Here is a 57,671-nt window from a genome sequence, read left to right as displayed (position 1 = left end):
TTCTTCTTCCGTCTTTGCACTGATCAGCCGTTCGATGTTTTCTTCCTCTGAGCAGATGATGGCGATGTTTGACAGGATGTCTAAATGTTCATTGTTTTTTCCGGCGATACCGAAAACGACCTTTGCCGTATTGCCTTCACCGTATTCCACACCGTCCGGAATCTGGATGACGGAAATGCCTGAATGAAGCACCTCATCCTTCGCATCTTCCGTGCCGTGCGGGATCGCGATGAAATTCCCCATAAACGTGGATGATGTTTCTTCACGTTCGAACATTTTTTCCACATAGCCGTTCGTCACGTAGCCGTTATCAATCAATGTCTGTCCCGCGAGGCGGATGGCATCCTCTTTTGAGTTCACCGTCTGGTTCAGTTTGATGTTCGCTTTAGCCAATACTTCCATGATGAAGATCCCTCTTTCTGTTTGATTAGTTTTTAAGCTTTTCAATCAGTTCATCGTATTTCGGGCTGTTCAAGAAATTATCAACCGAAATGTGCACCGCCTGCGGCAGCTTCGCTTTCGCGCGGTCAGTCAGGTCCTTATGCGTAATGACGATATCCGCGTCATTCGGAAGATTATTGATCGACGTATTTGTCACATCAATATCCAGGTCTGCTTTTTTCACTTTGTTTCTTAAAATGGAGGCGCCCATTGCGCTCGATCCCATACCCGCGTCACACGCGAAGATAATGCGGCTGACTTGGTCAGCGGACATATCAGCGGCGCTGTTTTCCGGCTCTTCCTCTTTGTCTGCCAACGCGGCCGCCGCTTCACTTTTCCTGCCTTTCATTTCCTGCATTTTTTCCGCCGCGGCTGTCAAATCTTCTTCGCCCGCTTTAGACGATTTCAGAATAAGCGCCGAGACGATAAACGATACGGCCGCGGCAACGATGACGCCCGCCAGCACGCCGAGGTAGCTTCCTTTCGGCGTCAGCGCTAAAATGGCGATGATGCTTCCCGGAGATGATGCGGCGACAAGACCTGCGTTAAAGATCGAGAATGTAAGCAGTCCGCTCGCTCCCCCGGCGATCGCCGCGAGGATCAGCATCGGTTTCATTAAAATGTAAGGGAAATAGATTTCATGTATCCCCCCGAAGAAATGAATGATCGCCGCTCCCGGAGCCGTCGATCTTGAAGAGCCTTTCCCAAAGAACATATATGCCAGTAAAATACCGAGTCCCGGCCCGGGGTTCGCTTCCACTAAGAACAGAATGGATTTACCCGCTTTGGCGGCCTGCTCGATTCCGATCGGACTTAAAATGCCGTGGTTGATCGCGTTATTCAGGAACAGGACTTTCGCCGGTTCTACGAAAACGCTTGCAATCGGCAGCAAATTCGCGTGGACAATGACTTCCACACCCGCCGCCAGCAATTTGTTAAGAGACAGGACGACCGGGCCGATCGCATAAAACGCGATAATCGTCAGCACCGCGCCGATAATTCCCGCCGTGAAGTTGTTGATCAGCATTTCAAAACCCTGTCTGACTTTATCTTTAAACACACGGTCTAATTGTTTAATGAGATAACCGCCCAAAGGCCCCATAATCATTGCCCCTAAGAACATCGGAATGTCCGCTCCGACAATGACTCCGATGGCGGCCGTCGCTCCGACGACTCCCCCGCGGTGATCATAGATCATTTTTCCGCCCGTATATGCGATTAAAAGCGGCAGTAGATACGTAATCATCGGGGTTACCAATGTATTCAGCTGCGGATTCGGAAACCATCCCTTAGGTATAAACAGTGCGGTAATAATTCCCCATGCGATAAATGCGCCGATATTCGGCATGATCATACCGCTTAAATAACTGCCGAACCGCTGTATCTTCACTTTCATGCCAGCTTGCTGTTCTTGCTGCATGTTCATTCCCTCCCTGTTTGCTTGCCTTCAGATGAAAATAAATAAGACACGGGGTTTCTCTCTCCCCTGTGTCTTCATCATAAAACGCTTACAATCCCCATTCAATGAAAAGTAAAGAGGAGTTTGGCACAGAGACTGTGACAAATCCTTAACAAAAAAAGACACCTCATCAAAGGTGTCTTACCGCTTTCTGTATATAATGTGTCCTTTTGTGACAACGAGTTTGGCAATGAGCCGCTCACTGACAATAAACACCGGATACGCACATACGAGCGCGAAAATGGCGGCCGGCACATACCGCGCTGCCGGAAACATCGGCATGACGGCGGTTCTGGCCATCTGCACAAGATAAATCAAAAGCACCGTGATCGCAATGGCCGCAGCCATAATCGGAGCGGATACTTTATATTCACGCAATTTCACATGGCAATGCCCGCACTGAAACTGGCACGGGATCATGGATGATCTGACCATGTCGCCTGTAATCGGCTTGCCGCAGTTCGGGCAGGTCGTTTCTTTCATGTTTATTCCTCCATTCAACTCTTCTATTATAACAGAGTCTGACTACGTCTTTTACATTTGTGATTGTTCAACATTTTTTCACATATTTTATCATCAGGCTCTTGTGTGCATTTGTGAAAACATCTACTCTTAGAGGGAGGTTCATCACTCATTCGCATAAAAAGGAGGATGCAGAATTGCTTCCGATTCACAGACAGCAAACCTTGCTTGAATGGCTGAAAGAAGAGGGCGCGCTGAAAATCTCTGACATAAGCGAGAGATTCGGCGTCTCCGAGATGACCGTGTACAGAGACGTCAATCAGCTGGCGGATGCAAACCGGATTATCCGGACACCCGGCGGCATTACGCTCCCGCCCGCTTCAGAACGAAGCGCCAATCAATGCGGCTATTGCCTGCGGCCGATTCAGCATTCGTATTCTGTTCAGCTTATTACCGTTTCACAAGCCGTTGAGCAGATGTGCTGCATTCATTGCGCGATTTTGCGGTATGAGGATAAAAAGGAAGAAGTGTCCCACGTCATTTGTAAAGATTTTCTTCTTCAGACGACGCTGACGGCCGCTTCCGCATACTTTTTAGTCCATGCCGATATTGACCTTCACTGCTGCCGGCCTCAGGCGATTCCCTTCTCAACGCTTGATTACGCAGAACGGTTTCAAAAAGGATTCGGCGGGGTCATTTGCACCTTTGACGAGGCGGCGGACATCATCTTACACGACAGGCAGAAGGGATGCACCTGCAGCAAGACATAACAACAACCAACCGGAAGGCGGTGTCATCATCCATGAGACAGAACAAACGCTGGCTCATCTTTTTGCTGTTCCTTGTTTTGATTCCGAAAACAAGCTTCGCCCACGCCTACATCACAAACTCAAATCCGGGTGAGAACAGCGAATTAAAACAAGCGCCGAAGCAGATTGAAATTGAGTTTAATGAACAGATTGAAGAAGGCTTCCACTCCATTAAGGTCTATAATTCATCCGGCGAACGGGTTGACGCGGGCAAAACGGTGATTCAAAAAAATGATGCCCGCATCATGACCGCGGTATTGAAAAAAAACCTGCCGCATGATATTTACAGAGCGGAATGGAACGCGGTATCGGCCGACGGACATCCGGTATCCGGCGTCATCCCTTTCAGTATCGGAAAAGCCGGCGGAGAACTTCAGGAGCAGACATCATCGCAAGCGGCGCTTCATCCCGAAGCGGCCATCGACCGCGGTATTTTGTACACCGCTCTCTCCCTGTTTATCGGCACGGCTTTTTTCCATCTGTTTTGGTACAGAAATAATAAAGATTCATCAAAAGCAAAACGAACTGTAAAGCTGCTCGTGATTTCTTTATGTTTAACGGGGCTCGCGCTTATCTGCCAGCTCCCGATTCAGACGAAAGAAAACGCGGGCGGCGCTTGGAGCGCCGCGTTTCAGCCGGACTATGTAAAAGAAACGCTTCTGAAAACGGCAGGCGGGTACGTCTGGATGATCCAGATCAGCTTATTTATCCTGCTCGCCCTGTCCATGATCCCGCTGTTGAAGAAGAAAGCATTCCGGTCATTTGCGTACTGGACGGCGCCGCTGTTGTTCTTCTTCGCTTCGCTTTTGGCAAAAGCATTCGCCGGGCATGCGGCCGTTATCGACGAAAAAGCGGTCGGCATCGCAATGGACTTTCTCCATTTATCGGCCGCGTCTGTATGGATGGGCGGTATCGCCGCGCTTGTGCTGCTTCTTTCATCAGAGTGGAGAAAACCCGATAAAACCATCGCTTGGGAAACGGTCAGACGGTTTTCTCCTTGGGCGTTCGCCTCTGTCGGCGTGCTGTTATTTTCAGGTGTACTGAACGGATTTTTCATTATCCGCACGTTTGATTCACTCTTTCACACCGCTTACGGTAAGACGCTCCTTTTGAAAATCGGACTGTTTGTCATCATGCTTGCGCTCGGCGCCGTTCACGTATGGATGACGAAGTTCAGCAGAAAAAGGAGCATCAGCGCAACGATAAAGGCCGAATGGGCACTAGGCATCGCGGTATTATTCACAACCGCCGTCTTCACAAGCCTGCCCAGCCCGCCGCCGCCTGCGCCATTGCCTTTTAACGGCTCAGAAACGATCGGAAACGGGGAAACCCTGTCCTTGCACATTACGCCGAACCAGCCGGGTAAAAATGAATTTCAAGTCATTGTCAACGATCACAACGGCAGCTTGGTAAAAGACATTCAGCAATTTACGGTCACTGTTTACCAGACGGGCTTCAGCGGCAAACAGCATGAAAGCACCTTTGATTTGAAGAAGACGAAGGAAGGCACATTTGAAGCCGCCAACCTATCCATCACCGAAAAGGGAAACTGGAAGATCAAAGTCCACGGGCTGACAAACGATTTTAATGAAATCAACCAAATATTCTCAACGACAAACTAAGGAGTGTATCTCATGTTGAAAAAAAAGGCTTTATTATTCATATCCGCCGTGACCCTGTCACTCGTCGGTTTTACGGCGACAGCAAGCGCCCACGTCTCAGTCAAACCCGCGGAATCCGCGGCCGGTTCTTGGGAAACGTACACGATGAAAGTGCCTGTGGAAAAGAATGAGCCGACAACGAAAGTCGTGCTGAAAATGCCCGCAGGCGTTGAATTTCAGCAGTATCAGCCGATTCCGGGCTGGAAAACATCCGTATCCAAACATGATGACAAAGCGGTCTCCGTCACTTGGGAAGCAAAGGACGGCGGCATTCAGCCCGGCCAATTCCAGCAGTTCACGTTCGTTGCGAAAAATCCTGAAAAGAGCGGAGATGCCGCTTGGGACGCTTACCAATATTACAAAGACGGCAGCATTGTAGAATGGACGGGTGATGAGAAAGCCGACACGCCTCACTCAATTACGAAAATCACGAAATCGGCCAGCGTGACGGATGCGCACGGAGCTGAACAGTCAAACGAAGAAAGCAAATCCGGCGTATCAGCGCTTGATATTGCGGCCATCGTTCTGTCAGCTGCGGCGATTATCCTTTCCATCGCGGCGCTTGTAAAGAAAAAACGCGCGTAAGCAAAAAGCGATCCGGCTCTAAAGAGCCTGCGATCGCTTTTTTTCTTATCCGCGTCCTGCCTGGAATGACGGATATTTTGTCATTCCGCCGTCAGCAAACAGCGTAATGCCGGTTACGTAGCTTGATTCCTTTGAAGCAAGCCAGACGGCGACAGCCGCGATTTCTTCCGGCTCACCGATATATCCCATCGGAATCATGCTTTCCACATCTTTTCTCTGAACGGGATCCGCAAATTTTTCCGCGTTGATCGGCGTATTGATGGCGCCCGGCCCGATGTTGTTGACACGGATGCGCTTCGGCGCGTACTCAAGCGCCAGCGTTTCCGTCATCAATTTGATGCCGCCTTTACTCGCCGCGTAGTGAACAAACAGCGGCCATGGAATCATTTCATGTACGCTTGACATGTTAATGACGTTTCCTTGAATTTCATTCTCTACGTAATATTTAATGGCTTCGCGGCTTCCTAAGAAAGCGCCGGTCAGATTGGTATTGATGACTTTGTTCCAGTCTTTGAGCGGCATTTCATGCGACTGAACCGGATTTTCCATGCCGGCGTTATTGATCATGACATCCAATGTGCCGAATTCCTTCACCGCGGTCTGCACGATGTTTTTGACATCTTCTTCTTTTGTGACGTCTCCTTGAACGATGACCGCTTCGCCTCCCGCTTTTTGAATCTCTTCTTTAACGGTTTGAGCGTCTTTTTCATTACTATAGTAGTTAACCACGACTTTCGCCTGCTCCTGTCCGAAGCGGATCGCCATCGCTTTTCCTAATCCTGATGAAGCTCCCGTAATGGCAACGACTTTTCCTTTTAAATCCGTGTACATGTCCAAACCTCCTGCATTTGTTATGAATTTGATTTCGCAACGCCTAAGAATACCGCGGCCACAATGATCAGGATAATCCCGATGGCAATGGCGACCAGCTGACGCTTCGTTTTGCTCTCACGGAGAATGAAGATTCCGCCGAGCGTGCTGATGACGATCCCCATTTGAGAAAGGGAAAAACTTGTCGCAACTCCGACGCGCGGCTGTGAGATGAACAGAAACATATTCCCGAGCGCCCAGATGATTCCCGGCAGAATGTTCTTGAGGGCGTACTTATTAAACGGTTTATGCTTGTACGTCAGGAGCAGTCCCCCGATGACCATCCCGATCGCCTGCGGCAGAAGCGCTGACCATCCGGATACGCCGAACAGCCGGGCCACAACGACATAGACCAAATAACCGAGCGTGGAGATCAGCAGGATGACAATGCCTTTTTTTAAGTTTCCCGGTTCTCCGTCCGCCCGCCCCTTTTTATCTTCTAAAGATGTGAGCACAATCCCGATGATGATAAAAATAAGGGCGAGAATACCCAGCGTAATCGCGATCGGGGTTGACCATTCTTTGAATACGATCACACCGAACAAAGAAGTCGAGACGAGCTGCATTCCCGTTGATATCGGCATCGTTTTTGAAACGCCCATCAGCTGTATGCTTTTAAGCTGATTGCTTTGGCCGAGCGACCAAAACAGCCCCGAGATGATGCCGACAATAAAAATGCGCCCAGACAGCACCGGGTGGACAAACAGATACAGCACAAACGAAACGATGAGCGCCCCGATTGTCGTTCCCAGCGTCTGGCTGTAAGGCCCGCCGCCTAATTTGACGTTAAATAACACGATGCTCCCCCAAAATAAAGCCGGGAGAAGAGCCAGTAATATATCCATGATGGCGACCTTCTTTCAATCGTATTTGCTGTTATTTTGTCTGGAATCGAACCGATTATTCCCGCAAGATCAAAAAAGCCTGCCGGCGATATTCACCGGCAGACTGCTCAATAAAAAAAGCCCCGCTTAGAAGCGGGGCTTTCTTTTCGGCTCATTAAAGTCCGATAGACATGTATTTGGTTTCCAGGTACGGTTCAATGCCTTCCGTACCGCCTTCACGGCCGATGCCGCTTTCTTTCATTCCTCCGAACGGCGCTTGAACCGCGGACGGACCGCCGTCATTCCAGCCGATGATGCCGTATTCAAGCTGTTCAGAAATATAGATGCCGCGGCGGTAGTTTTCTGTGAAGAAATAAGCCGCAAGCCCGAACGGCGTATCGTTCGCAAGCTTGATCGCTTCATCAATATCTGAGAACGTAACGATCGGCGCAACCGGGCCGAATGTTTCTTCATGCATGATGTTCATGGATGTATCTACGTTTGACAGCACGGTCGGCGTCACGAAATAGCATCCTTTTTCATCGTTTTGGTCATACGTTCCGCCCGTCAGCACTTTTGCGCCTTTTTCCACGGCGTCATTAATTTGGCCGACGATTTTATCGAAGCCTTTTTTGTTGATGACAGGGCCGACGTTTACGCCTTTTTCAAGACCGTTTCCGACTTTGAGTTTCGCAGCTTCTTCACTCAGTTTTTTCGCAAACTCGTCTTTTACGGATTCGTGTACGATCAGCCGGTTCGCACAGACGCAGGTTTGGCCGGCGTTTCTGAATTTAGAGGCCATTGTTTGGGCTACCGCCAGATCAAGATCAGCGGCTTCATCCACAATCAGCGGCGCATGTCCGCCAAGCTCCATTGACATATGTTTTACGGTGTCGGCGCTGTTTTTCATCAGGATTTTGCCGACAGGCGTTGAGCCGGTAAAGGTAATTTTGCGGATTTTCGGGCTGCTGGTGAAGACGTTTCCGATTTCAGCTCCGTCACCGATCACCACTTGCAGCACGTCCTTCGGAATTCCCGCTTCATATGCGAGACGCGCAAGGGCGTAAGCGGAAAGCGGCGTATCCTCCGCCGGTTTGATGATGAACGTACAGCCTGCCGCCAAAGCGGGCGCGGCTTTTCTTGTAATCATCGCATTCGGGAAATTCCACGGCGTGATCGCGGCTACCGGGCCGACCGCCTGACGGGTGACGACAATCCGTTTGCCCGTTGTCGGCGCAGGTACGGTTCTGCCGTAAATCCGTTTTGCTTCTTCGGCGAACCATTCAATATAACCGGCGCCGTATAAAACTTCTCCGACCGCTTCTTCATACGGTTTGCCGTTTTCTTTCGTAATTAATTCCGCAAGTTCTTCTTTATTTTCAACAATCAGCTCATACCATTTTCTCAAAAGTGAGGCACGTTCTCCCGCTGATGTTTTGGACCATGATTGAAACGCTTGATGTGAACGTTCAATCGCTTTTTCAACATCTTCGGCCGTCTGCTGGGGGATGCTTTCGATCGCCTCTCCCGTTGCCGGGTTGTACACTGTTAATTGTTCTGGCATATTGAACATTCCTTTCTCTGCTATAGTAAAGCCATTGAATGCTTGTTGATGTATCTCACACTTTCATGATAGCAGACACATCCGCCGGCATTCCAATAATTGAACTCACAGAGCTGCTTCGATAATGGAAAGGCCTTCTTTGAGCTGCTCATCCGTCACGACAAGCGGCGTCAGGAATCTGATAATGTTGCCGTTAATGCCGGCCGTCAGCAGCAGCAGTCCGTTCTCGTTCGCCGTTTTAGCGATCGCCGCGGCTTTCGCTTTGTCCGGTTCCCGCGTGTCCGGATCTTTGATAATTTCGATGGCCGCCATCGCACCGAGTCTGCGCACTTCTCCGATGCAGGCATGCTCTTTTTTCCACTCGAGCGCTTGATGCTCGATGATCCGGCCGATCTCCTCGGAACGCTGATTCAGCCCTTCTTCTTCAATAATATCCAAGACCGCGAGCGCAGCCGCACAGCCGAGCGGGCTTCCCGCATATGTGCCCCCGAGTTCACCCGGCGCGGCGGCATCAAGCATTTCCGCCCGGCCGATGACGCCGCTCAGCGGCAATCCGGCCGCAAGTGATTTGGATACGGTGATCAAATCAGGAACGGCTCCGAAATGCTCAATCGCAAAATATGTTCCCGTTCTGGCAAAACCGGTCTGGATCTCATCCGCTACAAAAACGATGCTGTGTTTTTTACAAAAAGCGGCGACGTGCTGCACGAAACGTTTTGACGGAATGATGAAGCCGCCTTCTCCCTGAACCGGCTCCATTACGACACAGGCGACGGTTTCCGGTGCAACTGCGGAGATAAAGAAATCCTCAAAAGCGCTGATGATAAAGTCGTCATACTGCTCGTCGCTCATGCCGGCCGGCTTTTGATAATAGTAAGGAAACGGCGCCTGATACACCTCTGAGGCAAATGGGCCGAAACCGAATTTATAAGGCTTCACCTTGCTCGTCATGCTCATCGTCATGTTCGTGCGGCCGTGGAACCCTCTTGTAAATGACACGACAGCCTGGCGCTTCGTATATTTTCTGGCGATTTTCACGGCGTTTTCCACCGCTTCCGCTCCCGAATTGAGAAAAATCGCTTTTTTCGCATGATCTCCCGGCGCAAGGGCGCAAAGTTTTTCGGCCAGCTCAATATAAGACGGATACATCATGACGTTAAATCCCGGGTGAATCAGATCCTCCGCCTGTTTCTTCACGGCCTCCACCACTTTCGGATGGGAATGGCCGACATTCAGCGTTCCGATCGCTCCGGCAAAATCAATGAATCGTCTGCCGTCCAAATCGTACAAAAGCGCCCCTTCCCCTTTTACGGCCATGCCGCGGTTTCCGTTGCCGACCCCCTTGGAAACGAATTGATCCCGTTTTTGCTGCCACTGGGCAGTTGTCACTTCCGTTGATGCTGTTCGACTCATAGATTCCATCCCCCTGCATTGTTTTCTTATCATTCTGACTTCTTTTTGGTATGATGAAAAGTACCAAAATCAATTTATCCATGGTATCAGAAAGGGGCAGGGTCTGGATGCTGACGATTTCCATTGATCATTCGGAAACGGCGGATTATATCTATCAGCAGATCTATCAGCACATAAAAGCGGCCGTTTTGAAGCGCAGCCTGATGCCTCATACAAAGGTGCCGTCTAAACGGGAGCTTGCCGAGACGCTGAAGGTCAGCGTGAATTCAGTGAATTCAGCTTATCAGCAGCTGCTTTCGGAAGGTTATTTATATGCAGTCGAAAGAAAAGGCTTTTTCGTGGAGGAAATTGATACGGTTTATCATGAAGAAGCGCCTTCGCTTCTATTGCCTGATGATTTGAAAGAGCGGGAGACGGATAAGAGCGGCTGGATTTCGTTTTCTCATATGAGCGTGGATACGGCGCATTTCCCTCTGAAAAGCTGGTTTCGCTGTGAGCATAAAGCAGCCGCCCGTTCATTTCATACACTCGGAGAACTCGTCCACCCGCAAGGTTTATATGAAGTCCGTGAAACAATTTCGCGGCTTATTTCCCTGACAAGGGGCGTTACATGCCGCCCGGAACAAATCGTGCTCGGAGCGGGCACGCAAATGCTGGTGCAGCTGCTGACGGAACTGCTGCCAAAAGACGCGCCCTACGCCATGGAGAACCCGGGATATATGAGGATGTACCGGCTGCTGCAAAACCTCGGGAAAAAGGTTGCGACGATCAGCCTTGATGAAAAAGGCATGTCCATGGACGAAATCGAAAAACGCCGGCCCTCTGTATTGATCACTACGCCTTCCCATCAATTCCCCTCAGGCGTGATCATGCCCGCTTCCCGGCGGATTCAGCTTTTAAACTGGGCCGCCGAACAGAACGGCCGCTTCATCATTGAAGATGATTATGACAGTGAATTTAAATATGACGCCGATACGATACCGGCGCTTCAAAGCCTTGACCGGTTTCAAAATGTCATCTACATGGGGACCTTTTCAAAATCCCTTTTCCCAGGTCTGCGCATCAGCTATATGGTTCTGCCGCCCGGGCTTTTGCGGACGTTCAAAGAGAGAACGTATGACCTGCATACGTGCAGCACGCTTGCCCAGCTCGCGCTGAAAGAATTTATCGAATCAGGTGAATATCAGAAACATATTAAAAAGATGAAGCAGCATTATAAGAACATGCGGGAACGCCTCATTTCGGCTTTGGAAGAAACATTCGGAGATAGAATCAGTGTAAAGGGCGCCAATGCGGGGCTTCATTTTGTCACTGAGTTTGACTGCGCCCGTTCAGAAAAAGAGATATTGGCACGGGCGGATGCAGAACAGCTCGATCTGTTTGCGATGAGCCGGTTCCGTCTGAAAACGGGAGGCGATTCAAATAAGCCGCAGCTCATTCTGGGATTCGCCCGCCTGAAGGAGAGCGATATTCAAGAAGGCGTCTACAGACTTTACCGGGCAGTTTTCGGCGCATAAAAAAACCCCCGGAATTCGGGGACTTATTTACCAGCGGTCCGGCTCTGTCTGCAAAATCGCCTCCAGCAGGCCGGGAAACGCCGCTTGTAAATCATCTTTGCGCAGGGAATAATAACGGTGCTTCCCGTCTATGCGCACTTGGGCGATCCCCGCTTCCCGCAGCACTTTGAAGTGATGGGACAGCGTTGATTTAGCGACCCGGACATCAGCGCAGGTTCCGCACGTTTTTTCTGTTGTTTCCGCCAATTGTTTGACCAGCTCTAAGCGGAGCGGATCACTCAGAGCATGAAGAACCTTTGTCAGCTGTAAGCGTTCGGTTTCAGGATGGTTTGGAATGTTCATGAGTCAAATGTAACACATAAAAGCGGCGGGTGACAATTTAGGCGGTGAGGGTTTTTCCTTTACCATTCGCAGCGAACCATGTTACAGTTAGTTCGATAACATTCGAACTATAACAAATTAACCCAATCAGGAGGAATAACAATGATCGTCTTACAGGCTTACATGAAAGTAAAAGCGGATAAACGCGAGGAATTTTTAGGAGAAGCGCAATCACTTGTTCAGCATTCACGCGCGGAAGAAGGAAATGTGCAATACGACCTTTTCGAAAAAGTCGGTGAGGAAAATACATTCGTCATGCTTGAACAATGGAAAGATGAAGAAGCGATGAAATTCCACAACGCAACTGACCATTTCCAAGGATTTGTGGCAAAAGCAAAAGAAGTGCTGAGTGCGCCGCTTGACGTCGTCCGCACAGAACTGTCAGAGTAACGAAAGGATGAATGACATGAACGAAGTCCTTCAAATATTAACAGACCACCGTTCCATCCGCAGCTACACAGATGAACCCGTATCGGATGAGCAGCTGGATCTTATCATCCAAGCAACTCAGGCAGCGCCGACTTCCATTAACGGCCAGCAATTTACCGTTATTGCGGTGAAAGATAAGGAACGGAAGAAAAAAATATCCGCATTGGCCGGCGGCCAGCCGTGGATTGACCAAGCGCCTGTTTTCCTTTTATTCTGCGCTGATTTTAACCGCGCCAAAATTGCGCTTGAAGAATATAATGATACACCGCTTGAGATCACGAACGGTTTAGAGTCCGTTCTAGTCGGAGCCGTAGATGTCGGGATTGCGCTGGGTACGGCAACGGCTGCGGCTGAATCAATGGGACTCGGCACTGTGCCGATCGGCGCCGTGCGCGGCAAGCCTGACGAACTCATTGAATTGCTGAAACTTCCGAAATACGTTTTCCCGGTTTCCGGTCTCGTCATCGGCCATCCGGCAGACCGCTCCGCGAAAAAACCGCGTCTGCCGCAAGCAGCCGTTCTGCATCATGAAACGTATCAAGAAGAAGATGTAAGAACCCATATCGAGGCCTATGACAAGCAGATGTCCGAATACATGAAAAAACGCACCGACGGACAGGAAACAAGAAACTGGTCACAAGGCATCACTTCCTACTATAAGCAGGTTTATTATCCTCACATTCGTGAAATGCTTGAAAAACAAGGATTTAAGACGGATAAATAAACGTATCAGCCTGCCGGAACACTCCGGCAGGTTTTTTCTATTTCTCAAACAAAAGCGTTGACACTATGTAAAAATTTTTGTTAATATTTTCATCATATACTCATTGGTTTTCTGTGAACCGATGGGTTTTCTATTGTGACGAAAGAAGGAATCTGGGCTTATGAATGATAAGAAAACGGATATTCTGCTGGCGGCAAGAAAGCTTTTTTCCGGGAAAAGCTTTTCGTCAGTTTCGATGCAGGCGATCGCAGAGGAGTGCAAAGTCTCCAAAGCATCTTTATATAAGCTGTTTGAATCAAAGGAAGACCTGCTCCTGGAGCTGCTCGACTTTAACCAGAAACAGATGGTAGCCGCCGCTTCATTATTGAATGAAGAAACAAGCCTCTCCCCTGAGGAACGGTTTGCCAAAAAACTGATGGCTGAGCTTGAAGGCTTCAGGCGCAATCAGCAGTTTTTTAATATGCTGATGTACGGAAGCCCCTCTTCCATTAATGAGCGGGTAAAACGGCATATTCACAGGGCCCGCTCCACCTTTATCTGCTGGCATCGCGATTCACTGATTCAGACATACGGCGATGACATTATTCCTTATGTATGGGAGCTGGTGATCGTCCTGCAGGGGCTCCTGAGAGAGTGCATCACGCTGATTAAGCTGGAAAAAGAACCGCTCGCCCTGGAGCCGCTCACGGAGTTTATCATCCGCCATCTCAATCTCATCGTCGAAAACAGGACAACCGAAACCGCTTTGCCTCAGGAGATGATTGACCTTTATATCGCCTCCGCTTCCTCATTTGAGCCGAAAGACAAAACCGTATTGATGGCTGAAAGCCTGAAGGAACTGAAAGAAGCCGTCTCAGCCCTTCCGGAGGAAAAATATGACGCCGCAGGACTCGCTTCCGCGGCGGCTATGCTGGAGAAAGAATCAGCGGACAAACAGCCGCGGGATTTTCTCATCAAAGCGCTCATCGGTTATTTGGAGCAGGCCGGACCGCTGCACCAGCCGCTTGCAGCCGTTAAAACATTGCTCAAACTATAAAGAAAGAAGGAATCAGCTTGAATAAGAGTATTAAAACTGCACCATACAACCGCTCTGTCATCGTCGGGATTCTTTTGGCGGGTGCGTTCGTCGCCATTTTGAACCAGACACTGCTTATCACGGCGCTGCCGCACATTATGAATGACTTCAATATAGACGCCAACAAAGCGCAATGGCTGACAACGTCGTTTATGCTGACGAACGGGATTTTGATTCCGATTACCGCGTTTTTAATAGAGAAATTTACAAGCCGCACCCTCTTGATTTCCGCCATGAGTATTTTCACGGCGGGCACCATTGTCGGCGCATTCGCCCCGAACTTTCCGGTGCTCTTAACGGCCCGGATTATTCAGGCGGCCGGCGCCGGAATTATGCTGCCTCTCATGCAGACGGTATTTCTCACGATTTTCCCGATGGAAAAGCGCGGCCGCGCCATGGGTATGGTCGGCTTGGTTATTTCGTTCGCGCCGGCGATCGGCCCGACGCTTTCCGGATGGGCGGTCGAAGCATTCTCTTGGCGGTCTTTGTTTTATATTATCTTCCCGATCGCAGTCATCGATTTGCTTTTAGCGATTATTCTGATGAAAAACGTCACGACATTACGAGAAACACAGATTGATATTTTATCTGTGATCTTATCGACCCTCGGATTCGGCGGTCTGCTTTACGGCTTCTCAAGCGCCGGTTCATCAGGGTGGACCAGTACTGAAGTGCTGACTTCGCTGCTTGTCGGAGCGGCCGCGCTGATTTTCTTTATCGCAAGACAGATGAAGCTCAAAAAACCGATGCTGGAATTCCGCGTGTTTTCTTTCGGGATTTTCAGCCTGACCACCCTGCTCGGAACGCTTGTTTTCGCGCTGCTGATCGGAACGGAAACCATTCTCCCGCTTTACACGCAAAAAGTCCGGGGCGTATCCGCGTTTGATACCGGATTAATGCTTTTGCCGGGCGCGATTGTGATGGGGATGATGTCTCCGTTTATCGGCCGGGTGTTTGACAAAATCGGCGGAAAAGGCCTTGCGATGACCGGATTCTTCATCATCCTGCTCACGTCCCTGCCGTTTATGAATCTGACGGACTCGACGTCTCTCATTTGGATTGTCGTCGTTTATACCGCGCGGCTTCTGGGAACAGCCATGATTATGATGCCGGTGACGACAGCGGGGATCAACGCCCTGCCGCGCCACTTAATTCCGCACGGCACAGCCATGAACAATACCGTCCGCCAAGTCGGCGGTTCTATCGGTACGGCGCTGCTGGTTTCCGTGATGAGCAGCCAGGCCGCGCACGCAAATGCGTCAACTCCGGCAAACGCCGCCCTGCACGGCATGAATGCGGCATTTGTCGTAGCAGCCTGCATCGCGCTGGCCGGCTTCCTCCTATCTTTTATATTGAAGAAAAAACCGCGTCAGCCCGAGCAGCAGCAGGCCGTTACGCGGTAAACCAAAAAGAACCCGATCACGTATGTGACCGGGTTCTTTTTTTACTTCTCGATTCCGTCTTTTACTTCTTTCACCATTTGCGCCATGGATTCCAGGCCGCCTCCTGATAAATACCATGTAGCTGAATCAAGGTAGACAACATGGTTGTTTTTCACGGCTTTCACCGATTTTACATAATCATTCTCAACCACTTGTTTTGTTGAAGATTTTGTGCCGATCGCTGTTCCGCGGTCAACGACAAACATGTAATCAGGGTTTGTTTTGGCGATATATTCATAGGAAATGCTTTGTCCGTGCAGTGAGGCTTCAATGTTTTTGTCAGCCGGTTTGACGCCGAACACATCATGAATGAAGCCGTATCTTGATTTAGATCCGAACGCGCTGATTTTGCCGTCGTTCGCCATCACCACTAACCCGTTTTTATCCGTGCTGCTTGTCTTTTTCTTCAGATCGGCAATGGATTTGTCAATTTTCGCAAGCTTATCTTTCACTTCATTTTCTTTGTTAAAGATTTTGCCGATCACTTCGGTGTTGTGCTTGAATCTGTCAACGTAGTTTGTATAGTCATCATCAAGATAAATCGTCGGCGCGATTTTTGAGAACTCTTTATAAGAATCAGATTGTCTGTGGGCGATAATGATTAAATCCGGATCAATATCCGCGACTTTTTCAAAATCCGGTTCTTTTAAACCGCCGGTATTGGCGTATTTATCACTTTTATATGAAGATAAGTATTTTGGAAGGTTTTGTTTCGGAAGTCCCGCCACGTGATCCTGTAAACCGAGTTCATCCATCGTGTCCAGCATTCCGAAGTTGAATACGACGACTTTTTTCGGATTCTTCGGCACTTTGACTCCTTCTTTGTTCAGGTCATCTTTGATTGTGATTGTTTCTTTTGATTTGCCTGATGTTTTGTCCCCGTTTCCGCATGCAGAAACAACAAAAATCGTAACTAGCGCAATGAATAGCAATGCGATTTTTTTCATGATTTTCACCTCATCTGGTTTTTAAGAAAAGTACACACCGATCCGCTGACTGTCAATCTCTTGAATCGGGATGGTCATATCATAAATATCTTCAAGCACGGAGGTTTCAATGATCTCCTCCGCCGGCCCTTCTTTGACGATCCGGCCGTTTTTCAGTGCGACGATATGGTCTGAATATACGGATGCGAAGTTGATATCGTGAATCACTACGACGACCGTTTTTCCGAAGTCTTCCACAAGCCGCTTCAACAGCTTCATCATTTCAACGGAATGCTTCATATCTAAATTGTTCAGCGGCTCATCGAGAAAAATATAGTCGGTATCCTGAGCGATGATCATCGCGATAAATGCCCTCTGGCACTGGCCTCCGCTGAGCTGATCGAGGTATTTATCCTTTAAATCATCCAGCTTCATATAACTGAGGGCCTGGTTGATATGCACCCAATCTTCATCCGTCAGTTTCCCTTGGGAATACGGAAATCTGCCGAAGCTGACCAGGTCTTTAATTGTCAGTCTGATATTGATTTGGTTCGTCTGCTTCAAGATGCTGATTTTTTTCGCCAGATCGTTGCTTTTACAGGCCCCGATCTCTTGCCCGTCGACCGTGATTTCCCCGGAATCCGTCTTAATCAGCCGGCTCATGATAGACAGCAGCGTGCTTTTTCCCGCGCCGTTCGGACCGATAAATGAGGTGAGCCTGCCCTTTTGAATGGATAGAGACGTTTTCTCAAGGACGACTTTCCCTCCGTATTGTTTGCTTACATTTTTGACCTCTACCATGATTTATTCTCCTTTAACAGCAGATAGATAAAATAAATCCCGCCGGCAAAATTAATGATGACGCTCAGCGTCGTGGAAAACGTGAACACTTTCTCCACGACGAACTGGCCTCCGACGAGCGCGACGATGCTGATCAGGACAGAACCCGCGATTAAATACGTGTGCCTGTAGGTTTTTAAAAACTCTCTCGCCAGATTGACGACAAGCAGTCCTAAAAACATAATCGGCCCCACAAGAGCCGTAGAGACAGACACAAGAATGGCGACGACAATGAGCATCTGTTTCACAAGCTTATCGTAATCAATCCCCAGGTTGACGGCGTGCTCCCTGCCGAGCGACAGCACGTCAAAAAACCGCGTGAACCGCCAGACATAAATGCCCGTCAGAAGAAAGACAGCACCGGCAAACCATAAAAGATCGGTGTTGATATTGTTAAAGCTGGCAAACATTTTGTCCTGAACAACCTGGAATTCATTCGGATCAATCAGCATCTGCATAAAGGATGACAGACTGTTGAACAGCGTGCCGAACACGACGCCGACAAGCAGAAGGAAAAACACGTTCCGCCCCTCGCCTTTAAACATGAGCTGATACAAAACGAGTGACAAGAGCACCATCAGCCCGACGGAGATGACGAAATTAAGATTTTTGTTCATCATGACGATATTCATTGAACCGAACAGGAACACGATGACGGTCTGAATGAGCATATACAGGGAATCGAGGCCTAAAATGCCCGGTGTCAGTATGCGGTTATTTGTAATCGTCTGGAAGATGACCGTTGAAAACGCGATCGCTCCTCCGGTAAGCATCATGGCAAGCACTTTGAAGCATCGTCTCGGCAGGGAGTATTCCCAATTGCCCAGTCCGTAGAACAGGAAGAATCCGATACATATCATGGCGAGCGCCGCCAGCAGCGTAATTTTTTTATTATGACTCATATGCTTTTCTCCTTAACAGCATATACAGGAAGATGCCGCTGCCGATAACACCGACCATCAGGCCGATGGAAATTTCGTACGGGAAAATGATCAACCTTCCCAAAATGTCGCAAAACAGTACAAAAACAGCGCCCAGCAGAGCGGTGTGGGGCAGGCTGCTCCTCAGGTTGTCCCCTTTGTAAATCGACACCATATTGGGAATGATCAAACCGAGAAACGGCAGCATCCCGACGGTCAGGATCACCAGTGAAGCGATGAGCGACACGATAATCAGACCGATATTAACGACGCGTTTGTATTTCAGGCCGAGATTGACGGAAAAGCTCTCTCCCATTCCCGCCACCGTAAATTTATCCGCATACACATAAGCGATGATCACCAGCGGGATACTCAGATATAAAAGCTCATACCGGCCTTTGACGACCAGTGAGAAATCTCCCTGCAGCCAAGATGACAGGTTTTGGATCAGATCGTATTTATATGCGATAAACGTGGCGATTGAGCTGACGATGTTCCCAAGCATTAAACCGACGAGAGGAATAAAAATCGCATCATTGAACTTGATTCTCTCGAGGATTTTCATGAAAAGGAAATTTCCTGCCAACGCGAAAACGAAAGCGATAGACATTTTCACAAGCGGACTCGCTGACGTAAAAAGCATTAATGAAATCAAAATTCCGAGCCTTGCCCAGTCCATCGTTCCCGCAGTCGTCGGCGATACAAATTTATTCCGGCTGATCTGCTGCATGATTAATCCGCAGATGCTCAGGCTCATGCCGGCGATGATAATGCTCACCAAACGCGGCAGCCGGCTGTCAAACAATGTACCTGCCTGTTCTTTATTTAAATGAAAAATATCCAGCGGCGACAAATCTTCTACACCGATAAATATAGAAGTACACGCCAAAACCGCCAGTAGCAAAAGTAAGTAACGTAGCTTCATGCTGCCTCCCTGCACCCATCACAAACGGTATGACTGATTGCCAAACAACTCCCATATATCCCACTCGTAATGATTATCATTATCAACGACAATTATAATCTTATCATCTTTCCAAGCGCAGTCAATACAGTTTTGCTTTCAAAAGCGGTCATCCGCGGGCCGTACACTAAATTGTCTTACAATCAGTCTATCAAGAATTTGCAGGATTTTCTATAACCTTCATTTGGCTGCTTATCATTTTTTGCACATGATGACACGCTTGAGGGAAACAAATCTGACAAACAGCGGCAAAATTCCTCCATGAAAATACAAATGTTCTCCCCACGTAGAAAAAATCCTTGATTTACATGTTTGAAAGAGAGATAATAAAAATTAAATTTGTGAGAAAATTTAAATATTAGGGGATGTAAATCATGAAAGTTGTAAAATTCGGAGGCAGCTCTCTTGCGTCAGGAGCCCAGCTTGAGAAAGTGTTTCAAATCGTGACGGCTGATCCCGCGCGGAAAGCCGTCGTCGTATCGGCACCGGGAAAACGCTTCTCGGACGATACAAAGGTGACGGATCTGTTAATCCGCTGTGCGGAGCATTATTTGCAAAAAGGTGCAGCGCCCGAGCTTGCCGAAACAGTCATTGAGCGGTACGCCGCCATCGCGCGTGAGCTGAACCTGGATTTCTCTATTATAGAAAGAATCCGCAGTGACCTATTCGCTCTCTTAAACAGCTGTAAAACCAATCCCGAACAATATATGGATGCGGTGAAGGCGAGCGGCGAGGACAACAACGCGAAGCTGATCGCAGCCTACTTCCGGCGCCAGGGCGTGAAAGCGGAATACGTAAGTCCGAAAGAAGCGGGGCTGTTTGTGACGAATGAACCCGGAAGCGCGCAGGTGCTCCCTGAGTCTTATGATCATTTGTACCGTCTGAGAAACTGGGAAGGCTTGATCATTTTTCCGGGATTTTTCGGTTACACGAAGGAGCATGAGATTGTGACGTTTTCCCGGAGCGGTTCTGATATTACCGGCTCCATTCTCGCCAACGGCTTAAAAGCTGACCTGTACGAAAACTTTACTGATGTGGACGCCGTCTATTCCGTCAACCCGTCAATCGTGCGGCATCCGAAAGAAATTAACGAACTGACGTATCGGGAAATGCGTGAGCTCTCCTATGCCGGATTTTCCGTTTTTCATGATGAAGCGCTGATTCCCGCATTTCGGGCCGGCATCCCCGTTCAGATTAAGAATACGAATAATCCGGATGCGAAAGGAACACGCGTCGTCAGCAGCCGTGACAATACGAACGGGCCAGTCATCGGCATCGCAAGCGACACGGGCTTTTGCAGCATTTACATAAGCAAATATTTAATGAACCGGGAAATCGGTTTCGGCCGCAAAGCCCTTCACATTTTGGAGGAAGAAGGGTTGACGTATGAACACGTTCCATCCGGCATTGACGACATCACAATCATCCTTCGGCACAATCAGATGGACTCAGAACTGGAACACAGGCTCGTCACCCGTCTGAAGCAGGAGCTTCAAGCAGATGAAGTCACAGTCAGGCACAATCTGGCGCTGATTATGGTCGTCGGGGAAGCGATGCGCCATAATGTCGGCACAACCGCCAGGGCATCCAAAGCACTGTCGGAAGCGGGCGTCAACATCGAGATGATCAATCAAGGGTCCTCGGAAGTCAGCATGATGTTCGGAGTGAAAGAAGAACAGGAAAAACACGCGGTGCGGGCGCTGTATGACGAATTTTTCGCCGGAGTTTTACTCTCATAGGACACCGCCTCTTTTTTCTCTTGTCCACTAATATCCCTTACAAAGCAGCTTCTTTTACATATTGTATGGTATAGACAATATGGAGGTGAAGCTCATGTCAGGATATTCAGGAGTCAGCTCTTTCGCTTTGATCGTTGTTTTATTTATCCTGTTGATTATTGTTGGTACTGCCTTCGTTGGCGGTTTCTAAGCATCACTCCGTCTATATGAGGACGCTGCGGGTTTTGACCTGCGGCGTTTTCTTTTGTTTTCCGCCGCTGTCCGAGTCCGGCCGCGCAAAAAAAAAGACTGCCGGGAACATTCTCGGGCAGTCTTTTCCTTTGTTCAGGTTATTTTCTTCTCACGTCATTCCTCTTTCAGCTACATGGAATTCAGCCTGATCTGTCTGGCCTGCACCTGTCACTGTAAAAATCGCGGCGGCTGCTAAACAAATAACAAACCATTTAGATTTCAATTTCATACAAACCCTCACTCCTTTGTATTTGTTTCCTTGCCTCTTCGACTTTCAGAAAATAGTCAGAAGAAATTTTAAAGCAATTTTGTTCATAGTAATATTTAGCTGCTTCTAGTGCTAAATCCTCTATATCGGCGTATAAATTTTTATCTTCCAGGTAACGGAAACATGCGCTGATTGTTTCCTCATCCGGTTTCGCCTGATACAGAGCCTGCAGCCATTCGAATTTTACCGTGTAAACGGGATCGTCTGTTTCTTTAGCATATTCATATCCCCGCTTGTGATATTCCGACGCTTTTTCTTTTTTTCCGAGTTTAAAGTAAATGAGTGTGATTAGAAAATATGCTTGAGGAAGAGAATTGACGATTCTTTGTGATTCAAATGTATCGACCGCCCGTTCAAAGTACGGAATCGCTTCGCCGATGCGGTCTTGATTGTAGTAGCACAGTCCGAGGTTATACAGCGCTCTCCCGACAAGCTGCGCTTTTTGTTCTTTTTCGGCCATTTGCAGAGCGTGCTGAAAATGTTTGGCCGCCTGTTCAAAGCGCCTTTCATCCATTAAATTGACGCCGAATACAAAATGGCATTGAATGATCCGGACGTTATATGTGTCCTGCTCTACGTAAATTTCATAAGCGTTTTTTATATGTATCAAAGAAAAATACGTTTGTTTCATATGATAATAAGCTTCGGCCACTTTAAAATAAAACTCCGCCCGTTCCACGTGGTCCGATACGAAGGCCAGTTTTTTCTCAGCTTGTTTATAATATGTAATCGCTGAGATAAATTCTCTTTTATCAAATTCAAACATGCCTTTGAAAAAGTTGACGTAATAATCGAGAAGCCCTTTGAGGCCGGCCTGGCTGTTATCAATGTTATCAAGAATTTCCGACAGGGTCGGCTGGTCTTCTATCTTCAGTTTTTCCAGCGGCTCCAAGTAGTCCAGCATCAGCTGATGGCGAAATTCCATGAGGGAATAATAAAGCACTAAGTTCGAATCAGGCTCCATACGGTCAAGCTCTTGTTTGATCTCGGCTTTCAAGATCTCCGCATCCGGCACGCTGAATGTTCTGATGTATCGATACCACTCGTTAATTTTCTGCCCGACTGCTGAAGAAGGAATTAACCCGCTCTTCATTCCTTCACCCTCCCCATCCAAGACCTGTTTACCAGTTATTTTATCACGTTTCCGTCTCTTTCCATCCCGAAAAACACGCAAACTTTGTTTCGGCAGAGCGCAATTTTCCGAGTGGAGTTAAAACAGACGGCGGCCAGACGAGACCGCCGGTTTCAAGATTATTCATTTTTCGTATTCAGCGGAAGGCGGATTGTAAAGGTCGTTCCTTTTCCTTTTTCGCTGTCAATATCTATCGTGCCCTTGTGCATTTCGACGAGCTGCCTGACGATGGACAGGCCGAGTCCGTATTCGCCGTATGCCGTATTCCTCCGGGACACGTCCGCCTTATAAAACCGCTCCCATATATGCTCAATTTCCTCTTTGGAGATGCCGATCCCGGTGTCTTCGATTTCAATCACCGTTTCTTTATAGCCTTCATACCCGCGCAGCGTGATGTCTCCCTTTTGCGTAAATTGTATGCTGTTTTTCGTGATGTTGACGAGAATCTGGATCAGCCTGTCATAATCGGCGAACACTTTGACGCCGTCCTCCACTTGAATACGCAGCTGATTTTGTTTTTCCTCCGCCTGCTGATTGAGATGCTCTTTAATAATTTCAAACACCTCGATGAGCGGCAGACTGAGCTTGTCCAATTTGATTTGCTGGGATCTGATTTTTTCATAATCCAGGTTTTCTTTCACGAGCCTGAGCATCCGCTTCGTTTCTTCGCTGATCAGCGAGAAGCATTTCTCTTTATCTTTTTCCGGGATGGTGTTGCTGTTAAGCCCCTCCACAAGTCCGTTAATGGTCGTCAAAGGCGTTCTCAGCTCATGGGAGACATCGGCGATAAATTGGCGCCTCCGCTTTTCAAGGCGGTCAATCTGCTCTCTCGATTGCTTCAGATTTTTGGCCATGGTGTTGAAATCGGACGCCAGCATGCCGATTTCATCGCCGCCGCTGTTCTTGAGCGAAATATCGTAATCACCGGATGCCACTTTTCCGGTCGCATCCCGCAATGTCTGAATCCGCTTGACGTGAAATTTAGATAAAAGCCAGCTCAGCAGAATCGTGATGATAAGGGTGCTGATGATCGCGTAAATCATATAGCGGTTGACCTGGCTGATCATCTGCTCGACCCCTCTGACGGGAGACACGAGCAGCACCGCTCCTTTAAATTGATCGTTGATAAAAAGCGGTTTTGCGACAAGCGATACTTCCAAGCCTTCCGTATTAAAACGGTTCATTTCCGCTCTGATCTGAACGGTTTTCCCTTGCTTCAGCATGTGCCACTCTTTACTTTTCAGCTTCTCGCGCGGCGGCATATCGTCAGGAAAAAAGTAAGGCTGCTGATGTTCATCAAAAATAATAAATCTGGTCTCGCGCGTTTTTAACATGTCCTGATACGGATACAGGCGGCGCAGATCAAGATCGCGGCTGTTCAGCTCACTTGTGATCTGTTGGGCGTAAGATGACAGCTCATCCACTTTATTTTGATACGCAAAATCTTTCACAAAGTGCGAAAACAGGGAAATGATGATGAAAAAGGCCAAAATCAAAATGCTGACATGGCTTAACAGCAGCTGATATAAGTATTTAATCCTCATCAAATTTGTATCCTACCCCCCACACCGTGTATAAAAACGGTTTTTCGTCACTGGACAGTTTTTTGCGCAGCCGTTTAATATGAACATCAACCGTACGTTCATCGCCGTAAAATTGATAGCCCCACACCTGCTCAAGCAGTTGCTCTCTCGAAAAAACCTGGCGCGGGTTTTGTGCGAGATAAAAGAGCAGATCGAATTCCTTCGGCGTCAGATTCTCGACAGGTTTTCCGTGCAGAAACACTTCCCGCGTCTTCTTATTGATTGAAAAACACGCCGTTTCGATCAAGTCGTCGCTTTTTACGGCCTGCCCCGTCGCCCGGTATCTTCTGATCACCGCTTTAATCCGCGCTACTAGTGTCAGCGGGCTGAACGGCTTGGTGACATAGTCGTCGGCCCCCATTTCAAACCCGATCACCTGATCAGACTCCGTGTCCTTTGCGGTCAGCATAATAATCGGCACACTGCTCGTCTCTCTTATTTTCCGGCAGATCGTCACTCCGTCCATGGATGGGAGCATAATGTCCAGAATGACCAAATCCCAGTCCTCTTCCGTGAACCGCTGATAGCCTTCCACTCCGTCATGGACAAATTCGGCTTCAAATCCTTCTTTAAAAAAGAACATTTCCGTCATGGTGCATACGCTTATATTATCTTCTATCATTAATATCTTCATTTGTTCCTCCGCTTATCTTGACGCTTTTTCTTATAATAGCACCATTTTACCCGGATGTTTTCGGGTTTCACAAATGTTAGTTTTTATTTCATCACCCGGAAATAGTTTGTTCATATTTTTTTCATACATTTCTCCTACTATATACATATCGGATGGCCGGTGCTAAAGAAGGCCGGTTTTACAAGATCTGACATCCATACGGAGGAACAGACATGAACTTTATAAAAAGAGCCTTTTGGAGCATGAAGGCAAAAAAGGGAAAAACATTTTTGCAGCTGGTTGTGTTTTCAGTGATTTGCATTTTTGTCCTGTCCGGTCTTGCGATCCAGTCAGCGGCAAAGAAATCAAGCGAACTGGCAAGGCAGCAGCTCGGCGGGAGCGTCACACTCCAGGCTGACCGCCAAAAGCAAATGGCGCAGCAGCAAAAAGACGGTGAAAAGAGGACGTTTGAATCAACACCGATTTCCGTCTCAGATGCCAAGAAGCTTACATCTTTACAGCATGTTAAAAATTACAACTTCCTCACGACAGCGTCAGCAAATGCAGAAAGCTTTGATGCGATAAAAAGCTCAGGCGAATCAGCCGATAACAGTTCCGGCGCCGGCCGTTTTCAAGGCGGCGGAAGACAGATGATTTCAGCGGATATCTCGATCGAAGGCGTGCTCTCTACGGCATTGCTTGATGATTTCACGGACGGGAGCTCAAAAATCACTGACGGACGCGCCATCACAAAAACAGATGCGGACACAAAAGTCGCCGTGATTAATGAAACGCTGGCAGATCAAAACAAGCTGAAGGTCGGAGGCTCCATTACCGTTTCCTCAGCAGCGGCTGATTCTGTGAAAACGAAGCTTAAAATTGTGGGAATCTATAAAACAACATCATCAGGAGACGATCAGGCACAGCATTTTTCATTCTTAAATCCTGACAATAAAATCTATACGCCTTACACCGCCGCGGCGGCGTTAAAAGGGTCTGATAACAAAAACAAAATCAGCTCAGCCGTTTATTATATGGATGATGCCAAATATATTGACTCATTCGTTGCGGCTGCGAAAAAAACATCTGTAGATGATAAAACCTACGCGCTGACGACAAATGATCAGGTGTATCAGCAAATGGTCGGCCCGATTGAAAATGTCGCGTCATTTTCTAAAAACGTGGTATACCTTGTATCCATCGCGGGCGCGGTCATTCTTGGGTTGATCGTGATGATGTCGATCAGGGAACGTAAGTATGAAATGGGTGTCTTGATGGCGATCGGCGAAAAGCGCTGGAAGCTCATCGGACAATTCTTAACGGAAATTCTGGTTGTCGCGGTTATCGCCATCGGGATCGCATCCGTCACGGGCAGCCTTGTGGCGAATCAGCTCGGAAATCAGCTTCTTTCCCAGCAGGTCAGCTCAGCCGGTGATTCGCAGCAAACAAGCGGCTGGGGCGGAGGAGAAATGCTGCGGGGAGGCGGCATGTTCGGTCAGCATTCATCCGGCGCGGATGTCATCAGTACAATGCAGGTAAACGTCTCGCTGAATGACCTTCTGATTCTTGGCGGGATCGGCGTCGCAATTGCCGTCATCGCCACATTACTGCCGTCTGTATCAGTCATGCGGCTTCACCCTAAAACGATCCTGACCAAGCAGGAATAAGAGGAGGCAGCATAATGAGCCTATTAACCTTTCAACAGACCGGCTACTGGTACCAAGACAAATCACAGCCGCTGTTTCAGGATATAACGATCAGCTTTGAAAAAGGGAAGTTTTATACAATTGTCGGCGCCTCCGGAACGGGAAAAACAACGTTTCTGTCTCTGGCGGGCGGCCTTGACACACCTAAAGAGGGAAGCATCCTTTATAACGGAGAAGACATCTCCAAAATCGGATTAACCAAATTCAGAAATCAATATGTCTCTATCGTCTTTCAATCTTATCATCTGATCCCGTATATGACGGCGCTCCAGAATGTCACAACGGCGATGGAGATCACCGGCTCTAAGGAGAACAACAAAGATGCGTTCGCGCTCAGCATGCTGAAAAAAGTCGGCTTCACCGAACAGCAGGCCCGTCAGCGGGTGCTGACATTAAGCGGCGGACAGCAGCAGCGCGTTTCAATTGCGCGGGCTTTCTGCTGTGACACGGATTTGATTTGCGCGGACGAGCCGACGGGAAATCTCGACGAGGATACGTCAAAGGAAATCGTCCGGCTCTTTCAGGACTTGGCGCATAAAGACGGCAAATGCGTCATCATGGTTACGCACGACGAACAAATTGCCAAAGTTTCGGATATCAACATCCGCTTATTAAGAGGAGGTTTCACGGTAAAAGAAAACGGCACGGCCGTTTCCTGATACCGCGCCCCTGCCAGCGCAGACAGGGGCGCACCCTATATCCCCCTATTCAATAGAAGTGAACGTAAAAAGAGCGAGGGCTGCATCCCCCCGCTCTTTTTATTTATATCAGCTGTAAATAACGGTCCATATTTGATTGTCGGGCTGCTTTGATCAATTCTTCCGCCTTTTCCTCTTCCCCCGGCAAAGCGAGCCGGAGTTTGTCTTCAATGTCTTTTTCAGAAAGGCCGTTTCCCGGCGCTCCCTTCGGACAGTCGATACGTGTTTCATAGACATGACCGCCGGAAGCCGTAACCCGTACAATTGTAAAACGGCCCTTCGGAACGGCGTTTTCAGCCGGCTGAATTTGGTCATCGCAGCTGCGGTGAATCCGCTCAAATCCTTTTTGAAAGGATTCCGGAATCGGCTCGGAGGTGAAATGTTCAACTGAAAAATCCTTACCGTGCAAAGCTAAGGTGATCACATATTCCACGCTGAATCTTCCCGCTTCGCCTGTTTTCGGACGCTGTTCTGTCAATGCGGCGTCACCGCCCGGCGGATAAATCACGTCGATCCGTTCCGTTTGGCCGAAAGTGAGACCATGTTCGGCCTTCAGCTTGAGAATGGCGTCCGCCGCATGATGAGCCGCCGAGCAAAACGGATAAACCTTAAACCAAAGTCCCGGGCTCACAATCCGCCAAGGTTTTCCCCACCCGTTTACAAGCAGGGTTTCTGCCCGTTCAAGATCGCCGTACAGTCCGAAAAAACCTTTCTCCCCGTCGAGCGCATGAACTGAGCCGCCGAAACCGGCCTTTGCAAGCTTTACGGCGAACAATCCGGCTTGAGCGGCCAGTCCGGCGTGGAGCGGCTTCATTTCTGTCCCGAATTGCACTCTCATGCCTCCGGAACGGGCAGCCGCAAACCCGATTGCTTTCTGCAATTGGGTTTGATTCAGATTCTCCGCGAATCCGACGGCGCATGCAGCCGCAATGGCACCTAACGTTCCTGTATTGTGCCAGCCTTTCTCGTAATGATGCCTTCCAGCTGACTCACCGAGCCGCGCCATCACTTCGATTCCCGTCACATAAGCACCGAGAAAACGGCTTTTGTCTATACGGCCGGCTGATGCGGCTGCAATCAAAGCCGGAAGGATGACTGCGCTCGGATGTCCTCTTACATCAGAATGAACATCATCAAAATCAAGCGCATGTGCGATGAAGCCGTTAATGAGCGCGGATTGGGACGGCGCGGTTTTTTGATTTCTGCCGATAAGCGGCGCTATCGGCACCCCGCCTTCTTCTTCGGCCAGTTTTACCAGCTTTTCAACTCCTTTATCCCGTCTCCCCGCAAAGGCTGCCGCTGTAAAATCAAGCAGTCCTTTGCGCGCTTCTTTCATCGCTTCAGCGGATGTTTCCGGCACAGACGACATGACGGCCTGAGCAAGCCCGGCCGTCAGATTTTCCGTATTCAATCCGTCTGCTCCAATACGTTGACGGTCAGCCGAGCGAAAAACTCAGCCGCTGCCGGGAGCGCTTTTTCGTCGAGTGTGAAGGCGGGATGGTGCCATTCTTCTGTTCCGTTTGTTCCCATCCAGACGAAGAAGCCGGGGATTTTTTCTTGATATAATGCGAAGTCTTCGCCGCCGGGCGACTGTTCTGCCCGAACGGTTTGAAGCCCGAGATCTTCAGCCGTTTGTTCCGCCGCCTGAATGAAACGGGCGTCGTTCATCACTGACGGAAGGTAGGGATACCAGCGGAATTCGGATTCTGCCCCGAACCCTGCCGCGATTCCTTCGGCAACCCGCTTCATATGTTTCGGAACAGCGTCACGCGCTTCCTTTTGAAACGTCCGGACGGTGCCTTCCATTTCAACATGGTCCGGGATGACATTCCAAGAGCTGCCGCCCTGAACTCTTGTGATGCTGACGACGGCATTGTGAAGCGAGCTGATATTTCTGCTGACAACTGATTGCAGGCCGCCGATGATCTGTCCTGCCGCCTGAATCGGATCAATGCTGTTGTCAGGGATTCCGGCGTGGCCGCCTTTTCCTTTAACAGTGATTTCAAAGCGGTCGACACTCGCCATCAGCGGGCCTTCTTTCAGACCGACCGTGCCGACGGGGAGGTCAGGTTTGTTATGCATGCCGAATATCGCCGATACACCGTCAAGCGCGCCGGCTTCAATGACCTGTCTTGCTCCGGCGGCGATTTCTTCCGCGGGCTGAAAAATAAACCGCACCGTTCCTTTCAGCTCATGCTTTCTCTCATTTAATAAGAAAGCCGTGCCGAGGATAGATGCCGTATGGAAATCATGGCCGCAGGCGTGCATCACGCCGCTGTTTCGCGAAGCAAACGGAAGGTTTGTTTTCTCTTCGATCGGCAATGCGTCGATGTCCGCTCTGACGGCGATGACGGGGCCGCTTTTGTCTCCTTTGATTTCAGCGATCACTCCGGTTTGAAGTTTCGGCACATCAAGAACCGTGACTCCTTCTTCCTCCAGCCAGCGGCGGATTTTATTCGTCGTTTCGTATTCCTCGCCTGACAGCTCAGGGTGCTCATGAAGGTCGCGGCGGATATTGATTAAACGTTTGTTTAATGATTCATACGTTTCATTTGCCATTTCTTCTTCTTCCCTTCTTAGACAAGTTCGGCGGGCTCTCCCACTTGCTTAATGAATTTTTTCGTCCGTTCGTTCTGCGGATTGTCAAACAGCTCTTCCGGCGTTCCCTGTTCGATGATGCGTCCGTCTGCCATAAAAATAACCTTGTCGGCCACTTCACGAGCAAAAGCCATCTCATGCGTGACAATGATCATGGTTGTCTGTTTTTCGGCAATTGATTTGATGACTTGGAGCACCCCGGCTACAAGCTCAGGGTCAAGGGCCGAAGTCGGTTCATCCAGTAAAATCGCGTGAGGATCAACGGCCAAGGCGCGCGCAATCCCGATCCGCTGCTGCTGCCCGCCTGACATCGTAATCGGGTAGCTGTCCGCTTTGTGTTCTAAAGCGACTTGCCGCAGCAGATCCATACCGATCTGTTCCGCTTCTTTTTTCGGTTTCTTTTGCGCGGTGATCAGCGCCTCTGTCACATTTTGCAGGGCGGTTTTGTTTTTGAACAGGTTGTAATTCTGAAACACCATCGCCGTCTGCTGGCGAAGCTTATGAACGTCTTTGCGCGAATAGGACGAGGCATTCAGCTTTGCATCACCGATTTCAATGATGCCGTCATCCGGGCGCTCCAGCAGATTCAAACAACGGAGGAGCGTTGATTTTCCCGAGCCTGACGGGCCGATGATGGCCGTGACTTCGCCGCTTTTGATCTCAAGATCGATCCCGTCAAGTACGGTAAGGTCTTTAAATGCTTTTCGAATATGTCTGACTTGTATCATCCTGAGCCTCCTCCTATGTGCGATAAGGCTTGCTGATCGCCCGTTCGAGCAGATCCTGCAGCACACTGTAAATAATCGTAAGAATCCAGTACATGACCGCGACGGCTAAATACGTCTCAAAATATTTGAGGTTGCCTGATGCGTACATTTTTCCTTGGGCGAACATTTCCATCACTCCTAATGTAAAGGCGAGCGATGTTTCTTTTAACAGGCCGATAAACGTATTTCCCGTCGCGGGAAGCGCGTTTCTGACGGCTTGCGGGAAAATGATCCGTCTGTACGCCTGGGATTTTGTCATTCCGACAGACAGACAGGCTTCAAGCTGCCCCTCATCGACTGAGTTGAGCGCCGCGCGGAAGATTTCAGCCAAGTAGGCGGCATTTTTCAGGCTTAACCCGATAATCGCCGCAGTTAACGCCGTCATCTTGCTCATTCCGGGAAACAGCTGAGGCAGGCCGTAATAAATTAAGAAAAGCTGCACGAGCGTCGGCACGCCCCGGAAAAATGAAATATACACCTTTGACAGCTGGTGAAGCACAGGAACACGATTTTTTGTGATAAGCGCTAATATAAGGCCGCCGATCACGGCAAATACCATGGCCGCGACGGCCATAAGTAATGTGATCGGCAAGGCTTCGATTAACGCGGGAAAAGCTGAAAACATAAATCCCCAATCAATGCTGTTCATTCTCGATTTTCACCGCCGTTTCTTAATGCTTTGCTTCCGTTGTGATATCTTCGTTAAAGTACTTTTCAGACAGCTTTTTCAGCGTGCCGTCTTTCCGCAGGTCTTCAATGGCTTTGTTTACTTTTTTACGGATTTTATCGTGAGCCGCATCTTTCGCAAACGGGAAAGCGACTTTTTCATAGACAATCGGGTCTCCTGCTAATTTCAGAGGCAGACCGGTCTTTTTGATCTGGGCGATCAGGACGCTGCGGCTGTTTACATAAGCGTCAACCCGTCCGTAAGCCACGTCTTTCAGCGTACCTTCTTGTGTTTCATATGTTTTAATGTTGATTTTTTTATCCGGGTCCTTGCTCTCAAGGTTTTTCGCGTGGTTTGAGCCCAGAACGGCCGCCACTGTTTTTCCTTTTAGATCGTTGACTGATTTGATGTCTTTGTTATCGTTTTTGACGACGATTTGAGTGCCCGCATACGAATACGGTTCTGTGAAGTTATACGTTTTCTTGCGTTCGTCCGTGACAGCGACCTGGTTAGAGATGGTATCGAGTTTGCCGGTCTGGAGCTCTCCCATCAGACCGCTGAATTCAAGCAGCTTCCAGTCCAGTTTCATGTTGATTTTTTTCGCGACGGCTTCCATGACATCCACGTCAAAGCCGGTCAGCTTGCCGTTTTCTTTATATGCGAACGGATAGCTTTGTCCGGTGGCGCCTACATGCAGTACGTTATCGCCGCCTTCGCTTTCTTTTCCGTTTCCGCATGCTGATAAGACCGCCAAAAGCGCGGCAGACAGCAGCAAAGCCCATGTTTTCTTCTTCATTGAAATCCCGCCTTTTCCTATTAAAATGTTAATCCTGCAATTGTTTTTTTAAATAAATGGTGATGTGCCCTTTTCCTAAATCCTTTTCGCCTGCACGGACGTAGCCTTTCCGCTCGTACATGCCGATCAGCCACGGATGCTTGTCCGCTGTGCCCAGTGACACGAAAGGCGCTTTTAATGTATCGCGGAGCACTGTATTCTCCAGCCACTCCAGCATGTCCGAGCCCGTCCCTTTTTTTCCGGTTTCAGGATCGACGGCGAACCACCAAATATGAGGGACACCATACGGCCCGGGATTCGGCCCCCACGGCATCCGCAGAGAAATCGTCGCCAGAATCCGTCCGTCTTCTTCCAAAACGTAACAGGCGTTTTTTTGTATGTTATTCAAAACGAGCTCCTTATCCGCCGTGGCAGCGGCAAAGTTGATGCCGAGCTTGCGGATCGGTTCATACGCCCGCAGTGTCAGTGAAAGCAGCTCATCAGCGTCTGCCTCCGTTGCGAGCCGGTATTGTCTTGACATGATGAGCCCTCCTTTAGCCGGCATATCGGTTTGCCGGTTTTTCCAGTCCGAAATGTTCTCTGAGCGTCGTTCCTTCATACTCTTTTCTGAACACGCCCCGTTCTTGTAAAATCGGAATCACTTTGTCTACAAAAAGAGTGAGACCTTCAGGCAAAAGCGGCGGCATGATGTTAAAACCGTCACAAGCTTGTTTTCCGACCCATTCTTCCATCTTATCGGCAAGCTGTTCCGGCGTTCCGACAAAGATATGATGGCCTCTTGAACCCGCCACATATTTGTAAAGTTCGCGGATGGTCATGTTATCGCGTTTGGCCATCTCCTGAACGAGCTTGAACCGGCTTTTAACGGCATTCGACGCATCCGCATCCAATTCAGGCAGCGGGCCGTCAAGCGGGAAGGCGGAAAGGTCGACGCCGCCCAGATAGTTTTGCAGAATGTTCAGGCCGACAGACGGAATGATGAGGTCTTGGAGCTCTTCATATTTTGCCTTTGCTTCTTCTTCGGTATCGGCGATAACGGGAAAAATTCCCGGCATGATCGCGATTTTTTCAGGATCACGGCCGAAAGAAGCCGCTTGTTCTTTAATAGATTGATAGAAATCCTGCGCGGATTCCAAATGATTTTGCGCGGTGAAAATGACCTCCGCCGTTTTGGCGGCCAGCGCTTTTCCGTCTCCTGATGATCCGGCCTGAATAATGACCGGGCGCCCTTGAGGTGTGCGGGCGACATTTAACGGCCCTCTCACGGAGAAATATGTTCCTTTATGGTTCAATTCATGCATTTTGTCTTTATCAAAAAATGCTCCTGATTCTTTGTCACGGATAAAGGCGTCTTCCTCCCACGAATCCCATAATCCTTTGACGACTTCAACGAATTCTTCCGCGCGCTGATATCTGAGATGGTGCTCAAGATGCTTTTCGCCGCTGAAATTAAGCGCGGTCGATTCAATCGAAGATGTGACGACATTCCAGCCCGCGCGGCCGTTGGAAAGATGATCAAGTGATGCAAATTGCCTCGCGATATGGAACGGTTCGCTGTATGTGGTAGATGCGGTCGCCGTCAGACCGATGCGGGATGTGACCTGAGCGAGCGCCGACAGCAGCGTAAACGGCTCAAAGCGCGTCAGCACATTCGGATGTGATTTGCCGTCTATTGATAAACTGTCCGCCAAAAACAGCATGTCCAATTTCCCCCGCTCAGCCGTTTTCGCCAGTTCTTTGAAATAATCCAAATTCATGCTCGCGTCCGCCGGTGCCTGAGGATGTCTCCAAGAAGCGACATGATGGCCGGTGCCCGCGAGAAACACACCGAGTTTGATTTCTTTTTTCTTTGTCATGATGGATCTCCTTCTATTCTGAAATACGGTTCGGAAAATATTAACACCACTAAACCTATATTTCCTAGTAATTTTATAAGAATAAATCAAAATGTACAATTGTCAGGCAAGTTTGTCAATGCATTAAGACAAAAATCATGATATTTAAAAAAACCCGGCGCACCGGCCGGGTTATTTCTTCGAAACTGTATAGACGGTCCCTTTGACCTTTTTCTTAATAACGGCAATGATAAGCAGCAAAACGGGGAACAGCACTTGAAACGGAAGATGAATATAGATCGGCACAATGTTTAAGCCTTCATTCATGTGTTCCGAAAAATTGCTTGCGATGCTGATGGAGAGAATCAGCACCCCCAATCCGACCGGGAAGACCAGCTGGGACGGATTTTTTTCTTTAAACAGCGTGGACACGCCCACGACAACCGCATATGTAAAAAGGCTGACTTTGAAAAAACCGCCGATGACGAGCACGAGCATGAAAAAGACATCCAGCCGGTCTAAAAACTCTTCCACTTTAATTGTCTGTATGGTGCTCAGCAGCGGAAATTGAGAGCGGAGCATTAAGTTGACGTCCAGCACACAAATATTAATCGCCACTGACATTGCCAAAATCAGGCCGCTGATGATAATCGCCAGAAATCCGGTTTTCTTCACCTTTTTCCGATCTTTTAAATAAGGGAAAATCATGACAAACACGATTAATTCACCGAACGGGATGAACATCGTCTGTTTAAACACGGAATAAATGACCGTTCCTGCACCCTCCGCTAAAACGGGCTGGAGAAATCTGAGGTTTATCGTGCCTGAGCTGATAATGAGGATCAGCCCGACGGCTGTCAGGAAATACATAATGCCAAACAGCAGCTCGCCGGCTCTCGCTATCACTTCAATTCCCTTTCTGACCGCAAATATCGCGGCGATCATCAGCATGGCATTCACAATTAAAAGCGGCGTGTCCTGGTAGGCGAAGGTGACAAGCATTTCGCCAAAATCCCGCAATACGCGGGCCGCGATATAAGCAAAATAGAGAATATAAAGAAGGGAGACAGCCCAGCTCAGATGTCTGCCGATCAGTTCGTTCATGTAATCTCTCGGAGAAGACTCAGGAAAAAATTGATACAGCGCCTGATAAACGTAGAAAAGTCCGAGACCGATAACGCACCCGAGAAGCACGGACAGCCACGCATCCCGCCCGGCCATCGTGCCCGGCGGGATCAATAACGAACTGCCCAATTCAAACAAAATGATCATAATAAACAGCTGACGCGTGCCGATTTTCGCATTTTCCATACGCTTCGCTCCTTTCTCCTCAAATCAATCATGCTCAAGCTTGTCTGAGAGAGGATTATTCCGCAAGCCCGTTCTTCTGATAATGACTTCCGTTTTGACATCTACGGGGAGATTGGGGAAATATTCTTCATCCCACTTCCCTTTGAACTTTTTCCATTTGTCCGGATGCTTCCGATAGATCAGGTCTCCGAAGCCGACGAAGTCATTCTTATGGGCTTTTATATCTTCAATCGATTTGGTGATATCTTTCTCAAGCTGCACGCTGAGCGCCTTTTGCATCGTCATCAGCACTTGCGGATCAGACAGATGGAAAGGGTATCTGACAGCGTCCACCAGCCCCTCGACCTGAGCATGCACGTGAATATTCGGTTTTCCGTTCGGAAAAGTGGCCGTCACCTTTGTATTCTGGCGGGTGACCTGCAGACTGATTGCATGCTTCACGTTCTTCCAATCCGCATTGATGAACGTATGTTTGATCCTATTGAGCAGCCATACAGCCCCCACACTGTCGTCATCCTCAATCCAGTAATCCAGCCTCCCATCCTTTTTGAACACCGCCAGTCCGTCCGCTGACAGCACTGCTTTCGGTTCAGTTGTCTGCGTATTTTCCATCGTAGGACCGGCTTTATCGTCTCCGTGCATTTCATAACCAGGAATAAACGGCGACCCGGCCGGAGAAGCGAGATCAATCAGAACGTCCTGAAGGCTGGTTTTAATGACTCTGCCGTATTGTTCCTGCGTGAAGCTGAGCGTCTTGTTCACTTTATTGGAAGGGATTTTATCAATCGGCGTCAGCACTTTAATAATGTCTTCAGCCTTGCAATTATGCGCGATCACAACGGTTGCGGTCGTCCTGAATTCGGTGTCGCGGTCAAGATTGTCCAGAATAAAACTGAGCCCTTCCTCTTTCGCCAGTTTTTCACTGAACACCACGAGATTCGTATGGGCAAAATAGAGCCTTCTGGACACTTTCATCGAGCCTTTTCTCAAAGCTTCCGTCATATTGTCTCCGGACACCGAATAGACGGAAACCGGAGGCCGGTCTCCCGCTCCGCCGCCCTGCAGGCCGCCGGCCACATTCCCCGGATTGATAATTTGGAAATGAAGGACATATTTTCCTGTTTTGGTCCGGTCAATACCGATGGCGGAGATCACCGCCAAATCGGTCAGCTCCCTTTTATCCCAGCATCCGGATACAAACATAAGGGAAACCATCGTACAAAGGATAAGCATCCATTTACGTCTTTTCATTACCGTCGCCCTCTTCTAGATCTTTATTAACCATCCCTCTGGAAGTCTCCGGTTTCGGTCTTTGATGTTCCCCTTGGCGCCTGTTGTTTTCCTGCACGAGCAGTCCCGGCCTTTTTTCATCCGCCCATAACGGGGCGCGGAGGAGGGAATCTTTCAGCCCGCCCGGGGTTAAAGGAGCGAGCGGGGACATATACGGAAATCCGAATGAACGCAGGCCGCACAGATGGACAAACATCATGATAATGCCCAGAATCAGCCCGTAAAATCCCATGACCGCCGCCGACAGAATAAAGAGAAACCGGATCAGGCGCGCAGATATCGCCATGTCAAAAGCCGGGGTAGCAAAGCTGGCAATCGCCGTCAGGGCGACGACGATAACCATGGCTGGGGAAACAATGCCGGCCTGTACGGCGGCCTGGCCGATGACAAGCGCTCCGACTATGGAAACGGCGGAGCCGACAACTCTCGGAAGCCGGACACCCGCCTCCCTGAGAATCTCAAAGGCCACTTCCATCGTCAGCGCTTCAATCACAGCCGGGAACGGCACGGTCTCCCGCTGGGCCGCGATGACAATCAGCAGCTGCGTCGGAATCATTTCCTGGTGAAAGGTCGTCGCCGCCACATAAATCCCCGGCGCCACCAGTGAAATGAAGAAGATCAAAACCCGCAGCACCCTGATGCTAGTGGCGATATCAAATCGTGAATAATAATCCTCAACGGATTGAAAAAATTGAATAAATAATGCCGGCGCGAGAAGAACGAACGGCGTTCCGTCCACGACAATCGCAAATCGTCCTTCCAGCAGATTCCCCGCCACAACGTCCGGCCGCTCTGTATGATATACGGTGGGAAACACAGAAAACGGCGCGTCTTCAATGAGCTGTTCAATGTAGCCGGATTCCAGAATGCTGTCGATGTCAATGTGCTTCAGCCGCTTGCGGACTTCCTTAATCAGCTTTTTATCGCAAATTCCGTTAATATACATCAGCGCGACATCCGTATTCGTTTCGTGTCCGATCTCCATTTTTTCAACCCATACATCAGGCGTTTTTACATACCTGCGGATCATGGAAATATTGGTTTGCAGAGATTCAGTGAATCCCTGCCGCGGGCCGCGGAAAGAGACCTGGGTGCTCGGCTCTTGAATGGACCGGTGCTCTCCCCCTTCCGTGCTGGCGATCAGCGCCTTGTCAGCCCCGTCGACAAAAATGAGCGTGCTGCCCGCCACCAGCCCGGCATAAAGACTTTTCCATTTTTCTTCCTCTTTCACCCCGCCGATCGCAAGCGTTTTATCGTATATCAGGCAGACCGCTTGTTCCGGCTGAACGGACGGGATGTCAATTAAATCCTCCAGAAGGGATTGGCTGACAAGCTGTTCGTCTACCAAACCGGCGATATACACAATTGCGGCCGGAAGCTCTTCTTTTCCGATTTTCAGCCGGCGGATGACGACATCGGCACTGTTGCCGAACCTCTCAGACAGTTTCTTCATATTTTGCTTTAAGCTGAGGGAGATCGGCTCATCCCGCTCTTTGTCCGGCTGGCTGTCCGCTTCTTTTCTGCCTTCATTGTCACGGTCGTTTTGATCGGCTTTTTTTTGTTTCTTCTGCTTAAAAAATGGCGGCATATCGCAAAAAACCTTTCCTCGTTTTTTTCATATTCTTCCTGTACGGCAAAAGATTATGCACGGCGGAAAGTCTGTATAAGTTCTGCGTAATCGAAAAGGATAAAAAGGGAGAGTGATGCACATGAAAATATTGGGGGTTTCATTTTTTTTGCTTGCTGCCTGTCTGATCATTTCACTAACGATGGATATGCTGCAAGGTTTCAGTTTCTATGGAGCGGTCCAAAACAACCTGTCCGCTTTTAAATTGACCACCTTCTCAGAATGGCTGATGCTGTTTTTATTCGCCCTCTTTTTAATCAGAGAAATGATCGTTTTATATAAATCAGGTAAAAAAGATGCCTGACAGGCGCACGGCTGTATTGTGTCAAAAAAGAACACATCCCTCCTTCTTTCGGAGTTCATGTGTTCTTTTTATGTTTCCGGCGCAGGTTGTTTTCAGATGACGATATTTCCGCTTTCCGTATCTGTCGTGTGTTTCACAATGACGCCCTTGATAATGCGGTTGCCGATGATTTTGGTGCTTGCGGAGGAATTGGTTTGGATGGCGGAAGCAGAAGCGGCGGAAAGGTTGTTGATGGTATTGCCCGACACGAGGGAATTGGAGGCTCCATTCAGATAGATGCCGATCGGGCTGCCCGCCGTTCGGTTGATCGTGAGCGTATTGTCTATGACTTCATGCGTGCCTGAGTTCAGATACACGGTAACGATAAGCGGTGATGATTCAAAGCGGTTGCTGATGACAGAGGTTCCCGAGGATGTTGAACTGAACACGGGATAGTTTTTGTAGCTTTTGAAGAGATTTCCCTTGATGACAGCCCTGGCGTCATTTGTCACAGATACGGCATAGGACTCCGCGGCCCCCTGATACGCATTCGGAATCAGCGTATTTCCTTCAATAACGGCATTTCCGCCTGTGACCCATATGCCCCGGCTGAACGATGTCAGCACATTTTGTTTTACGGTGATATTGCCGGCCGACATGCTGATTCCGTCTGTCACCTGATTCAGAGTGTTATTCGTAAAGACGGCGTTTTCCGACAGCGTCGCCCGCATCCCCGTGCTTCGTCTCGTTTCGGAACGTCCGTTTTCAATGACATTGCCGTCAACGGTCACATCTTCCGCCTGATAGACGGAAATGCCCGTATTTTCAAATTGATTGATTTTGTTATGGGTGACGAGGACGCTTTTTCCCCTTACATCTATTCCGGTGGAAAAACCGGTAATCAGATTGTTGGAAATGACGGCATTGCTGCTGTCCTGTCCTTGTGACACACCTTGTCCGGCAACTGCGGTCCTTGAGCCGCCGTCTGACCGAAAGAAGACATTGCCCGAAATGACGGTATGTGCCCCATACCCGTAGCTGATTGTGTTATCGGAATGATTTCCTTCAATTAACACATTATATCCGTTAAAGTTGGTGACTGAGCTTGCGGCGTTTCCGGAAAAGAAGTTGTTGCGGACCGTAATATGAAGAGCTTCTTCATAATCAATATCGCCTTCTCCGTACGATTCAATATCGATTCCGAATTTCGGAGCCGTTCCGTTCCCTTGTCCGGCGTCTTCAATCACACATTCTTCCACCGTAACGGTATGGCAGCCGGTGATTGAAATGTTGTTCCGCCTTGACTGCCTGATCTCACAGCGGCGGATGGTCACCTGTTCTGAAGTTTCGTAATCACTGTTTGTTTTTAACCCGAGCGGGCTGACAATTATGCCGTCTCCCGTAAAATCGGAAATCTTCACATTTTCGATCAGCACATTGCTGCTGCCTTCAATACAGATTCCAAACCCCCATTCATGGGTCGAACGCAAAGGGACATTGGTATACGTGTGTTCATCCCGTTCCCCGATGATCCGGCCGCCGGTGATGGTGACATTTTCACGCCTGCCTATATAGAAAGCCGAATAGCCCCAGGAGCTGTTCGGCGCCACTTTAATCGTGCATTCCGGATCTAAAACGATGGTGAGATGGCTCGGCACGTTAATCCCGGCGTTCCGAAACGGCTGGCTGCTGTCCCCGCCAAGCGTGCCGTTGATTTTATACGTTCCCGGCGGAAAAAACACCGTATGACAGCCTTCGCTGACGGCTCTGGCCAAGCATTGGTTGATGGCGCCCGTCACGTCGGTTTTTCCGTCTGCCGCCACACCGCAATCCGTTATATCCAATATACGATTCGGCAAGTGATAATCTCCTCCTTCCTCTCTTATTGTCATCTTATTCCGCCATATCCCGCTCCGCCTGTACATACTTTAAATTTTATTAAAAAAGTTTATAAAGATAGTTTAGTCAGATAATATAACAAAATAAGTCATTGGAATTAGGAAAATTCGTCTATATTCAACGTTTTAATATCTTTTCATTCTGGAATTTTTTGAATTCAGTATAAATTATATTGACACAAGTATTATATAAGAATATGATTTTTGTAATACACTTTTTTAAGAAAGGGTTGGCTCAGGTGGCATCTATTGATAAGGACTCTATAACAGAAACTGTGCCGCAACGAGGCTTTTTCGGTCATCCCCGCGGCTTGTTCACACTGTTTTTCACCGAATTTTGGGAGCGTTTCTCCTACTATGGTATGAGAGCCATATTGCTTTACTATTTATACACGGAAGTCGCTCATGGCGGTCTCGGCTTTGATAAAACGACCGCAGTTGCCATCATGTCCATATACGGGTCTCTCGTATACATGTCGAGCGTCATCGGCGGATGGCTGGCCGACCGGGTATTCGGCACGGCAAACACCGTATTTTACGGCGGAATTTTAATTATGTTCGGGCACATCGCTCTTGCCTTCCCTGGCAGCACGGCGGCGTTTTTCACCAGCATGGCTCTGATCATTATCGGAACCGGCCTGCTTAAACCAAACGTATCCAGCGTTGTCGGAGATTTATATACGAAGGAAGACGAGCGCCGCGACTCAGGTTTCAGCATCTTTTACATGGGCATCAACCTCGGCGGATTGCTTGCGCCGCTAATTGTCGGAACACTCGGACAGAAGTACAACTACCACTTAGGCTTCGGATGCGCCGCGGCCGGTATGTTCCTCGGACTGATTGTTTTCGCTCTTACGAGAAAGAAATACCTCGGCAAAGCAGGCTCCAATGTACCGAATCCGATTTCTAAATCATCAGTGATCGGCACGGGAATCGGAGTGGTCATCGCAGCAGCCGTTATCATCGTTCTGATCCAAACCGGCTGGCTGACGATCCAGCGTGTGATTGACACCGTCAGTATCCTCGGCATTGTCATTCCGGTTATTTACTTTATCGTGATGTTCACAAGCAAAAAAGCGACGAAAACGGAAAAATCACGGCTTGCGGCTTATGTTCCGCTGTTTGTTGCAGCGGCAATGTTCTGGGCGATTCAGGAGCAGGGCGCGACGATTCTTGCTTTATATGCGGATCAGCGCACGAGACTTTCCTTTGCGGGCATGCATCTTGAGTCTTCATGGTTCCAGTCTCTGAACCCATTATTCATTGTTATTTTCGCGCCGGTGTTCGCCTGGATCTGGATGAAGCTCGGCAAACGCCAGCCTTCAACACCGATTAAATTCGCGATCGGCATTATCCTTGCCGGATTATCATTTTTAGTCATGGTGCTTCCGGTTATGGGCGGAAGCGGCGAGCTTGTGAGCCCGCTTTGGCTTGTGCTCAGCTTCCTTTTGGTTGTGCTTGGTGAGCTTTGCCTTTCACCGGTCGGTTTATCCGTCACAACAAAACTTGCGCCTGCCGCTTTCTCAGCGCAGACGATGAGCATGTGGTTTTTAACAAACGCCTGCGGTCAAGCCCTGAACGCAAAAGTAGTCGGTTTGTTTGATAAGATTTCTGAAGCGGCCTACTTCGGCTCAATCGGTCTTGTTTCGATCATTCTCGGTATTATTTTGATTCTTCTGTCTCCCGTCATTAAACGGGCGATGAAAGGCGTACAATAAAAGAAAAGCCTGCGGAATCGTCCGCAGGCTTTTTTATGCGTCTATCGTTTTAACTCCTCAAGTATTTCTCTCCATCTCTTCAAGACATCTTCCGGTTCGTGGAGCTGGATGGCCGGTCCGGATGTCAGATCCGCGTATTTCGCCCGATCTTCCTTGACGGTGAACACGCGGCAGCTGAACCGTTCCCGCTCGTGTTTCGCCTCTTTCAGCGGCGGAAGCGCCTCACATTCCAATGTGACGTAATATGCGGCTCCTCCGTGCCAGGCGATGAAAAGCGCTTGTCCCGAATGCAGCAGGCTGCTTACGGTCGTCGTGTTTTTCCATAAGGCGAGCCGAAGATTTGTTCTGCTCACGGCCACGATTTCACCGGCGCTGATCATGGCCGCGTGCGGACGGCCTTCTTTTGTCACGGATTGGAGCACAAATGCGTCGTGCTGCTTTTTTTCAAGCTCCGTCCCGTCTAAAAGCGTGTAAAGCGCCTCCGGCAAGTGCTCCGTCAGCATTACGCTTTTCTTTCCGGAACAGCGGGAACATGTGCGGCCGTCTCCGTTTCTTTCGGATCAATTTTAAATGCCGGGTTGAATGCCGCCGGATTCGTGATGCTTTCCGGTTCACAGGATCTCCATGTGAAAAAGCAGGTTTGGCATTGGTAAATTTCCCAAGCGCCTTTGACCGGCGATTGGCTGACGGTTTCTCCTTTTTTCGATTCACAGCGCGGGCATGTTTTCATTGCAATCTCATCCTTTCTTATTGATTCATTAAGTCCATCAGTTTTTGTTCCCACTCTTTCGTTGTCAGCGGAGAATCAAGCGGCTGCGAATAATGGCCTCTTGTTTCCGGCGCGGCAGGCGTTGTGGCGTCAAGAATCATTTTGTGTGTCATCCCTGCCGGATCAGACCCCGGGTCAAGCGGAAGGACGGACAGGTCAGGAATGATGACTGCATCGTGTTTCGGATGCATTTTCGTTGAGAGCGCCCACATGACTTGCGGGAGGTTAAACGGATCGACATCCTCATCCACGACAATGACCATTTTGCAGTAGCCGAGTCCGTGCGGCGTGGTCAGGGCGCGCATGCCGACCGCCTTGGCAAAGCCGCCGTAGCGCGTTTTCGTGGAAATAATGGCGATCAGCCCGTGCGTATACATCGCGTTCACGGCGACAATTTCGTTCGGATAAGCTTCCTTGAGCTGCTGGTAAAGCGGCACGCACGTATTAATGCCGATCATATAATCGCACTCCGTCCACGGCATGCCTAAGTATAAATGTTCAAAAATCGGATTGTTTCTATGATATACCCGTTTGATTTTGATCACCGGCATGCTGCGGCCGCCGGAATAATGGCCCGTGAACTCACCGAAAGGTCCTTCGTATTCCCGTTCTCCCGCAAGGATCTCTCCTTCCAGAACGACTTCAGCGCCCCAAGGGATGTCTAAATCAGACAATTTAGATTTGACGATTCTGTAGGGCTCCCCTTGAATCGCGCCGGCCATTTCATACTCGGATTGATCGTATAACAGCGGAGTTGACGCAGCTGTCGTAATCACCGGCTCACAGCCGAGCGCGATCGTAACGGGAAGATTCACGCCGCGTTCTTCAGCTTGGCGAAGATGAATCGCAATATCATGCTGAGGCACGGGCTGAATGCCGAGGCGGTCTTTTCCCTTTACCTGCATTCTGTAAATGCCGACATTCTGCTTGCCGAAATTGTCCGGATCTTCAAGATCGCGGGAAATGACACACGCTTTATCCAAATAGTAGCCGCCGTCCCCCTGGTTGATTCTGAATAGCGGAAGGATGTCAAATAGATTGATATCTTCCGTTATTTCATTTTCATGAAACGGCGCGGTTTCTTCCCGTTTGACCGGCATCGGAAATGCATCGTACCGTTTGGCAAACTCAAAGAATTGTTCCTTTACAGGCGTATCTTTCGGCATGCCGAGCATCATCGCGTGATTCGGCCACGAGCCGATGACATTCAGAGCCACCTGCGCATGGTGATGTCCGTAAATATTGTTAAACAAAAGCGCAGGGGTTTTATCCCCGAGATTGCTGGCTGCACGCGCAGCGGCACCCAGATCCGGCTCCGGTTTTACCTCTTCGTTGACTGTTAAGAGCTGCCCTTCTTTTTCAAGAGCGGCGAGAAATTCCCTAAAATCCTGATAGGCCATTATCAGATTCCTCCTTTTTGTTTTTCAATTCCGTACCACCGTTTCGCTTCCGGCAGACGGATGCCGAACTGATCGAGCGTCCGGAACACAATATGGTCGATCAATTCATCCATGTCAGCCGGCTTGTTATAAAATGCCGGCATCGGCGGAAGAATGACGGAACCCATTTTTGTAAGCGTTAGCATATTTTCTAAATGGATTTGGCTGAGCGGCGTTTCTCTAGTCAGCAGCACAAGTTTTTTCCGCTCCTTCAGGATGACGTCAGCCGCCCTTGTCAGCAGATTGTCAGCCATTCCGGTGCGGATGCTTGCCAGTGATTTCATGCTGCACGGAGCGATGATCATCCCGTCCGTTTCAAACGAACCGCTTGAAATCGCCGCCGCCTGGTCTTTGTGAGAATACGTATAGGATGCGAGTTTCTCGACATCTTTTAACGTATAATCGGTTTCATGTGTAATGGTGACATTTGCCCAAGGAGACACGACAAGATGGGTTTCGATCTCCGCAGCTTTTAAATATTCTAAAAGCCTGATCCCGAATATGGCTCCCGTTGCCCCGGTCATTCCGATGACGAGCTTCATATTGACCCCTCCTTTACGCTTGAAATGTGGTGTCAAAACCATCATACTCCTGATATATCCATATGAAAAATATTCGTTAAATCTATGTATCATACCTTAAAGGTATAAAAGAAAGGAGCGCGTTCTCATGGATATCCGGCAATTGCGTTATTTCATCACCATTGCCCAAGAGCAGAAAATCACGACGGCCGCCAAAAAGCTTCATATGGCACAGCCGCCTTTAAGCAGACAGCTGAAACAGCTCGAAGAAGAATTGGGCGTCATTCTGTTTGACCGCAATAAAAAGAAACAAATGACCCTTACATATGAAGGAAATGTCTTTTTGAAAAGAGCGAAAGAGATTCTTCATAAGTTTGAGGATGCCATAATCGAGGTACAAGAGCTGAAGGAAGAAGTGGCCGGCACACTTGCCGTCGGGTCAACCATTTACTGCGCAGCGCTCATGCTTGAGAAAGTGTCACAGATGAAAGAGCGGTTTCCGCATCTCACCTTTAACATTTGGGAAGATGAACCCGTCTCACTGCTCGAGCTTCTGGAAACCCGGCAGATTGACGCCGCCGTGACCACCACCTTGATTAAAAACGACGGCATTGAATCGAAGGAGCTTGAAGACATTCCGTGTGTATTGGTGCTGTCCGAGCATTCAAAACGACTGTGCGGTGAAACGATTAAACTGAATGACATCGCCTCTTTGCCTCTGATCCTTTTGCGTACCGTCAATGGAAGAGGTGTGTATGACCAAGTCCTCCAAGTTTGTGAACAGTACGGTCTCGACCTTCAGGTTGTCTGTGAATGTCATGACTCCGCGACGCTTTTGAGCCTCGTATCGTCAGGGTTCGGCGCCACGATTCTGCCTTTGACGATGATTCCCGTCCATATGCGCTCGCATGTCAAAACGGTTATCATCGAAGACAACCCGTTTGTCATGACACCGTCCGTCATCTGGAGGAAAGACAGCTACCTGCCGAAGCCTGTCAGACAGTTTTTGGAATTATTTTGATCTCAGAACACGAAGAATTCCCGCTTATGAAAACCAATTACTTGACTCATACTAAAAAAAAGTTATCCTTTACAATTGGGAGCTATTTTTTCTCAATAAAACTACTCAGAAAAGTGGGGAATAAAGAAGATGAAAAAAGCATTATTCGCTTTGTTCATGATGGTCAGCATCGCGGTGCTTGCAGCCTGCGGAAACTCACAGGACAGCGGATCTAAGTCAAAAGACGGCGATCTTTGGGCTTCTGTCAAGAAAAAAGGCGTACTGACCGTCGGCACAGAAGGAACGTACGAACCGTTTACCTTCCATGATAAAAAGAGTGACAAACTGACCGGATATGATGTTGAAGTGATTCAAGAAGTCGCGAAACGCCTCGGTCTGAAAGCTGACTTCAAAGAAACGCAATGGGACAGCATGTTTGCCGGATTAAACGCGAAACGGTTTGACGTCGTCGCCAACCAAGTCGGCAAAACAGGCCGTGAAAACCAATATGATTTTTCTGATAAATACACAACGTCAAATGCAGTCGTCGTGACGAAAAAAGACAGCACGATTGCGAAAGAGGCTGATGTCAAAGGAAAAACAGCGGCTCAGTCATTAACAAGCAATTACAATAAATTAGCGAAAGAAGCCGGCGCGAAAATTGAAGGCGTTGAAGGCATGGCTCAATCCCTTCAGCTCATTCAGCAGGGCCGCGCTGATCTGACTTACAACGATAAACTTGCCGTACTGAACTACTTAAAAACGTCCGGCAATAAAAACGTGAAAATCGCGTTTGAAGCAGGCCAGCCGCAGCAGACGTATTTCGCATTCCGAAAAGGAAGCGGCGAACTTGTGACTCACGTCAACAAAGCATTAAAAGAAATGAAAGAGGACGGGACTCTTTCTAAAATAGCGAAAAAATGGTTCGGCGAAGATGTTTCTAAGTAACATGCCGGAGCCCGTGATTGCAACAGCCATTCCATGGGATTTGGTGCAGCAGTCATTCTGGCCGATTCTTTCCGGGGGAATCTATTACTCGATCCCCCTTACCATTCTTTCCTTTATTTTCGGAATGATCATCGCGCTGATTACGGCGCTCGCCAGAATGTCAAATATGAAACCATTGAGATGGGTGTTCAGCGTATACGTATCAGCGGTGCGCGGCACTCCTCTTCTCGTTCAATTGTTCATCATTTTTTATCTGTTCCCGACATTTAATATTACGCTGGACCCTTTCCCAAGCGCAGTCATCGCGTTTTCATTAAACGTGGGCGCCTACGCTTCTGAAATCATCCGGGCATCTATTTCATCCGTGCCGAAAGGGCAATGGGAAGCCGGTTATACGATCGGCATGACCTATCGCAAGACATTGTTCCGCGTGATCCTGCCGCAGGCGTTTCGCGTGTCCATTCCGCCATTATCAAATACATTTATCAGCCTGATCAAGGATACATCTCTCGCGTCACAGATTCTCGTCGCGGAGCTGTTCAGAAAAGCGCAGGAAATCGGCGCGCAAAACCTTGATCAAATCTTGGTCATCTATATTGAAGCCGCCTTTATTTATTGGATCATCTGCTTCTTGCTGTCAATCGTACAGCATGTGATCGAACGGCGTCTCGACCGTTATGTGGCCAAATAAGGAGGTTTCGATATGCTTTCCGTCAAAGGATTAAATAAATCATTCGGACAGAATGAAATTTTAAAAAAGATAGATATGGAGATAGAAAAAGGGAAAGTCATCGCCATTCTGGGGCCGTCCGGTTCAGGAAAAACGACGCTTCTGCGCTGTCTGAACGCGCTTGAGATCCCCAATCGCGGCGAGCTGGCATTCTCAGATTTTTCAATAGATTTCTCCAAAAAAGTGAAGCAGGCTGATATTCTCCGCCTCCGCCGCAAATCAGGCATGGTCTTTCAGGCGTATCATCTGTTTCCTCACCGCACGGCGCTTGAAAACGTCATGGAAGGACCCGTTCAAGTGCAAAAGCGCGACAAGGAGCAAGTCAGAAAAGAAGCGATGGAGCTTCTGGAAAAAGTCGGACTGAAAGACAAAATGGATTTATATCCGTTCCAGCTTTCCGGCGGTCAGCAGCAGCGGGTCGGCATCGCCCGCGCGCTTGCGATTCAGCCCGAGCTGATGCTGTTTGACGAACCGACATCAGCGCTTGATCCGGAGCTGGTCGGCGAGGTGCTCAAAGTGATTAAGGATCTGGCAAACGAAGGCTGGACGATGGTTGTCGTCACGCATGAAATCAAATTCGCGCAGGAAGTGGCCGATGAAGTCATCTTCATTGACGGCGGCGTCATTGTGGAACAAGGACCGCCGGCCCACATTTTTTCCGCGCCGAAAGAAGAACGCACGCAGCGGTTTTTAAATCGTATACTGAATCCTTTGTAGGAGCGGGAGAAGAAGCGAAACACTGATTTCGCTTCTTCTTTTTTTTGGCGGTTATGCTACAATGACAATTAATGAAATTTTATGAAAGAAGGGACCTCTTTGAAGCGGGAATTCTTGATGCGCTGGACGTTTTATTTTGCCGGTCTGTTGATTTTGTCTTTCGGGGTATCGTTAACCATTAAAGGAAAAGCTCTCGGCATCAGCCCTTGGGATGCCTTTCATTATGGGCTTTTTCAGCATTTCGGGCTTTCTGTCGGACAATGGTCCATCGTGGTCGGCGCGGTCATCGTCGCTTTAACCTGCCTGTTCACGAGGACGCTCCCGAAAATCGGTGCTATCTTAAACATGGTGCTGATGGGAATGTTTATTGATTTCTTTTCGTTTCTGCTTCCTGAGGCGCACGCTTTTTCCTTAGCGGCCGTGTTCTTTTCTATCGGATTGCTGCTGATCGGCTGCGGCGTCGGTATTTACGTATCAGCAGGGCTCGGCGCGGGCCCCCGGGACTCTCTGATGATGCTGATATCTGAAAAAACGGGCTGGAACGTACAATGGGTGCGGAACGGCATTGAGCTGACGATTCTTGCCGCAGCCTGGATGATGGGCGGACCGATCGGCGCCGGAACCATTATTACGGCTGTTTTGACGGGGCTGATTCTGCGTTTTTCTTTGCCGCAGTCCTCTAAACTGTTAACATACGCGATCTCCGGGCGGGCAACGTCCGTTCATTAAAAACAAAGCCGAAACGGTTTTGTTTTTTTATTTTCGGACAGCTTTCGTCTGATATGATAGGATGGTTTTGACAATATTTTCAGACGGAGGATCTGGACATGAAGATTTACGGAGTATATATGGACCGCCCGCTTTCTGCAGGGGAAGAGGATCGGATGATGGCGGCCGTGTCCGCCGAAAAGCGGGAAAAATGCCGGCGCTTTTACCATAAGGAGGATGCTCACCGCACCTTGATCGGCGACATGCTGATCCGCACCGCTGCGGCGAAGGCTTACGGACTTGATCCGGCCGGGATTTCATTCAGCGTCCAGGAATACGGAAAGCCGTACATCCCCGCGCTTCCGGACATGCACTTTAACATTTCCCACTCTGGGCGCTGGATCGTGTGTGCCGTTGATTCAAAACCGATCGGCATTGATATTGAAAAAATGAAGCCCGGCACGATTGATATCGCCAAACGGTTTTTTTCACCGACGGAATACAGTGATCTGCAAGCGAAACACCCCGATCAGCAGACCGATTATTTTTACCACCTGTGGTCGATGAAAGAAAGCTTTATCAAGCAGGCCGGAAAAGGGCTTTCCCTGCCGCTTGATTCATTCAGCGTCCGCCTTAAAGACGACGGCCATGTGTCCATTGAGCTCCCGGACGGGCATGAACCTTGTTTCATCCGCACATATGAGGCGGACGAGGAGTATAAGCTGGCCGTTTGTGCGGCGCATCCCGATTTTTGTGACGGGATTGAGATGAAAACGTATGAAGAGCTGCTGTAAGCATAGAAAAAGGAGGGTGTCCCCCTCCTTTTTTGTCAGCCTGATATTTCCGCCTGTTTCTGCAGCTGCTTTGCTTCTTGATAAATTTCTTCGAACAGATCCGCGATGTGTTCTTCTTCAACACATGAAAATGCGATTCGCAAATCGGTTTCATTAATGGATATCGTTCCGATTCCTCTCTTTTCAAGCAACGACACTCTCAATTCGCCGGCGTTTATGTCTTTCAGCCGGACACACATGAAATAACCCGAGTTAAACGGATAAGGCGTCCATACGTCTTCATAGTGCTTGTTTTCTGCAAGAACGGCTTTCACTTTGTCAGCCCGTTTTTTCATGATGTTATATTTCAGCGATTTTTCTTTCTCGTATTCCGGTGACTGCATCGCCCGCAGCATAAACGTTTGGGACGGGTGCGGGGCGCTTGAAATCGTTCCCCTGATAATCCCTTTTGTTTTTTCCTCGAGCACGCGCAGCGCTTTTTCGCTTTTTGTGCTGTACGTAATAAAACCGACGCGGAATCCCCATGCGTAATTTTCCTTCGTCGCGCCGTCTATTTTCACGCAAAGCACCCGGTCGTGCACTTGGGCGAGTTTGCTGAAGATGGATTCCTGAATGGCCGTTTCATCGTAAAACAGATTGTAATACGCATCATCTACGAGCACGACAATCTCTTTGCCGGCCTCCGCCGCCTCCAGAATCACGCTGACGATTTCTGACGCTTCCTCTTCCCCCGGCGTATAGCCTGTCGGATTATTCGGGAAATTCAGCACAACAATCGCCTTTTCTTTCTGCTTTTTCAGCAGCTCGGACAGCCCCGCCGCATTAAAACGCCCATCCTGCTGAAAAAGCGGGTACGTCTCAATGGATGCCTTGCGCCGGACACCGAAAATGAAATTGTAATTTCCCCAATATTTATCAGGCAGAAGCAGCGCATCCCCTTCATTGACGAACAAGTCGGCAGCAATGCTCAGTCCGTGTGTTAAAGCGTTTGTCACGATCGGCGTGCTGATGTCTTTGCCGGCTAATGAAGGATTTTCGAGACGCATTTTTTTCAGCCATTCCTGTCTGAGCGGCTCTTTTCCCTGCGGCGGAGCATAATCGTAGATATCATCGGGGTTATAGGCGGACAGTGTCTCTTGAATATGGGAAAAGTGCATGGACTCGCCTTGTGAGGTGGCAATCCCGATCGTGGCGTTATACTTTCCGGCCTTGGCTTTCGCTTCCGCCGATTGTGTCAGCACCCCTTTCGGATAAAACAACTCTCTGCCCAAATCAGAAAGCATATGAAGCACGTGCGGGTTTTCTTCAGATAATGTTCTGTTCAGCTCTTTTGCTGCATCATTCATGTACGACAATCCCTTCAAAATTATATTCCATCAAATCATAACATAAAATTTTTGATAAATGAGAAAACTCACGGGCAGATTTTGTTACAAAAAACAGACAGCGAATGCTGTCTGTCATATCCTATAACAATTGGCCTGCAGTGCTCCTGTTAATAATCTCATAGATTCGTTCCGCCACTTTTTCAGTTTCACTTAATATGAACATGTGGCCGTCCGAAAACTCATGAAATACGGGATTGCCGGCCCATTTTTTCCATCCGTCCGCATCTTTGATACATTTTTTATCTTTCCGCCCGTTAAAAATATGGACGGGTGATTGAATGATGTGAGAATCAGACGGACGGAAGCTTTCAAGCGCGCGGTAGTCGGATCTGAAAGAAGGCAGGAAAAATGACATGACCTCCTTATTCTCCACTAACTCCTGCGGCATTCCGCCCAGTTCAATAATATGGGCGAGAAATTTTTCATCATCAAGATGAGACACTTTTTTCCTTTCCACATGCGGCGGCTGAATGGCTGAGATGATCACGGCCTGCGGGTAAATCCCCTCCCGCTCCAGCTTTTGCGCCAGCCTGAAAGCGACCATGCCTCCCATACTGTGGCCGAACAGCACAAACGGGCGGTCAGGATGGAGATTCAACTCCTGCTTGTATAAACTGACAAGCTGTTCAAAATCCTCAACGGGGGACATTTGATTTGTTCCGTGTCCCGGCGGTTCCGCGGCAAGCATCTCACACTCACCTTGAAGATAGGTGTGGAGCGGGCGGAATGATGCGGAATAGCCTCCTGCGAACGGAAAACAGATAAGCTGCGTTTTTTCCGTGGTATCGAACGATTTAAAGAGCTGGACCATTGGCGGGCTTCCTCCTTTTCTATCGTGAAGTTGTCAGCTTCAGATGTTCCTCCCTTAGGAATTCGAGCAAATATGCCGCATTCCTTTCGAGACATTCTCCCTGAAGCATTTCTGCGTGAGTGCCGCAGCCTTTTTTCACACGGTATTCACCTGTCGTGGCTTCCTCCCACGCAGCGAGCCACGGTGGCATCGCAAAGTCCGGTTCTGACGTTAATAGATCTATATCCGCATTAACCGTGCCGGTACTGACGGTATGCACGAAATAAGAATAAAACGCGTTTGTTTTTTTGGCGAGACCTTCTTTGACGGCTTCGTTATTCAGCGCTTCATTGTCCCGGTTTACCTTCATCAGCGCCTGGACATCACTTTCTACGGTGCGGCCTTCTAAGTCGCTGACGCCTTGTTTTTTATAGGAATCGACCATGATCAGCCGCTCCACTTTACGTCCTTCGGCTTCAAGCTGTTTGGCCGTTTCAAAGGCGAGCGTGCAGCCTGCCGAGTATCCGAACAGCTTGACCGGTCCTTCCGGCTGGAGCTGATTGATCAGCTCTGTGTAGCGTTCGATGCGGTTGTCTTCTTCGATAAAATCAAACGCGCAGATTCGATAGCCGGACAGCTGTTTTGCCAGCGGCTGGTACATCAGCCCGTAACCGAGAACCGGCGGGAACGCAAACAGTGTGTCAGACTGATTTTTATTCATGATGGTGAGATCTTTCATTCCTTTTTCTTCACCGTGAAGCAGATAACCGGCAATGTCTGCGATTGTCGTCGCTTCGAACAACAGCTGCACCGGGATATCAGCACCGAGCTCTTTTTTAATGCGCGACGCTGCCGTCATCGCTTTTAAGGAATGGCCTCCGAGCGCGAAGAAATCATCATGAATCCCGATCTGCTGTCTGCCGAGGATGTCGGACCAGATGTGCGCAATTGTTTCTTCCGTCGCGTTTCGAGGCCCGATCCATTCTTTCGCCGGCTGAGCCTGATCCGGTTTCGGCAGCTGCCGTTTATTGACCTTCCCGTTTGTCGTTAACGGAAGCTCCTCTAAGAAAGTAAAGGTTTGCGGCACCATGTAAGCAGGAAGCTGTTTTTTCAAGTGCCTCTTTACGTCATCAGCTGAAAGCGGCGTCCGGTTCACGAGGTAGGCATTGATTGATGCATCTCCGGACTCATGGCGGTCTGCAACAACGACCGCATCTTTCACACCCGGGTATTCCTGCAGCTGCTTTTCGATTTCTTCAAGCTCAATCCGGTGTCCGCGTATTTTGACCTGGTCGTCAATACGCCCGGCGTATTCAATTGTTCCATCCGGCAGCCAGCGTGCTAAATCCCCTGTGCGGTAAAGCGTTTCTCCCGGCTTGAACGGATTTGGGATAAACGTTTGCTTCGTCAGGTCATGACGGTTCAGATACCCTTTTGATACACCCATTCCGCTGATGCACAGTTCACCGACAGCCCCAAATGGCTGAAGCTGATTTTGCCCGTTCAGAATATAAACACTGGCATTGCTGATCGGCTTTCCGATCGGCAATGAGGAAATGGAATCCGGTATGTCGTGCACGACGTGAGCTGTCGCAAACACCGTGCCCTCAGTCGGCCCGTAGCAATTAATCAGCTTGCCAGGCCCCATGATCTCAAGCGCCTTTCTGACGTGAGGCACTGACGCGCGCTCACCCCCGAATAACACACAGCGAAGCCCCTTCAGCCACTCCTCTCCCGCATCGGTGAGAAGATTAAAAAGTGCGGTTGTCGCAAACATGACATTGACATTCTCCTGCCGGATCAGATCAGTGAGCCGTTCTGTATCAAGCAGTGTATGTTCATCTGCGATAATGAGCCGTGCCGCATTCAGTATTGATGCGTAGAAATCAAAGGTAAATGCGTCAAAGGCGTAATTGGAAACAGATAAGAACGTATCTTTTTCAGAAAATGCCATGTAATCTACATGCTTGACCAATCCTTGAATATTGGCATGAGTGGTGATATTGCCCTTCGGCTTTCCGGTTGTGCCGGACGTATACATAATATACGCCGGATCATCGGGATCAATTGCGGCTGCAGGATCGCTTGCCTGTTCCTCAAACCGTGCCCGATCATCGATGATGAGTGTTGTTCCTGTATACGGCAGCTGAGCCGCTTTTTCTTTCATCTCCTGATGTGTCAGCAGACAGGCTGCCGCACTGTCAGCCAGCATATACGAGATTCGGTCTTCCGGCAGCTTCGGATCAACCGGCAGATAAGCCGCTCCTGCTTTTAATACGCCGAGAATGCCGATCACCAGTTCAAGCGAGCGCTTCGTGTACAACGCGACAACGGAGCCTTTGCCCGCACCTTGCTTTTGCAAACGGCGCGCAAGACGGTTCGCTTCCTCATCTAATTCACGATAGGAAAGAGTCTGGCCGGAATACGTAAGCGCCGGCGCATCAGGATTTACATTCACCGCTTCCTTGAACCAATCCGTCAGAGGCTTCGCCTGATGAGTCTGAGCCGGCGGGTTTAAGCCGGTAAGCAGAAGCTCTCTTTCCTTTTCATCAACAAGGCTGATCGTATTGACAGGCTGATCCGGCTTCTGGATGAGCTGCTGAATCGCTGTGAGAAGCTGAGATTTTAAGCGCAGGATAAACGCCTCATCAAACACATTCCCGTTATAGGCAAGCTTAATCAGCATCTCATCACCTGGAGAAGCCATCAGGTTGAGATCATAATTCGATTTCTCAAAAACGTGTACATCCTCCATATCAAAGCCGTTTTCACTGTTCTCTTCATTTTTTGCATCCTGAAGCGGATAATTTTCAAACACAATGATGTGGTCAATCAGCTTTGGCTGATCGGCCTGGCTTTGGATGTCATAGAGCGGCACATATTGATGCGGCTCAGACTGCAGCGATTGCTCCTGCAGCTGCTTGAGCAAGCCGTTAAATGTGGTATCCCGAGACAGCTTCACCCGCCTCGGAACAGCATTGATAAACAGCCCGACCATATGTTCAACGCCTTTGATTTCTGCGGGGCGCCCGGAAACGACTGTGCCGAAGATCAAATCGCCGGACTGCTGGTAGCGGCTGATTAATACACTCCAAACCGCCTGCAGCGCCGTACTCAAAGTGGTATGCTGCGATTTTGCAAGCTCGGTAAATGCTTTTGTTTCCTGCTTCGGCAGTGAGAAGAGCAGCTCTTTCGGATCGTAGCCGTCCTTTTGTTTCTTTCTTTGCTCCGCAAATGTCGTTTGTCCTTCAAAATCTTCTAAGTACCCGCGCCAGTAATGCAGTGATGCTTGTTTATCCTGCTTTTCAAGCCACTTGATATAGTCTTTATACGGTTTGACCGGCGGCAGGCTGTACGGCTTTTGTTCGCGCAGGGCATTGTATACCTTAAACAGATCCTGCACGACGATGCCGAAGCACCAGCCGTCCAAAATGATGTGGTGGTAGCTCCACACCCATTCAAAGCTTTCTTCCGATTTTTTAAAAATGGCTGCCCGCATCGGAATATCCCGCGTCAAATCAAAGCCCTTGATCTTATCCTGTTCTTTGTATTCATTGATTTTGGCTGTTTGCTCGCTGTCCGTTACATGTGTCAGATCGATTTCTTCTATCTGAAACTGACGTTTTTTCAATACGACTTGGACCGGTCTTTTTACTTTTTCGTGAATGAACACGGTACGAAATACATCGTACCGGTCCATGATCACATTCATGCTTTCTTCAAGGCATTTGATATTCAAGCTGCCTTTTACTTTCATTGTCATTTGTTCGATATAAAAGCTTTGGCCGGGATTCAGGAGAGTATGAAACAGCATTCCCTCCTGCATCGGCGACAAATAATACATGTCCTGAACCTGATCTTTGCTGAATTGGCTCATCTGCTCCGCTCCCCCCTTCTGTGATCTGTTTTTGTCACGTTAAATTCTCCTCAAGCATGTCAAAGATGTCTCCCATTTCATCCATTTCAAGATCCTGCGCGCTGAAATCGCTCGGCGTAAATTCTTTCTCTTCTTTGGCCGTGCAATGGCGGATGATCATTAAGAGATTGTCTTTAAACCGCTGCATCTGTGTTTCGACGGTGCTTCTTTCATATTCTTCCTGATTGTATGAGCAGGAAATGACGAAGCGGCCGCCTGTAACCATCCCGCTGAAGCTCAGTGCGTATAACGCCTCTGACTCTTCGCTGACTTGACGTCCCATATCATATGGAGACGGCTCAAACCATTCCGTTTTCACTTCATTGTCAAACTGCCCTAAGTAGTTAAAACTGATTTCAGGCGCGGCGCCTTGTTCTGTTTCATCGGATGACAGATACCGGAGAATCCCGTATCCTACACCTTTATCAGGAACGCGCCGCACCGTCTCTTTTACCGTTTTAATGACGGAAGAGACTCCGTCTTCCTTGCTGATTTGCAGAATCAAAGGATATTGGGCAGTAAACCAGCCGACCGTCCGTGAAATATTGACATTCGGTATGATTTCTTCCCGGCCGTGTCCTTCTAAGTTGATGCCGACTTTGCCGTTTTCCGTCCATTCACCGATCGTTAAGCCGAGCGCGCTGAGCAGAATGTCGTTGATTTCCGTTCCGTACGGATGATGAACATCTGTAAGCAGCTGTGCCGTTTCTTCCTCAGTTAATTCACATTTCACGGCCGCCGTATGTTTGACGAGCCGTTTGTTCGGATCATGGTCTTTCGGCAGCGGCCGGAGTTCTTCCGCATCTGCCTGTGCCCAATAATCCGCCTGCTTTTTCAGCTCTTCTGATTGCGCAAATGTGTTCAGCGCCTCCGCCCAATCTTTAAAGGAGTGGGTTTTTTGCGGGAGGACGATGCTGTTTTGCTGCTGCGCCTGTTTATAACCTGAAGCGAAATCCTCAAGCAGAATTCTCCATGAAACCCCGTCCACGACGAGATGGTGAACCGCGATTAACAGATGATCGCCTTGTTCTGTCCGGTATTGCTCCGCTTTTAACAGCGGGCCGTTCTCCAGATCAAGACTGCCCTGAAGATGATCGGCAAGCCGCTGAATCTGGCTTTTCAGCATATCCTCGTCAGTTCCGTACAGATCAACGATGTCAAAGCTTGCCTTGCATTCTGTGACAGGGAGGTATGTCTGAATGATGCCTTCCCTTTCTTCACGGTAAACCATGCGGAGCGCATCATGGTGTTCAATCAATGCTTGCAGGGTTTTTTCCACCAGGTCCGGATCAAAGCCGTCTTTCGCGTGAAGCATGACGGATTGATTCCAGTGGTGTTTGTCGGTAAAGTTTCGTTCAAAGAACCAGCGCTGGATCGGCGTTAACTCCGCTTCGCCTTCGACAGGGCCCTGGTCGGCCTGCTTGCCTTCCGTCCGCTCCACATAAGAGACGAGTTCTTCGATGGTCGGGTGCTGGAAGAGGTCTTTCATCTCCAATTTATACCCGTGCTGGTTCAGGCGGCTCGCCATTTGGATACCTTTGATCGAGTCGCCGCCGAGCGTGAAGAAATTATCGCTTACGCCGATCTGGTCAAGACCGAGCACTTCCTGCCAAATGTCGGAAAGCAGCGTCTCCATCTCCGTTTCCGGCGCTTTGTACGCGGCGCTTCCCGCTTCAATGTCAGGCGCCGGCAAGGCTTTTTTGTCAATCTTGCCGTTTGCCGTGACCGGAAGCTCGTCCATCTCCACCCAGAACGCCGGCACCATGTAGTCAGGCAGCGTGTCTTTCAGCGCGGCTTTGAGCGCTTCAATATCGTCCTGCTGAGGCGCGACATAGGCGCAAAGCGCGGTATTGCCCGCTTTGTCTTCCACCGCCGTCACCGCTGC

At 49.0% G+C, this 57,671-nt stretch carries 55 protein-coding genes (1 of these 55 running past the window's edge); 20 read left to right on the top strand and 35 right to left on the bottom strand.

The genetic code is table 11. The features are described 5' to 3' along the window. From G9F75_RS17755 to G9F75_RS17745, 3 genes are all read right to left on the bottom strand, one after another. Window positions 1-402, bottom strand: the 5' portion of a protein-coding gene (locus G9F75_RS17755; RefSeq protein WP_167409278.1) for a PTS mannitol transporter subunit IIA. The gene continues 30 nt to the left of window position 1, outside the view; the window shows 402 of its 432 coding nt (coding positions 1-402); it begins with the start codon at window positions 400-402; the stop codon falls past the left edge of the window. 25 nt (window positions 403-427) lie between these two features. Continuing rightward, window positions 428-1,867 carry a PTS mannitol transporter subunit IIBC gene (locus G9F75_RS17750; RefSeq protein ID WP_167409277.1) on the bottom strand — a complete coding sequence of 480 codons (1,440 nt, stop codon included), beginning with the start codon at window positions 1,865-1,867 and terminating at the stop codon, window positions 428-430. A gap of 174 nt (window positions 1,868-2,041) precedes the next feature. Further along, a complete protein-coding gene (locus G9F75_RS17745; RefSeq protein WP_003156306.1) occupies window positions 2,042-2,383 on the bottom strand; it encodes a hypothetical protein in 342 nt (113 codons plus the stop codon). 176 nt (window positions 2,384-2,559) lie between these two features. Between G9F75_RS17745 and G9F75_RS17740 the strand changes: the two genes are divergently transcribed. The 3 genes from G9F75_RS17740 to G9F75_RS17730 are packed head-to-tail and all read left to right on the top strand — an operon-like array spanning window position 2,560 to window position 5,417. Beyond that, window positions 2,560-3,132, top strand: a complete 573-nt coding sequence (locus G9F75_RS17740) for a DeoR family transcriptional regulator (RefSeq protein WP_007609432.1) — start codon at window positions 2,560-2,562, stop codon at window positions 3,130-3,132. A gap of 32 nt (window positions 3,133-3,164) precedes the next feature. After that, window positions 3,165-4,793: a copper resistance CopC/CopD family protein gene (locus G9F75_RS17735; RefSeq protein ID WP_167409276.1), complete on the top strand. Its 1,629-nt coding sequence runs from the start codon at window positions 3,165-3,167 to the stop codon at window positions 4,791-4,793. A gap of 12 nt (window positions 4,794-4,805) precedes the next feature. After that, window positions 4,806-5,417 carry a YcnI family copper-binding membrane protein gene (locus tag G9F75_RS17730; protein ID WP_007410287.1) on the top strand — a complete coding sequence of 204 codons (612 nt, stop codon included), beginning with the start codon at window positions 4,806-4,808 and terminating at the stop codon, window positions 5,415-5,417. A gap of 45 nt (window positions 5,418-5,462) precedes the next feature. On the opposite strand, the gene gdh is transcribed toward G9F75_RS17730, so the two are convergent. From gdh to gabT, 4 genes are all read right to left on the bottom strand, one after another. Beyond that, window positions 5,463-6,248 carry a glucose 1-dehydrogenase gene (gene gdh, locus G9F75_RS17725; protein WP_021495110.1) on the bottom strand — a complete coding sequence of 262 codons (786 nt, stop codon included), beginning with the start codon at window positions 6,246-6,248 and terminating at the stop codon, window positions 5,463-5,465. Between the two features lie 20 nt (window positions 6,249-6,268). Next, on the bottom strand, window positions 6,269-7,132 hold the full coding sequence (locus G9F75_RS17720; protein ID WP_003156317.1) for a RhaT/GlcU family sugar-proton symporter: 864 nt from the start codon (window positions 7,130-7,132) through the stop codon (window positions 6,269-6,271). Window positions 7,133-7,286: 154 nt separating this feature from the next. After that, window positions 7,287-8,675 (bottom strand): succinate-semialdehyde dehydrogenase, encoded by a 1,389-nt coding sequence (gene gabD, locus G9F75_RS17715; RefSeq protein WP_167409275.1) that lies wholly within the window; start codon window positions 8,673-8,675, stop codon window positions 7,287-7,289. Window positions 8,676-8,780: 105 nt separating this feature from the next. Continuing rightward, on the bottom strand, window positions 8,781-10,088 hold the full coding sequence (gabT, locus tag G9F75_RS17710; RefSeq protein WP_014416911.1) for a 4-aminobutyrate--2-oxoglutarate transaminase: 1,308 nt from the start codon (window positions 10,086-10,088) through the stop codon (window positions 8,781-8,783). A 107-nt stretch (window positions 10,089-10,195) separates the two neighbouring features. Here gabT and gabR point away from each other — a divergent pair, with 107 nt between their 5' ends. Further along, on the top strand, window positions 10,196-11,605 hold the full coding sequence (gene gabR / locus G9F75_RS17705) for a MocR-like transcriptional regulator GabR (RefSeq protein ID WP_167409274.1): 1,410 nt from the start codon (window positions 10,196-10,198) through the stop codon (window positions 11,603-11,605). A 27-nt stretch (window positions 11,606-11,632) separates the two neighbouring features. Here gabR and G9F75_RS17700 read toward each other — a convergent pair whose 3' ends face one another. Further along, a complete protein-coding gene (locus tag G9F75_RS17700) occupies window positions 11,633-11,947 on the bottom strand; it encodes an ArsR/SmtB family transcription factor (RefSeq protein ID WP_012116810.1) in 315 nt (104 codons plus the stop codon). 141 nt (window positions 11,948-12,088) lie between these two features. On the opposite strand from G9F75_RS17700, the gene G9F75_RS17695 reads away from it, so the two are divergent. From G9F75_RS17695 to G9F75_RS17680, 4 genes are all read left to right on the top strand, one after another. Further along, complete coding sequence (locus G9F75_RS17695; RefSeq protein WP_003156323.1) at window positions 12,089-12,376, top strand: putative quinol monooxygenase; 288 nt, start codon at window positions 12,089-12,091, stop codon at window positions 12,374-12,376. Between the two features lie 16 nt (window positions 12,377-12,392). Beyond that, a complete protein-coding gene (locus G9F75_RS17690) occupies window positions 12,393-13,139 on the top strand; it encodes an NADPH-dependent oxidoreductase (protein ID WP_022552590.1) in 747 nt (248 codons plus the stop codon). Between the two features lie 160 nt (window positions 13,140-13,299). Next, entirely contained in the window at window positions 13,300-14,175 is an 876-nt protein-coding gene (locus G9F75_RS17685) for a TetR/AcrR family transcriptional regulator (protein ID WP_167409273.1), read from the top strand. 17 nt (window positions 14,176-14,192) lie between these two features. Further along, on the top strand, window positions 14,193-15,617 hold the full coding sequence (locus G9F75_RS17680; RefSeq protein ID WP_014416906.1) for an MDR family MFS transporter: 1,425 nt from the start codon (window positions 14,193-14,195) through the stop codon (window positions 15,615-15,617). A 41-nt stretch (window positions 15,618-15,658) separates the two neighbouring features. Here G9F75_RS17680 and G9F75_RS17675 read toward each other — a convergent pair whose 3' ends face one another. Genes G9F75_RS17675 through G9F75_RS17660 form a run of 4 tightly spaced genes read right to left on the bottom strand, consistent with a single transcriptional unit; the run spans window position 15,659 to window position 19,267 of the window. After that, the gene (locus G9F75_RS17675) at window positions 15,659-16,603 is read right to left on the bottom strand and encodes a siderophore ABC transporter substrate-binding protein (RefSeq protein ID WP_021495116.1); all 945 of its coding nucleotides are present in this window, start codon (window positions 16,601-16,603) and stop codon (window positions 15,659-15,661) included. A gap of 21 nt (window positions 16,604-16,624) precedes the next feature. Then, entirely contained in the window at window positions 16,625-17,383 is a 759-nt protein-coding gene (locus tag G9F75_RS17670; RefSeq protein WP_022552588.1) for an iron ABC transporter ATP-binding protein, read from the bottom strand. Then, a complete protein-coding gene (locus tag G9F75_RS17665; protein WP_014416905.1) occupies window positions 17,377-18,324 on the bottom strand; it encodes an iron chelate uptake ABC transporter family permease subunit in 948 nt (315 codons plus the stop codon). The genes G9F75_RS17670 and G9F75_RS17665 overlap by 7 nt, the downstream gene beginning before the upstream one ends. Next, window positions 18,314-19,267, bottom strand: coding sequence for an ABC transporter permease (locus G9F75_RS17660; RefSeq protein ID WP_014416904.1), 954 nt, complete (start codon window positions 19,265-19,267; stop codon window positions 18,314-18,316). The genes G9F75_RS17665 and G9F75_RS17660 overlap by 11 nt, the downstream gene beginning before the upstream one ends. A gap of 413 nt (window positions 19,268-19,680) precedes the next feature. Here G9F75_RS17660 and G9F75_RS17655 point away from each other — a divergent pair, with 413 nt between their 5' ends. Continuing rightward, entirely contained in the window at window positions 19,681-21,045 is a 1,365-nt protein-coding gene (locus G9F75_RS17655; protein WP_167409272.1) for an aspartate kinase, read from the top strand. Window positions 21,046-21,124: 79 nt separating this feature from the next. Beyond that, window positions 21,125-21,235 (top strand): YjcZ family sporulation protein, encoded by a 111-nt coding sequence (locus tag G9F75_RS17650; protein WP_369878517.1) that lies wholly within the window; start codon window positions 21,125-21,127, stop codon window positions 21,233-21,235. A 150-nt stretch (window positions 21,236-21,385) separates the two neighbouring features. Here the strand turns inward: G9F75_RS17650 and phrC are convergent, their stop codons facing one another. The 4 genes from phrC to yclJ all read right to left on the bottom strand — a co-directional run bounded on the left by phrC (window position 21,386) and on the right by yclJ (window position 24,893). Then, on the bottom strand, window positions 21,386-21,505 hold the full coding sequence (phrC, locus tag G9F75_RS17645; RefSeq protein ID WP_003156334.1) for a phosphatase RapC inhibitor PhrC: 120 nt from the start codon (window positions 21,503-21,505) through the stop codon (window positions 21,386-21,388). Beyond that, window positions 21,489-22,637 carry a Rap family tetratricopeptide repeat protein gene (locus tag G9F75_RS17640; RefSeq protein WP_014304340.1) on the bottom strand — a complete coding sequence of 383 codons (1,149 nt, stop codon included), beginning with the start codon at window positions 22,635-22,637 and terminating at the stop codon, window positions 21,489-21,491. The genes phrC and G9F75_RS17640 overlap by 17 nt, the downstream gene beginning before the upstream one ends. A 158-nt stretch (window positions 22,638-22,795) precedes the next feature. Next, the gene (gene yclK, locus G9F75_RS17635; RefSeq protein WP_103527150.1) at window positions 22,796-24,223 is read right to left on the bottom strand and encodes a two-component system sensor histidine kinase YclK; all 1,428 of its coding nucleotides are present in this window, start codon (window positions 24,221-24,223) and stop codon (window positions 22,796-22,798) included. Further along, window positions 24,210-24,893, bottom strand: coding sequence for a two-component system response regulator YclJ (gene yclJ / locus G9F75_RS17630; protein ID WP_014416901.1), 684 nt, complete (start codon window positions 24,891-24,893; stop codon window positions 24,210-24,212). Before yclJ ends, yclK begins: the two co-directional genes overlap by 14 nt. 212 nt (window positions 24,894-25,105) lie before the next feature. Between yclJ and G9F75_RS17625 the strand changes: the two genes are divergently transcribed. Next, window positions 25,106-26,539 (top strand): ABC transporter permease, encoded by a 1,434-nt coding sequence (locus tag G9F75_RS17625; RefSeq protein ID WP_167409271.1) that lies wholly within the window; start codon window positions 25,106-25,108, stop codon window positions 26,537-26,539. A 14-nt stretch (window positions 26,540-26,553) separates the two neighbouring features. After that, complete coding sequence (locus G9F75_RS17620) at window positions 26,554-27,237, top strand: ABC transporter ATP-binding protein (protein ID WP_014416899.1); 684 nt, start codon at window positions 26,554-26,556, stop codon at window positions 27,235-27,237. A gap of 103 nt (window positions 27,238-27,340) precedes the next feature. On the opposite strand, the gene G9F75_RS17615 is transcribed toward G9F75_RS17620, so the two are convergent. The 10 genes from G9F75_RS17615 to gerKA form a co-directional block, all read right to left on the bottom strand. Continuing rightward, complete coding sequence (locus G9F75_RS17615) at window positions 27,341-28,687, bottom strand: MmgE/PrpD family protein (protein WP_167409270.1); 1,347 nt, start codon at window positions 28,685-28,687, stop codon at window positions 27,341-27,343. Further along, entirely contained in the window at window positions 28,684-29,835 is a 1,152-nt protein-coding gene (locus G9F75_RS17610; RefSeq protein ID WP_022552583.1) for a M20 peptidase aminoacylase family protein, read from the bottom strand. Before G9F75_RS17610 ends, G9F75_RS17615 begins: the two co-directional genes overlap by 4 nt. A 17-nt stretch (window positions 29,836-29,852) precedes the next feature. Continuing rightward, entirely contained in the window at window positions 29,853-30,602 is a 750-nt protein-coding gene (locus G9F75_RS17605) for an amino acid ABC transporter ATP-binding protein (protein ID WP_167409269.1), read from the bottom strand. 13 nt (window positions 30,603-30,615) lie between these two features. After that, the gene (locus tag G9F75_RS17600; protein ID WP_007410261.1) at window positions 30,616-31,290 is read right to left on the bottom strand and encodes an amino acid ABC transporter permease; all 675 of its coding nucleotides are present in this window, start codon (window positions 31,288-31,290) and stop codon (window positions 30,616-30,618) included. 22 nt (window positions 31,291-31,312) lie between these two features. Next, the gene (locus G9F75_RS17595) at window positions 31,313-32,104 is read right to left on the bottom strand and encodes an amino acid ABC transporter substrate-binding protein (protein ID WP_014416894.1); all 792 of its coding nucleotides are present in this window, start codon (window positions 32,102-32,104) and stop codon (window positions 31,313-31,315) included. A 28-nt stretch (window positions 32,105-32,132) separates the two neighbouring features. Beyond that, window positions 32,133-32,624 carry a GNAT family N-acetyltransferase gene (locus G9F75_RS17590; protein ID WP_003156352.1) on the bottom strand — a complete coding sequence of 164 codons (492 nt, stop codon included), beginning with the start codon at window positions 32,622-32,624 and terminating at the stop codon, window positions 32,133-32,135. A 13-nt stretch (window positions 32,625-32,637) separates the two neighbouring features. Further along, entirely contained in the window at window positions 32,638-33,963 is a 1,326-nt protein-coding gene (locus tag G9F75_RS17585; protein WP_025650003.1) for an LLM class flavin-dependent oxidoreductase, read from the bottom strand. 168 nt (window positions 33,964-34,131) lie between these two features. Continuing rightward, window positions 34,132-35,250, bottom strand: a complete 1,119-nt coding sequence (locus G9F75_RS17580) for an endospore germination permease GerKB (RefSeq protein ID WP_053285474.1) — start codon at window positions 35,248-35,250, stop codon at window positions 34,132-34,134. Between the two features lie 24 nt (window positions 35,251-35,274). After that, window positions 35,275-36,501 carry a Ger(x)C family spore germination protein gene (locus G9F75_RS17575; RefSeq protein ID WP_167409268.1) on the bottom strand — a complete coding sequence of 409 codons (1,227 nt, stop codon included), beginning with the start codon at window positions 36,499-36,501 and terminating at the stop codon, window positions 35,275-35,277. Continuing rightward, entirely contained in the window at window positions 36,488-38,128 is a 1,641-nt protein-coding gene (gene gerKA / locus G9F75_RS17570) for a spore germination protein GerKA (RefSeq protein WP_088056329.1), read from the bottom strand. Before gerKA ends, G9F75_RS17575 begins: the two co-directional genes overlap by 14 nt. A gap of 121 nt (window positions 38,129-38,249) precedes the next feature. On the opposite strand from gerKA, the gene G9F75_RS17565 reads away from it, so the two are divergent. Beyond that, window positions 38,250-38,471: a YczF family membrane protein gene (locus G9F75_RS17565; RefSeq protein WP_167409267.1), complete on the top strand. Its 222-nt coding sequence runs from the start codon at window positions 38,250-38,252 to the stop codon at window positions 38,469-38,471. Window positions 38,472-38,563: 92 nt separating this feature from the next. On the opposite strand, the gene G9F75_RS17560 is transcribed toward G9F75_RS17565, so the two are convergent. Next, the gene (locus tag G9F75_RS17560) at window positions 38,564-40,309 is read right to left on the bottom strand and encodes a right-handed parallel beta-helix repeat-containing protein (protein ID WP_167409266.1); all 1,746 of its coding nucleotides are present in this window, start codon (window positions 40,307-40,309) and stop codon (window positions 38,564-38,566) included. Window positions 40,310-40,587: 278 nt separating this feature from the next. Here G9F75_RS17560 and G9F75_RS17555 point away from each other — a divergent pair, with 278 nt between their 5' ends. Continuing rightward, window positions 40,588-42,066 (top strand): peptide MFS transporter, encoded by a 1,479-nt coding sequence (locus G9F75_RS17555; RefSeq protein ID WP_012116786.1) that lies wholly within the window; start codon window positions 40,588-40,590, stop codon window positions 42,064-42,066. 41 nt (window positions 42,067-42,107) lie between these two features. Here G9F75_RS17555 and G9F75_RS17550 read toward each other — a convergent pair whose 3' ends face one another. The 4 genes from G9F75_RS17550 to G9F75_RS17535 are packed head-to-tail and all read right to left on the bottom strand — an operon-like array spanning window position 42,108 to window position 44,852. Continuing rightward, window positions 42,108-42,569 (bottom strand): pyridoxamine 5'-phosphate oxidase family protein, encoded by a 462-nt coding sequence (locus tag G9F75_RS17550; RefSeq protein ID WP_167409265.1) that lies wholly within the window; start codon window positions 42,567-42,569, stop codon window positions 42,108-42,110. Then, window positions 42,569-42,796 (bottom strand): non-oxidative hydroxyarylic acid decarboxylases subunit D, encoded by a 228-nt coding sequence (locus G9F75_RS17545; protein WP_007410250.1) that lies wholly within the window; start codon window positions 42,794-42,796, stop codon window positions 42,569-42,571. The genes G9F75_RS17550 and G9F75_RS17545 overlap by 1 nt, the downstream gene beginning before the upstream one ends. Window positions 42,797-42,813: 17 nt before the next feature. After that, the gene (gene bsdC, locus G9F75_RS17540; RefSeq protein ID WP_144465018.1) at window positions 42,814-44,235 is read right to left on the bottom strand and encodes a phenolic acid decarboxylase BsdC; all 1,422 of its coding nucleotides are present in this window, start codon (window positions 44,233-44,235) and stop codon (window positions 42,814-42,816) included. Window positions 44,236-44,237: 2 nt separating this feature from the next. After that, complete coding sequence (locus tag G9F75_RS17535; RefSeq protein ID WP_104843074.1) at window positions 44,238-44,852, bottom strand: non-oxidative hydroxyarylic acid decarboxylases subunit B; 615 nt, start codon at window positions 44,850-44,852, stop codon at window positions 44,238-44,240. Between the two features lie 91 nt (window positions 44,853-44,943). Here G9F75_RS17535 and G9F75_RS17530 point away from each other — a divergent pair, with 91 nt between their 5' ends. From G9F75_RS17530 to G9F75_RS17505, 6 genes are all read left to right on the top strand, one after another. Next, entirely contained in the window at window positions 44,944-45,816 is an 873-nt protein-coding gene (locus G9F75_RS17530) for a LysR family transcriptional regulator (protein ID WP_167409264.1), read from the top strand. A 129-nt stretch (window positions 45,817-45,945) separates the two neighbouring features. Then, window positions 45,946-46,743 carry a cystine ABC transporter substrate-binding lipoprotein TcyA gene (gene tcyA, locus G9F75_RS17525; protein ID WP_014416883.1) on the top strand — a complete coding sequence of 266 codons (798 nt, stop codon included), beginning with the start codon at window positions 45,946-45,948 and terminating at the stop codon, window positions 46,741-46,743. Further along, on the top strand, window positions 46,730-47,434 hold the full coding sequence (locus tag G9F75_RS17520) for an amino acid ABC transporter permease (RefSeq protein WP_003156375.1): 705 nt from the start codon (window positions 46,730-46,732) through the stop codon (window positions 47,432-47,434). Before tcyA ends, G9F75_RS17520 begins: the two co-directional genes overlap by 14 nt. A 12-nt stretch (window positions 47,435-47,446) precedes the next feature. Next, window positions 47,447-48,190, top strand: a complete 744-nt coding sequence (tcyC, locus tag G9F75_RS17515; RefSeq protein ID WP_020955310.1) for a cystine ABC transporter ATP-binding protein TcyC — start codon at window positions 47,447-47,449, stop codon at window positions 48,188-48,190. A 117-nt stretch (window positions 48,191-48,307) separates the two neighbouring features. Then, entirely contained in the window at window positions 48,308-48,919 is a 612-nt protein-coding gene (locus G9F75_RS17510) for a YczE/YyaS/YitT family protein (protein ID WP_014416881.1), read from the top strand. A 98-nt stretch (window positions 48,920-49,017) separates the two neighbouring features. After that, complete coding sequence (locus tag G9F75_RS17505; RefSeq protein WP_007410244.1) at window positions 49,018-49,692, top strand: 4'-phosphopantetheinyl transferase family protein; 675 nt, start codon at window positions 49,018-49,020, stop codon at window positions 49,690-49,692. A gap of 35 nt (window positions 49,693-49,727) precedes the next feature. Here the strand turns inward: G9F75_RS17505 and G9F75_RS17500 are convergent, their stop codons facing one another. The 4 genes from G9F75_RS17500 to G9F75_RS17485 form a co-directional block, all read right to left on the bottom strand. Next, a complete protein-coding gene (locus G9F75_RS17500) occupies window positions 49,728-51,038 on the bottom strand; it encodes an aminotransferase class I/II-fold pyridoxal phosphate-dependent enzyme (RefSeq protein ID WP_021495134.1) in 1,311 nt (436 codons plus the stop codon). A 121-nt stretch (window positions 51,039-51,159) separates the two neighbouring features. Further along, window positions 51,160-51,891: a surfactin biosynthesis thioesterase SrfAD gene (gene srfAD / locus G9F75_RS17495; RefSeq protein WP_014416878.1), complete on the bottom strand. Its 732-nt coding sequence runs from the start codon at window positions 51,889-51,891 to the stop codon at window positions 51,160-51,162. Between the two features lie 19 nt (window positions 51,892-51,910). Continuing rightward, window positions 51,911-55,747, bottom strand: coding sequence for a surfactin non-ribosomal peptide synthetase SrfAC (srfAC, locus tag G9F75_RS17490; protein ID WP_167409263.1), 3,837 nt, complete (start codon window positions 55,745-55,747; stop codon window positions 51,911-51,913). A gap of 34 nt (window positions 55,748-55,781) precedes the next feature. Next, window positions 55,782-57,671, bottom strand: a 1,890-nt coding sequence (locus G9F75_RS17485; RefSeq protein ID WP_260399145.1) for a condensation domain-containing protein, incomplete at its 5' end; no start/stop codon positions are given.

The organism is Bacillus sp. EKM208B (assembly GCF_011800725.1).
Classification (GTDB): domain Bacteria; phylum Bacillota; class Bacilli; order Bacillales; family Bacillaceae; genus Bacillus; species Bacillus velezensis.
This window is presented reverse-complemented; position numbering and strand designations above follow the sequence as displayed.

Coding starts and splice junctions, on each gene's coding strand:
- G9F75_RS17640 (WP_014304340.1), bottom strand. CDS start 22,637: ATGAAGAGCGGGTTAATTCCTTCTTCAGCAGTCGGGCAGAAAATTAAC.
- G9F75_RS17600 (WP_007410261.1), bottom strand. CDS start 31,290: ATGAACAGCATTGATTGGGGATTTATGTTTTCAGCTTTTCCCGCGTTA.
- G9F75_RS17605 (WP_167409269.1), bottom strand. CDS start 30,602: ATGATACAAGTCAGACATATTCGAAAAGCATTTAAAGACCTTACCGTA.
- gabT (WP_014416911.1), bottom strand. CDS start 10,088: ATGAGTCGAACAGCATCAACGGAAGTGACAACTGCCCAGTGGCAGCAA.
- srfAD (WP_014416878.1), bottom strand. CDS start 51,891: ATGGTCCAGCTCTTTAAATCGTTCGATACCACGGAAAAAACGCAGCTT.
- G9F75_RS17620 (WP_014416899.1), top strand. CDS start 26,554: ATGAGCCTATTAACCTTTCAACAGACCGGCTACTGGTACCAAGACAAA.
- G9F75_RS17595 (WP_014416894.1), bottom strand. CDS start 32,104: ATGAAGAAGAAAACATGGGCTTTGCTGCTGTCTGCCGCGCTTTTGGCG.
- G9F75_RS17685 (WP_167409273.1), top strand. CDS start 13,300: ATGAATGATAAGAAAACGGATATTCTGCTGGCGGCAAGAAAGCTTTTT.
- bsdC (WP_144465018.1), bottom strand. CDS start 44,235: ATGGCCTATCAGGATTTTAGGGAATTTCTCGCCGCTCTTGAAAAAGAA.
- G9F75_RS17610 (WP_022552583.1), bottom strand. CDS start 29,835: ATGGCAAATGAAACGTATGAATCATTAAACAAACGTTTAATCAATATC.
- G9F75_RS17730 (WP_007410287.1), top strand. CDS start 4,806: ATGTTGAAAAAAAAGGCTTTATTATTCATATCCGCCGTGACCCTGTCA.
- G9F75_RS17745 (WP_003156306.1), bottom strand. CDS start 2,383: ATGAAAGAAACGACCTGCCCGAACTGCGGCAAGCCGATTACAGGCGAC.
- phrC (WP_003156334.1), bottom strand. CDS start 21,505: ATGAAATTGAAATCTAAATGGTTTGTTATTTGTTTAGCAGCCGCCGCG.
- gdh (WP_021495110.1), bottom strand. CDS start 6,248: ATGTACACGGATTTAAAAGGAAAAGTCGTTGCCATTACGGGAGCTTCA.
- tcyC (WP_020955310.1), top strand. CDS start 47,447: ATGCTTTCCGTCAAAGGATTAAATAAATCATTCGGACAGAATGAAATT.
- G9F75_RS17510 (WP_014416881.1), top strand. CDS start 48,308: ATGCGCTGGACGTTTTATTTTGCCGGTCTGTTGATTTTGTCTTTCGGG.
- G9F75_RS17665 (WP_014416905.1), bottom strand. CDS start 18,324: ATGAGTCATAATAAAAAAATTACGCTGCTGGCGGCGCTCGCCATGATA.
- G9F75_RS17590 (WP_003156352.1), bottom strand. CDS start 32,624: ATGTCAAGACAATACCGGCTCGCAACGGAGGCAGACGCTGATGAGCTG.
- G9F75_RS17650 (WP_369878517.1), top strand. CDS start 21,125: ATGGAGGTGAAGCTCATGTCAGGATATTCAGGAGTCAGCTCTTTCGCT.
- gerKA (WP_088056329.1), bottom strand. CDS start 38,128: ATGCCGCCATTTTTTAAGCAGAAGAAACAAAAAAAAGCCGATCAAAAC.
- G9F75_RS17735 (WP_167409276.1), top strand. CDS start 3,165: ATGAGACAGAACAAACGCTGGCTCATCTTTTTGCTGTTCCTTGTTTTG.
- gabR (WP_167409274.1), top strand. CDS start 10,196: ATGCTGACGATTTCCATTGATCATTCGGAAACGGCGGATTATATCTAT.
- G9F75_RS17550 (WP_167409265.1), bottom strand. CDS start 42,569: ATGCTGACGGAGCACTTGCCGGAGGCGCTTTACACGCTTTTAGACGGG.
- G9F75_RS17500 (WP_021495134.1), bottom strand. CDS start 51,038: ATGAATGATGCAGCAAAAGAGCTGAACAGAACATTATCTGAAGAAAAC.
- G9F75_RS17655 (WP_167409272.1), top strand. CDS start 19,681: ATGAAAGTTGTAAAATTCGGAGGCAGCTCTCTTGCGTCAGGAGCCCAG.
- G9F75_RS17520 (WP_003156375.1), top strand. CDS start 46,730: ATGTTTCTAAGTAACATGCCGGAGCCCGTGATTGCAACAGCCATTCCA.
- G9F75_RS17530 (WP_167409264.1), top strand. CDS start 44,944: ATGGATATCCGGCAATTGCGTTATTTCATCACCATTGCCCAAGAGCAG.
- yclJ (WP_014416901.1), bottom strand. CDS start 24,893: ATGAAGATATTAATGATAGAAGATAATATAAGCGTATGCACCATGACG.
- G9F75_RS17545 (WP_007410250.1), bottom strand. CDS start 42,796: ATGAAAACATGCCCGCGCTGTGAATCGAAAAAAGGAGAAACCGTCAGC.
- G9F75_RS17695 (WP_003156323.1), top strand. CDS start 12,089: ATGATCGTCTTACAGGCTTACATGAAAGTAAAAGCGGATAAACGCGAG.
- gabD (WP_167409275.1), bottom strand. CDS start 8,675: ATGCCAGAACAATTAACAGTGTACAACCCGGCAACGGGAGAGGCGATC.
- srfAC (WP_167409263.1), bottom strand. CDS start 55,747: ATGAGCCAATTCAGCAAAGATCAGGTTCAGGACATGTATTATTTGTCG.
- G9F75_RS17675 (WP_021495116.1), bottom strand. CDS start 16,603: ATGAAAAAAATCGCATTGCTATTCATTGCGCTAGTTACGATTTTTGTT.
- G9F75_RS17750 (WP_167409277.1), bottom strand. CDS start 1,867: ATGAACATGCAGCAAGAACAGCAAGCTGGCATGAAAGTGAAGATACAG.
- G9F75_RS17565 (WP_167409267.1), top strand. CDS start 38,250: ATGAAAATATTGGGGGTTTCATTTTTTTTGCTTGCTGCCTGTCTGATC.
- G9F75_RS17690 (WP_022552590.1), top strand. CDS start 12,393: ATGAACGAAGTCCTTCAAATATTAACAGACCACCGTTCCATCCGCAGC.
- G9F75_RS17580 (WP_053285474.1), bottom strand. CDS start 35,250: ATGGAAAATGCGAAAATCGGCACGCGTCAGCTGTTTATTATGATCATT.
- tcyA (WP_014416883.1), top strand. CDS start 45,946: ATGAAAAAAGCATTATTCGCTTTGTTCATGATGGTCAGCATCGCGGTG.
- G9F75_RS17720 (WP_003156317.1), bottom strand. CDS start 7,132: ATGGATATATTACTGGCTCTTCTCCCGGCTTTATTTTGGGGGAGCATC.
- G9F75_RS17660 (WP_014416904.1), bottom strand. CDS start 19,267: ATGAAGCTACGTTACTTACTTTTGCTACTGGCGGTTTTGGCGTGTACT.
- G9F75_RS17575 (WP_167409268.1), bottom strand. CDS start 36,501: ATGAAAAGACGTAAATGGATGCTTATCCTTTGTACGATGGTTTCCCTT.
- G9F75_RS17505 (WP_007410244.1), top strand. CDS start 49,018: ATGAAGATTTACGGAGTATATATGGACCGCCCGCTTTCTGCAGGGGAA.
- G9F75_RS17625 (WP_167409271.1), top strand. CDS start 25,106: ATGAACTTTATAAAAAGAGCCTTTTGGAGCATGAAGGCAAAAAAGGGA.
- G9F75_RS17700 (WP_012116810.1), bottom strand. CDS start 11,947: ATGAACATTCCAAACCATCCTGAAACCGAACGCTTACAGCTGACAAAG.
- G9F75_RS17670 (WP_022552588.1), bottom strand. CDS start 17,383: ATGGTAGAGGTCAAAAATGTAAGCAAACAATACGGAGGGAAAGTCGTC.